47 protein-coding genes and 1 pseudogene (2 of these 48 cut by a window edge) are annotated in these 56,695 nt (G+C 71.7%); 24 read left to right on the top strand and 24 right to left on the bottom strand.

What is annotated here, in order from left to right; genetic code table 11:
* The 3 genes in view from ACZ3I3_RS25885 to ACZ3I3_RS25875 are tightly spaced (at most 2 nt apart) and all read right to left on the bottom strand, a layout consistent with a single transcriptional unit that may run on beyond the window.
* A protein-coding gene (locus tag ACZ3I3_RS25885; protein ID WP_467368841.1) for a xanthine dehydrogenase family protein molybdopterin-binding subunit crosses the window boundary here: on the bottom strand, positions 1-1,655 show its 5' portion. Its footprint begins 745 nt before the window's first position; only the first 1,655 of its 2,400 coding nucleotides appear in the window; it begins with the start codon at positions 1,653-1,655; its stop codon lies off the left edge, out of view.
* A 2-nt stretch (positions 1,656-1,657) separates the two neighbouring features.
* Positions 1,658-2,230, bottom strand: coding sequence for a (2Fe-2S)-binding protein (locus ACZ3I3_RS25880; RefSeq protein WP_397616376.1), 573 nt, complete (start codon positions 2,228-2,230; stop codon positions 1,658-1,660).
* A complete protein-coding gene (locus ACZ3I3_RS25875) occupies positions 2,230-3,120 on the bottom strand; it encodes an FAD binding domain-containing protein (protein ID WP_467368838.1) in 891 nt (296 codons plus the stop codon). Before ACZ3I3_RS25875 ends, ACZ3I3_RS25880 begins: the two co-directional genes overlap by 1 nt.
* Before the next feature lie 317 nt (positions 3,121-3,437).
* Between ACZ3I3_RS25875 and ACZ3I3_RS25870 the strand changes: the two genes are divergently transcribed.
* The gene (locus ACZ3I3_RS25870) at positions 3,438-5,111 is read left to right on the top strand and encodes a PucR family transcriptional regulator (RefSeq protein WP_467368836.1); all 1,674 of its coding nucleotides are present in this window, start codon (positions 3,438-3,440) and stop codon (positions 5,109-5,111) included.
* Positions 5,112-5,261: 150 nt separating this feature from the next.
* Entirely contained in the window at positions 5,262-6,041 is a 780-nt protein-coding gene (locus ACZ3I3_RS25865) for a hypothetical protein (protein WP_467368834.1), read from the top strand.
* Positions 6,042-6,370: 329 nt separating this feature from the next.
* On the opposite strand, the gene ACZ3I3_RS25860 is transcribed toward ACZ3I3_RS25865, so the two are convergent.
* Positions 6,371-7,204, bottom strand: a complete 834-nt coding sequence (locus tag ACZ3I3_RS25860) for a GntR family transcriptional regulator (protein WP_467368832.1) — start codon at positions 7,202-7,204, stop codon at positions 6,371-6,373.
* A gap of 170 nt (positions 7,205-7,374) precedes the next feature.
* Between ACZ3I3_RS25860 and ACZ3I3_RS25855 the strand changes: the two genes are divergently transcribed.
* Together ACZ3I3_RS25855 and ACZ3I3_RS25850 are read left to right on the top strand one after the other, a co-directional pair.
* On the top strand, positions 7,375-8,226 hold the full coding sequence (locus ACZ3I3_RS25855) for a (2Fe-2S)-binding protein (RefSeq protein ID WP_467368831.1): 852 nt from the start codon (positions 7,375-7,377) through the stop codon (positions 8,224-8,226).
* A gap of 314 nt (positions 8,227-8,540) precedes the next feature.
* Positions 8,541-9,581, top strand: coding sequence for a DUF2637 domain-containing protein (locus ACZ3I3_RS25850; RefSeq protein WP_467368829.1), 1,041 nt, complete (start codon positions 8,541-8,543; stop codon positions 9,579-9,581).
* 113 nt (positions 9,582-9,694) lie between these two features.
* Here the strand turns inward: ACZ3I3_RS25850 and ACZ3I3_RS25845 are convergent, their stop codons facing one another.
* Together ACZ3I3_RS25845 and ACZ3I3_RS25840 are read right to left on the bottom strand one after the other, a co-directional pair.
* Positions 9,695-10,177 (bottom strand): ATP-binding protein, encoded by a 483-nt coding sequence (locus ACZ3I3_RS25845; protein WP_467368827.1) that lies wholly within the window; start codon positions 10,175-10,177, stop codon positions 9,695-9,697.
* Between the two features lie 431 nt (positions 10,178-10,608).
* Positions 10,609-11,232 (bottom strand): hypothetical protein, encoded by a 624-nt coding sequence (locus ACZ3I3_RS25840; protein ID WP_467368825.1) that lies wholly within the window; start codon positions 11,230-11,232, stop codon positions 10,609-10,611.
* Between the two features lie 231 nt (positions 11,233-11,463).
* Between ACZ3I3_RS25840 and ACZ3I3_RS25835 the strand changes: the two genes are divergently transcribed.
* Positions 11,464-12,792: a helix-turn-helix domain-containing protein gene (locus ACZ3I3_RS25835; protein WP_467368823.1), complete on the top strand. Its 1,329-nt coding sequence runs from the start codon at positions 11,464-11,466 to the stop codon at positions 12,790-12,792.
* Here the strand turns inward: ACZ3I3_RS25835 and ACZ3I3_RS25830 are convergent.
* Both ACZ3I3_RS25830 and ACZ3I3_RS25825 read right to left on the bottom strand, forming a co-directional pair.
* Positions 12,789-14,531: a pyruvate dehydrogenase gene (locus tag ACZ3I3_RS25830; protein WP_467368821.1), complete on the bottom strand. Its 1,743-nt coding sequence runs from the start codon at positions 14,529-14,531 to the stop codon at positions 12,789-12,791. The two genes, ACZ3I3_RS25835 and ACZ3I3_RS25830, sit on opposite strands and share 4 nt — an antisense overlap.
* A gap of 66 nt (positions 14,532-14,597) precedes the next feature.
* Positions 14,598-15,416, bottom strand: a complete 819-nt coding sequence (locus ACZ3I3_RS25825) for a protein phosphatase 2C domain-containing protein (RefSeq protein ID WP_467368819.1) — start codon at positions 15,414-15,416, stop codon at positions 14,598-14,600.
* Between the two features lie 1,286 nt (positions 15,417-16,702).
* Here ACZ3I3_RS25825 and ACZ3I3_RS25820 point away from each other — a divergent pair.
* A complete protein-coding gene (locus ACZ3I3_RS25820) occupies positions 16,703-17,185 on the top strand; it encodes a DUF456 domain-containing protein (RefSeq protein ID WP_467368817.1) in 483 nt (160 codons plus the stop codon).
* A gap of 70 nt (positions 17,186-17,255) precedes the next feature.
* Here ACZ3I3_RS25820 and ACZ3I3_RS25815 read toward each other — a convergent pair whose 3' ends face one another.
* The 5 genes from ACZ3I3_RS25815 to ACZ3I3_RS25795 form a co-directional block, all read right to left on the bottom strand.
* Positions 17,256-17,741: a methylated-DNA--[protein]-cysteine S-methyltransferase gene (locus ACZ3I3_RS25815; protein WP_467368815.1), complete on the bottom strand. Its 486-nt coding sequence runs from the start codon at positions 17,739-17,741 to the stop codon at positions 17,256-17,258.
* Positions 17,741-19,180 carry a DNA-3-methyladenine glycosylase 2 family protein gene (locus ACZ3I3_RS25810; RefSeq protein WP_467368813.1) on the bottom strand — a complete coding sequence of 480 codons (1,440 nt, stop codon included), beginning with the start codon at positions 19,178-19,180 and terminating at the stop codon, positions 17,741-17,743. Before ACZ3I3_RS25810 ends, ACZ3I3_RS25815 begins: the two co-directional genes overlap by 1 nt.
* Positions 19,181-19,253: 73 nt before the next feature.
* Complete coding sequence (gene rsgA / locus ACZ3I3_RS25805) at positions 19,254-20,360, bottom strand: ribosome small subunit-dependent GTPase A (protein WP_467368811.1); 1,107 nt, start codon at positions 20,358-20,360, stop codon at positions 19,254-19,256.
* Between the two features lie 207 nt (positions 20,361-20,567).
* Positions 20,568-22,058, bottom strand: a complete 1,491-nt coding sequence (locus ACZ3I3_RS25800; RefSeq protein ID WP_467368809.1) for a cellulose-binding domain-containing protein — start codon at positions 22,056-22,058, stop codon at positions 20,568-20,570.
* Between the two features lie 235 nt (positions 22,059-22,293).
* Positions 22,294-23,619: a radical SAM protein gene (locus tag ACZ3I3_RS25795; protein ID WP_467368807.1), complete on the bottom strand. Its 1,326-nt coding sequence runs from the start codon at positions 23,617-23,619 to the stop codon at positions 22,294-22,296.
* 179 nt (positions 23,620-23,798) lie between these two features.
* Between ACZ3I3_RS25795 and ACZ3I3_RS25790 the strand changes: the two genes are divergently transcribed.
* Positions 23,799-24,464, top strand: coding sequence for a hypothetical protein (locus ACZ3I3_RS25790; protein ID WP_467368805.1), 666 nt, complete (start codon positions 23,799-23,801; stop codon positions 24,462-24,464).
* Positions 24,461-24,799, top strand: a complete 339-nt coding sequence (locus ACZ3I3_RS25785; RefSeq protein WP_467368803.1) for an inner-membrane translocator — start codon at positions 24,461-24,463, stop codon at positions 24,797-24,799. Before ACZ3I3_RS25790 ends, ACZ3I3_RS25785 begins: the two co-directional genes overlap by 4 nt.
* Positions 24,800-24,820: 21 nt before the next feature.
* Here the strand turns inward: ACZ3I3_RS25785 and ACZ3I3_RS25780 are convergent, their stop codons facing one another.
* Positions 24,821-25,828: a hydroxyacid dehydrogenase gene (locus ACZ3I3_RS25780; RefSeq protein ID WP_467368802.1), complete on the bottom strand. Its 1,008-nt coding sequence runs from the start codon at positions 25,826-25,828 to the stop codon at positions 24,821-24,823.
* A 170-nt stretch (positions 25,829-25,998) separates the two neighbouring features.
* On the opposite strand from ACZ3I3_RS25780, the gene ACZ3I3_RS25775 reads away from it, so the two are divergent.
* A complete protein-coding gene (locus tag ACZ3I3_RS25775; protein ID WP_467368800.1) occupies positions 25,999-27,255 on the top strand; it encodes a D-arabinono-1,4-lactone oxidase in 1,257 nt (418 codons plus the stop codon).
* A 35-nt stretch (positions 27,256-27,290) separates the two neighbouring features.
* Here the strand turns inward: ACZ3I3_RS25775 and ACZ3I3_RS25770 are convergent, their stop codons facing one another.
* Positions 27,291-27,641 carry a helix-turn-helix transcriptional regulator gene (locus ACZ3I3_RS25770; RefSeq protein ID WP_467368798.1) on the bottom strand — a complete coding sequence of 117 codons (351 nt, stop codon included), beginning with the start codon at positions 27,639-27,641 and terminating at the stop codon, positions 27,291-27,293.
* Positions 27,642-27,776: 135 nt separating this feature from the next.
* On the opposite strand from ACZ3I3_RS25770, the gene ACZ3I3_RS25765 reads away from it, so the two are divergent.
* The 9 genes from ACZ3I3_RS25765 (at position 27,777) to ACZ3I3_RS25725 (ending at position 38,924) form a co-directional block, all read left to right on the top strand.
* Entirely contained in the window at positions 27,777-28,481 is a 705-nt protein-coding gene (locus ACZ3I3_RS25765) for an ANTAR domain-containing protein (RefSeq protein WP_467368796.1), read from the top strand.
* A 181-nt stretch (positions 28,482-28,662) separates the two neighbouring features.
* Positions 28,663-29,928, top strand: coding sequence for an ROK family transcriptional regulator (locus ACZ3I3_RS25760; RefSeq protein ID WP_467368794.1), 1,266 nt, complete (start codon positions 28,663-28,665; stop codon positions 29,926-29,928).
* Positions 29,929-30,148: 220 nt separating this feature from the next.
* Positions 30,149-31,414, top strand: coding sequence for an ABC transporter substrate-binding protein (locus ACZ3I3_RS25755; protein ID WP_467368792.1), 1,266 nt, complete (start codon positions 30,149-30,151; stop codon positions 31,412-31,414).
* A gap of 20 nt (positions 31,415-31,434) precedes the next feature.
* Positions 31,435-32,400 carry a carbohydrate ABC transporter permease gene (locus tag ACZ3I3_RS25750; protein ID WP_467368790.1) on the top strand — a complete coding sequence of 322 codons (966 nt, stop codon included), beginning with the start codon at positions 31,435-31,437 and terminating at the stop codon, positions 32,398-32,400.
* Positions 32,397-33,293: a carbohydrate ABC transporter permease gene (locus tag ACZ3I3_RS25745; protein ID WP_467368789.1), complete on the top strand. Its 897-nt coding sequence runs from the start codon at positions 32,397-32,399 to the stop codon at positions 33,291-33,293. Before ACZ3I3_RS25750 ends, ACZ3I3_RS25745 begins: the two co-directional genes overlap by 4 nt.
* Before the next feature lie 12 nt (positions 33,294-33,305).
* Positions 33,306-36,173, top strand: a complete 2,868-nt coding sequence (locus ACZ3I3_RS25740; RefSeq protein WP_467368787.1) for a glycoside hydrolase family 2 TIM barrel-domain containing protein — start codon at positions 33,306-33,308, stop codon at positions 36,171-36,173.
* 142 nt (positions 36,174-36,315) lie between these two features.
* Positions 36,316-37,311, top strand: coding sequence for an ABC transporter ATP-binding protein (locus ACZ3I3_RS25735; RefSeq protein ID WP_467369006.1), 996 nt, complete (start codon positions 36,316-36,318; stop codon positions 37,309-37,311).
* 1 nt (position 37,312) lies between these two features.
* Positions 37,313-38,116 (top strand): ABC-2 family transporter protein, encoded by an 804-nt coding sequence (locus ACZ3I3_RS25730; protein ID WP_467368785.1) that lies wholly within the window; start codon positions 37,313-37,315, stop codon positions 38,114-38,116.
* A gap of 1 nt (position 38,117) precedes the next feature.
* The gene (locus ACZ3I3_RS25725) at positions 38,118-38,924 is read left to right on the top strand and encodes an ABC transporter permease (protein WP_467368783.1); all 807 of its coding nucleotides are present in this window, start codon (positions 38,118-38,120) and stop codon (positions 38,922-38,924) included.
* On the opposite strand, the gene ACZ3I3_RS25720 is transcribed toward ACZ3I3_RS25725, so the two are convergent.
* Entirely contained in the window at positions 38,838-40,178 is a 1,341-nt protein-coding gene (locus ACZ3I3_RS25720; protein WP_467368781.1) for an MFS transporter, read from the bottom strand. The two genes, ACZ3I3_RS25725 and ACZ3I3_RS25720, sit on opposite strands and share 87 nt — an antisense overlap.
* A gap of 143 nt (positions 40,179-40,321) precedes the next feature.
* On the opposite strand from ACZ3I3_RS25720, the gene ACZ3I3_RS25715 reads away from it, so the two are divergent.
* Positions 40,322-41,089, top strand: coding sequence for a hypothetical protein (locus ACZ3I3_RS25715; RefSeq protein WP_467368779.1), 768 nt, complete (start codon positions 40,322-40,324; stop codon positions 41,087-41,089).
* Positions 41,090-41,096: 7 nt separating this feature from the next.
* Here the strand turns inward: ACZ3I3_RS25715 and ACZ3I3_RS25710 are convergent, their stop codons facing one another.
* Together ACZ3I3_RS25710 and ACZ3I3_RS25705 are read right to left on the bottom strand one after the other, a co-directional pair.
* Entirely contained in the window at positions 41,097-41,624 is a 528-nt protein-coding gene (locus tag ACZ3I3_RS25710; RefSeq protein ID WP_467368777.1) for a hypothetical protein, read from the bottom strand.
* A complete protein-coding gene (locus tag ACZ3I3_RS25705) occupies positions 41,606-43,318 on the bottom strand; it encodes a PHP domain-containing protein (protein WP_467368775.1) in 1,713 nt (570 codons plus the stop codon). The genes ACZ3I3_RS25710 and ACZ3I3_RS25705 overlap by 19 nt, the downstream gene beginning before the upstream one ends.
* 251 nt (positions 43,319-43,569) lie before the next feature.
* On the opposite strand from ACZ3I3_RS25705, the gene ACZ3I3_RS25700 reads away from it, so the two are divergent.
* From ACZ3I3_RS25700 to ACZ3I3_RS25690, 3 genes are read left to right on the top strand one after another with little or no spacing between them, the layout of a single operon-like run.
* Positions 43,570-44,889 carry a jacalin-like lectin gene (locus ACZ3I3_RS25700; RefSeq protein WP_467368774.1) on the top strand — a complete coding sequence of 440 codons (1,320 nt, stop codon included), beginning with the start codon at positions 43,570-43,572 and terminating at the stop codon, positions 44,887-44,889.
* Positions 44,890-44,911: 22 nt separating this feature from the next.
* On the top strand, positions 44,912-45,502 hold the full coding sequence (locus tag ACZ3I3_RS25695) for a TetR/AcrR family transcriptional regulator (protein ID WP_467368772.1): 591 nt from the start codon (positions 44,912-44,914) through the stop codon (positions 45,500-45,502).
* Positions 45,495-46,463: a phosphotransferase enzyme family protein gene (locus tag ACZ3I3_RS25690; protein WP_467368770.1), complete on the top strand. Its 969-nt coding sequence runs from the start codon at positions 45,495-45,497 to the stop codon at positions 46,461-46,463. The genes ACZ3I3_RS25695 and ACZ3I3_RS25690 overlap by 8 nt, the downstream gene beginning before the upstream one ends.
* A 9-nt stretch (positions 46,464-46,472) precedes the next feature.
* Here ACZ3I3_RS25690 and ACZ3I3_RS25685 read toward each other — a convergent pair whose 3' ends face one another.
* From ACZ3I3_RS25685 to ACZ3I3_RS25670, 4 genes are all read right to left on the bottom strand, one after another.
* On the bottom strand, positions 46,473-47,276 hold the full coding sequence (locus ACZ3I3_RS25685; protein ID WP_467368768.1) for an isocitrate lyase/PEP mutase family protein: 804 nt from the start codon (positions 47,274-47,276) through the stop codon (positions 46,473-46,475).
* A 22-nt stretch (positions 47,277-47,298) separates the two neighbouring features.
* Entirely contained in the window at positions 47,299-49,899 is a 2,601-nt protein-coding gene (gene rph / locus ACZ3I3_RS25680; protein ID WP_467368766.1) for a rifamycin-inactivating phosphotransferase, read from the bottom strand.
* Between the two features lie 163 nt (positions 49,900-50,062).
* A complete protein-coding gene (locus ACZ3I3_RS25675) occupies positions 50,063-51,754 on the bottom strand; it encodes a DUF2264 domain-containing protein (RefSeq protein WP_467368764.1) in 1,692 nt (563 codons plus the stop codon).
* Between the two features lie 87 nt (positions 51,755-51,841).
* Positions 51,842-52,885 (bottom strand): rhamnogalacturonan acetylesterase, encoded by a 1,044-nt coding sequence (locus tag ACZ3I3_RS25670; RefSeq protein WP_467368762.1) that lies wholly within the window; start codon positions 52,883-52,885, stop codon positions 51,842-51,844.
* 151 nt (positions 52,886-53,036) lie between these two features.
* Here ACZ3I3_RS25670 and ACZ3I3_RS25665 point away from each other — a divergent pair.
* A pseudogene (locus ACZ3I3_RS25665) lies at positions 53,037-53,270 on the top strand (polysaccharide lyase family protein); the annotation flags it as partial.
* Between the two features lie 18 nt (positions 53,271-53,288).
* Here the strand turns inward: ACZ3I3_RS25665 and ACZ3I3_RS25660 are convergent.
* A complete protein-coding gene (locus ACZ3I3_RS25660) occupies positions 53,289-54,698 on the bottom strand; it encodes an RICIN domain-containing protein (protein ID WP_467368760.1) in 1,410 nt (469 codons plus the stop codon).
* Between the two features lies 1 nt (position 54,699).
* Complete coding sequence (locus ACZ3I3_RS25655) at positions 54,700-55,797, bottom strand: glycoside hydrolase family 43 protein (RefSeq protein WP_467368758.1); 1,098 nt, start codon at positions 55,795-55,797, stop codon at positions 54,700-54,702.
* Between the two features lie 260 nt (positions 55,798-56,057).
* On the opposite strand from ACZ3I3_RS25655, the gene ACZ3I3_RS25650 reads away from it, so the two are divergent.
* Positions 56,058-56,695: the 5' portion of an expansin EXLX1 family cellulose-binding protein gene (locus ACZ3I3_RS25650; RefSeq protein ID WP_467368757.1), read on the top strand. Its footprint extends 334 nt past the window's final position; 638 of the gene's 972 nt are visible here — the first part of the coding sequence; it begins with the start codon at positions 56,058-56,060; its stop codon lies off the right edge, out of view.

The following is a 56,695-nucleotide window of genomic DNA, read 5'->3' as shown; positions in this document are numbered from 1 at the left end:
CCTGCGCTGCCCACGCGGGTGTCGGCGGGGTTGATGGTCACCTGCGTGACGCCCAGTTCGGTGCGGGCGATCTGCGCGTGGACCGTGACACCGCCCTGCCCGACCTCGGCCATGGCCGTGTGGACGGTGACGACGGGCTCGCCGCCGACGACCTCCATCCGGACCTTCGCGGTCGAGTAGTCGTCGAACCCCTCGGAGAAGCCCACGTTCTTGATGCCGACCGCGTAGCCGACACCGCGTACGACGCCTTCTCCGTGCGTGGTGTTGGACAGACCACCCGGCAGCTCCCGCAGGTCGGCGCCCTCGCTGGACTCCCACTGGCGCTCCGGCGGCATCGGCATCGCCTTGACGCGGCGCAGGAGTTCGGCGACCGGGGCCGGCGAGTCGACCGGCTGCCCGGTCGGCATGAGCGTGCCCTGCTCCATGGCGTTGAGCTGCCGGAACTCCACCGGGTCCATGCCGAGTTTCTTGGCCAGCTTGTCCATCTGCGCCTCGTAGGCGAAGCAGGCCTGCACCGCGCCGAAGCCGCGCATGGCGCCGCAGGGCGGGTTGTTGGTGTAGAGGGCGATGGCCTCGATGTCCACGTCGTCGATCACGTACGGACCGACCGACAGGGAGGAGGCGTTGCCGACGACGGCCGGGGAGGCGGAGGCGTAGGCGCCGCCGTCCAGGACGATCCGGCACTTCATGTGCGTGAGCTTGCCGTCCTTGGTGGCCCCGTGCTCGTAGTGGAGCTTGGCGGGGTGGCGGTGGACGTGCCCGAAGAAGGACTCGAACCGGTTGTAGACGATCTTGACGGGTTTGCCGGTGCGCAGCGCCAGCAGGCAGGCGTGGATCTGCATCGACAGGTCCTCGCGGCCGCCGAACGCGCCGCCGACGCCGGACAGCGTCATCCGCACCTTGTCCTCGGGCAGGCCGAGCACGGGCGCGATCTGGCGCAGGTCGCTGTGCAGCCACTGGGTGGCGATGTAGAGGTGGACGCCGCCGTCCTCCTCCGGCACGGCGAGGCCGGACTCGGGGCCGAGGAAGGCCTGGTCCTGCATGCCGAAGGTGTACTCGCCCTCGACGATCACGTCGGCCCGCTTGCGGGCCTCCTCCACGTCCCCGCGGACGATCGGCTGGCGGTGGACGATGTTCGGGTGCGGCACGTGCCCGGCGTGGTGGTCGTCGCGGCCCTCGTGGACGAGGATCGCGTCGGGCGCGGTCGCGGAGGCCTCGTCGGTGATGACGGGCAGTTCGCGGTAGTCCACCTTGATCTTGGCGGCGGCGCGGCGCGCGGTCTCCGGGTGGTCGGCGGCGACGATCGCGACCGGCTCGCCGTGGTGGCGGACCTTGCCGTGGGCGAGGACCGGGGTGTCCTGGATCTCCAGCCCGTAGTTCTTCACCGCGGTCGGCAGGTCGTCGTACGTCAGCACGGCGTAGACGCCCGGCGTGGCCAGGGCCTCGCTGGTGTCGATGGACACGATCTCGGCGTGCGCGACGGTCGACCGGAGGATCTGGCCCCACAGCATGTCCTCGTGCCACATGTCGGACGAGTACGCGAACTCGCCGGTGACCTTGAGGGTGCCGTCGGGGCGCAGCGTGCTCTCGCCGATGCCGCCCTTGGTCTGGGATCCCTGGGTGATCTTCGTGGGGGTTCCGCTGGGGGAAGCCATGATCAGACCGCCTCTCCCTGCCGGGCGGCCGCCAGGCGGACCGCGTCCATGATCTTCTCGTAGCCGGTGCAGCGGCACAGGTTGCCCGACAGGGCCTCGCGGATGTCCGCGTCGGTCGGGGTCGGGTTGCGCTCCAGCATCTCGTCGGCGGCGACCAGCAGACCGGGGGTGCAGAAGCCGCACTGGACGGCGCCGGCGTCGATGAACGCCTGCTGGATCGGGGAGAGCTCGGTGCCCTCGCCGGTCTGCGAGTCGGTGCCCTTGGCCTCCCACTGCTGGGCGTTCTGCAGCGTCGTACCGCACGCGTCACTCGCGCAGGAGCGCTGCTTGGCGTAGTCGGCGAGGCCCTCGACGGTGACGACCTCGCGGCCCTCCACCTGCCCGGCCGCGACCAGGCACGAACACACCGGCACGCCGTCCAGCCGGACCGTGCACGATCCGCACTCGCCCTGCTCACAGGCGTTCTTCGAACCCGGCAGGCCGAGCCGCTCCCTGAGCACGTACAGCAGGGACTCGCCCTCCCACACGTCGTCGGCTTCCTGCGGACGGCCGTTGACCGTGAAGTTGACGCGCATTACGCAGCTCCCTCGGTGGTGCGGCGGGTGCCGCGGTAGGACTCCCAGGTCCAGGTCAGCGTGCGGCGGGCCATGACGCCCACCGCGTGGCGGCGGTAGCTCGCGGTGCCCCGGACGTCGTCGATCGGGTTGCAGGCGGCGGAGCACAGGTCCGCGAACTGCTTGGCGACCGACGGGGTGATGATCTTCCCGTTGTCCCAGAAGCCGCCCTCCTCCAGCGCGGCGTTCAGGAACTCCTCGGCGGCCTTGGCCCGAACGGGTGTCGGCGCGGCCGAACCGATGCCGGTCCGCACGGTCCGCGTCTCGGGGTGCAGTGCCAGCCCGAAGGCGCACACGGCGATGACCATCGCGTTCCGGGTTCCCACCTTGGAGAACTGCTGCGGCCCGTCGGCCTTCTTCACGTGCACGGCGCGGATCAGCTCGTCGGGGGCCAGCGCGTTGCGCTTCACACCCGTGTAGAACGCGTCGATCGGGATGCGACGCGCCCCGCGCACCGACTCCACCTCCACCTCGGCGCCCGCGGCGAGCAGGGCGGGGTGGGCGTCGCCGGCCGGGGAGGCGGTGCCGAGGTTGCCGCCGACGCCGCCGCGGTTGCGGATCTGCGGGGAGGCGACCGTGTGCGAGGCCAGGGCGAGCCCCGGCAGCTCGGCGCGCAGGTTCTCCATGATCGTCGTGTACGGCACGGAGGCACCGAGCCGCACGCTCTCCTCGCCGACCTCCCACTCGCAGAGGTCTCCGATGCGGTTCAGGTCCATGAGGTACTCGGGCCGGCGGTGGTCGAAGTTGATCTCGACCATCACGTCGGTGCCACCCGCAATCGGCACAGCGGTGGGATGCTCGGCTTTCGCGGCGAGCGCCTCCTCCCAGCTGGCGGGGCGAAGGAAGTCCATGACCGGCTCTCTTCTTCGTCTTCTCGTGGGGCGTTCAGATTGAGCCAATCCGTGTGCGGCGGTCCCGGCTCGTTCCTGTGCTGTCAACGCGTAATGGCCTCAGTACACAGGCCGGTGCTCCGGCGCGGTCAGTCACGGAAACCATGAAGGAGTTGGCTGGCCAGGACGGGCATCTTGTAGATTCGTATGAACGGAGGCCATCAGCAACCTCCTCGTTTTCCTGTGGAAACGCGCGACACAGCCGCGTGACCTGGGACACAGCCAGGACCGGCAAGATCCACCATGGATTTCGAGACAAAGAACGGCGGCGACGAGAAATGCGGCTGCGCGCACTGCTGGACACCGACGCGCTGGGCCTCAAGCTGCTCGGCGGCGAGGACGAGCTGGACCGCTCCGTGCGCGGGGTGATGACCACCGACCTGCGCGACCCCAGCCGCTACCTCTCGGGCGGCGAGCTGGTCCTGACGGGCCTGGCCTGGCGCCGGGACGCCGCGGACTCGGAGCCGTTCGTGCGGATCCTGGTGCAGGAGGGGGTCACGGCCCTCGCCGCGGGCGAGGCCGAGCTCGGGGACGTACCGGACGACCTGGTCGAGGCCTGCGCCCGCCACCGCCTGCCGCTCTTCGCGGTGCACGAGTCGGTGGCGTTCGCGACGATCACCGAGCACGTCGTACGGCAGGTCTCCGGCGAGCGCGCGGGCGACCTCGCGGCCGTGGTGGACCGCCACCGCCGGATGATGACCTCGGGCCCGGCGGGCGGCGGCCCGGACGTCGTCCTGGACCTCCTGGGCTCCGACCTGGACCTGCGCGCCTGGGTCCTCTCCCCCACCGGCCGCCTGATCGCGGGCCCGAAGGCGGCGGGCCCCGCCCTCACCGCCGAGACCTGCGGCCGGCTGGCGGCGGAACACCTGGCCGCCACCCGCACGGGCCGCCGCGCCCCGCACCGCGTCCTCCTGGGTGGCACCACCTACTCCCTCTTCCCCATCCGCTCGACGGGCCGCGCACCGCAGACCGCCCGGGACGCCCGCGAGACGGTCCTGTCCGACTGGCTGCTCGCCGTCGAGGCGGACGCCGGGGACTGGGCGGAGGAGCGCCTCGACCTGCTCTACGGCGTCACCCAGCTGATCGCGGTCGAGAGGGACCGGCGCGAGGCCGCCCGCACCGTCCGCCGCCGCCTCGCCCAGGAGGTCCTGGAACTGGTCCAGACGGGCGCTGCCCCCGCGGAGATCGCCGCCCGTCTCCGGGTGGCCGCCCCGGTCCTGCTGCCCGGCCTCGGGGCCGCGCCGCACTGGCAGGTGGTCGTGGCCCGGGTCGACTGGGACGGCGCCGAGATCGAGGAGGGCCCGGTCGCCCAGGCCCTGCTCGAGGAGATCCTCGTCGACCCCCTGTCGCCGGGCCCGGAGCACTCCGACCGCATCGCCGTGGCCCACACGGGCGACGAGGCCGTCGCCCTCGTCCCGCTCCCCGCCGTCCCGACGGAGCCCGACGGCTCCGGGAGCGACGTCCTCGCGGACGCGCTCCTGGAGTCCGTCCGGGACCCCCTGACGGCCGGCCTGAACGACGACGGCCGTCTCACGCTGGGCGTCAGCGCGGCCGTGCACTCGGCGGAGGGCCTGCGCGGCGCACTGGAAGAGGCCCGCCACGCCCGCCGGGTGGCGGCGGCCCGCCCGGGCCGGGTCTGCGCGGCGGGACACCAGGAGCTGGCCTCCCACGTCCTCCTGCTGCCCTTCGTCCCGGACGACGTCCGCCGCGCCTTCACGGCCCGCCTCCTGGACCCGCTGCGTGATTACGACCGCCGCCACCGCGCAGAGCTGATCCCCACGCTGGAGGCGTTCCTGGACTGCGACGGCTCCTGGACGCGCTGCGCCTCCCGGCTGCACCTCCACGTCAACACCCTGCGCTACCGGGTGGGACGCATCGAGCAGTTGACGAGCCGTGACCTGTCCCGCCTCGAAGACAAGCTGGACTTCTTCCTGGCACTGCGCATGAGCTGATACACAGGGTGTCCCGGCGGCAAACCCGGGACACCCCCGAGTCCCACGACTTTGTGAAATCCTTCACCCACCCTCTTGGCCCGGCCCCGCGATTCGTGCTGAGATGCCGCCACCACTCAACAGCTCGATGGCGTGCTCGGGGAGGGCAACGTGGCGCATTCCGCCATGTCTGGTAACGGAACGACCGCCGGTGACGATCCCCTCCAGACCGCGGTATGGCGGCTGCGCTCACGCGCGTGCTGGTCCGACGCGGCCGCCCTGCTGCTACCGGCCACCCCCGCGGCGGCGCTGCAACGCGCCTCGCTGCTGGTGGAACGGTGTCTGTACACGGAGCAGGGCTGGGAGGAGGCCGAGGACGCCCTGCGCACGGCGGAGGCGCTGGCCCACAGCGACGACGAGCGGGGCGCGGCCGCTTGTGAACGCGGGTACTTGGCCTACGCCTCGACCGTGCTCGCGGTGCGCGACCGGGCCGACGAGGCGCGGGCGGCGCTGGGGCGGGCCGCGGCGCTGGTCCCTCCGGGGGCTGAGCAGCGGGCCCTGCTGGACTTCCGTCGCGGGCTGGTCGCGGAGAACCTGACGCGTTCCCCGCAGGCGGCGCGGGCCGCGTACCGCCGCGCGCACGCGGGGGCGACGGCGCAGTCCGACCCGTTGCTGCTGTCCTTCACGTGGCGGCACCTGGCCGGACTCGCGTTGCGGGAGGGGGAGTTGGCGGAGGCCCGGCACGGTTTCTCGGAGTCGCTGCGGATCCGTGAGGAGCTGGGTTATCTCGTCGGTACGGCACCGGCGCTGGTGTCGCTGGCCGACACGGAGACGGAGCCGGAGGCGTCGCGCCTGCGGGAGGAGGCCCGGCGGTTGCTCCGGTTGCTCGGGGGGGTGCCGACGTGGCTGGCGCGGCAGTTGGCTCCGGTGCCTCCGGCGGCTACGGCTTGAGGGCGCTGTCAGGTGCCCGGCGTGGTCGCTGAGGCCGGGTGGGTGCGCAACTCGGCGCGACGAGGTGCCGCTGCGCCCACCCGTGCCGCCTGGGGGCACCTCCCAGGCCCTTAAGGCACTGGGGGAGGCACGACTGCCCGCAGCTCAGTGCGCCCGCACCCGCGTACGCACGGAAGGGGACGTGTCGGGGGGTGTCCGCCCGCAGCGGTTGGCGCGTCAACGGACAGTTAGTCGGTTCGCAACCCCATCGCGCCGTTCCGAGGACGGACACCCCCCGGCGCGGCCCCGACCCACACGCCGGCCGCAGGCGCACGGCGCGACACCCCCACTCAGCCCGCGCCCGCGAAGTGCTCCCCCACCAGCGCCCGCACCACGTCCAGATCGCGGGCGATCAACGCGTCCAGCAACGCCGTGTGTTCATGCGCGTCCGCCACCAGATCGGCCCGGCCCCGTATCCCCGGCCCGCTCCCCACCAGCGGCCACTGCGCCCGCCGGTGCAGGTCCTCCGCGATCTGCACCAGCTGATCGTTCCCGGAGAGCGACAGCACCGCCCGGTGGAACCCCCGGTCGGACTCCGCGTAGGTCGCCCGGCAGCCGGAGGACGCCGCGCGGACCGTCGCCTCGGCGAGAGGGCGCAGCGCGGCCCAGCGCTCCGCCGGCACCGTCCGCGCCAGCCGCAGCATCACCGGCACCTCGATCAGCGCCCGCACCTCGGCCAGCTCCGCCAGCTCCCGAGCCCCCCGCTCGACCACCCGGAACCCACGGTTCGGCACGACCTCGACGGCACCCTCCAGGGCCAGCTGCTGCATGGCCTCCCGCACCGGCGTCGCCGAGACCCCGAACCGCTCGCCCAGCACGGGCGCCGAGTACACCTCCCCGGGCCTGAGATCCCCGGCCACCAGCGCGGCCCGCAGCGCGTCGACGATCTGCCCGCGCACCGAGGACCGCTGGACGACGGGCCGGCTGCGCGGAGCAGCCGGCGGGGCGGGCTCACTGTGCGTGTGCTCCCCCCGCACCTCGGCACCGGTGCCAGGCCTCAGCCGCCCCGCATCCGCCGCCCCGGCCTGCTGCGGCACCCGGGCCTGTCCACCCGGCAGCTCCGCCCCCGGCACCCCCGCCCTCGGCACCTCCGCCCCGGCGGAGCCCTGCGCGCCCTGCTTCACGGCTCGGCTCCTCCTCCGGACGTATCGGTACTTGGGGTCATTACGGCGGGTTGTTACTCGTCCGTCAAGCACCATAAGCGCACCGGCCGCCAGTTCAAATCCCAGCGATCTTCGATAAGGTAAGGCTTACCTTCAAACAATCCGTTCAACAGACGCGGACCGGTGATCACATGCCCCAGCCCCCTTCGGCCCTCTCCGGCGCGTACGCCCGTCTGGCCGAGGTCCTCCCGGGGCTGGCCATCACGGAGCTGACCGCCGAGAACGAAACCCCCCAGGGGGGCAACTGGATCACCGCCGCCGCGCTCGCGGAAGCCGGCCCCGGCCTCGACACGTTCCTGTCCTGGGACGACGCCCAGATACGCCGGGACTACGGCCGGCAGGCACGGCCCGATGTCATCGCCAGCTTCGGCCTGCACCGCTACGCCTGGTCCGCCTGCCTCCTGATCACCGTTCCCTGGTTCCTGCACCGCCGCGTCCCCCGTTACCCGGTGACGCACGTCTCCTACGACCGCACCGCCCCCGCCCACCCCGTCGGCCACCTGGCCGTCCGCCCGTCCGGTTTCGCCTGCCTGCCCGGCGACGAGGCCGCCGCACTGCCCGGCGCCCGGGTCGTCCCGGACGAGGAGGCGCTGCGGGCCGAGGTGCGGTCGGCGGTCGCGGATCACCTGGAGCCGGTCCTGGCCGGTTTCGGCCCCCGGATGCGGCGCCGCGGCCGGGCCCTGTGGGGTATGGCGACGGACGAGATCGTCGAAGGGCTCTGGTACGTCGCCCAGTTGCTCGGCGAGATCGAGGAGCGGCGCGCGATGCGCGAGCTGGAGCTGCTGCTGCCGGGCGCGACCAAGCCGTACGTGGGCACGGCGGCCTTCCGTGAACTGACCGGCCCCGACGGGGAGCCACTGCGCACCCGGGACCGCGCGAGCTGCTGCATGTTCTACACCCTGCGCCCCGAGGACACCTGCGCCACCTGCCCGCGCACCTGTGACGCCGACCGCGTCACCAAGCTGCTGGCCACGGCCAGTTGAAACAACCCCGGGCAGACCAGGACAGAGCAGTCCCGCCACCCCGGTAGGATCATCGCCGCACCGGCCACCCACTCGCGTGCAGCCGATTCACCCCTTCCCCACGGGTCACGGAAAGTTTCCGGGGAACCACCCGCACGGGTACTCTTCTTCGAACTCAACTCCTGCTCTTCAAGCGGCAGTTCGAGCAGAATGCCGCCCAGGGTAATCCCTTGCACTTCCTTGGCGGCCTCTTGCCCCGAAACCCCCTGAGGGCCGGTGGGATTGGGCCACTATGGCGGGCGTTACGCCCTATCCCAATGCAAGGGACCACCCAGATGAGACTGACCGACATATCGCTGAACTGGCTGCTTCCGGGCGCCGTGCTTCTCCTGGGCATGCTGGCGGCGGTGGCGGTGCTCGCGCGCGGCAAGCGCTCCTCGGTCAAAGACACGAGCGCGGACGATTCCTGGGAGCGCAACGAGGAACGCCGCAGACGCAAAGAGGCCCTTTACGGCACCGTCTCCTACGTCCTCCTGTTCTGCTGCGCGGCCGTCGCCGCCGCGCTCTCCTTCCACGGCCTGGTCGGCTTCGGCGAGCAGAACCTCGGCCTTTCCAACGGCTGGCAGTACCTCGTCCCGTTCGGCCTGGACGGCGCGGCGATGTTCTGCTCCGTACTCGCCGTGCGCGAGGCCAGCCACGGTGACGCGGCGCTCGGCTCGCGGATACTGGTCTGGACGTTCGCGTTCGCCGCGGCCTGGTTCAACTGGGTGCACGCGCCCAGGGGCGTCGGCCACGACGGCGCCCCCCACTTCTTCGCCGGCATGTCCCTCTCGGCGGCGGTCCTCTTCGACCGCGCGCTGAAGCAGACCCGCCGGGCCGCCCTGCGCGAGCAGGGCCTGGTGCCGCGCCCGCTGCCGCAGATCCGTATCGTGCGCTGGCTGCGCGCCCCGCGCGAGACGTACAGAGCCTGGTCGCTGATGCTTCTGGAGGGTGTGCGCAGCCTGGACGAGGCCGTCGACGAGGTGCGCGACGACAAGCGCAAGAAGGACGAGGCCCGCCAGCGGCGGCGCGACCAGCAGCGCGTGGAGCGCGCCCAGTTGAAGGCGATCAGCCGCGGTCACCGCGGCCATCTCGGCCGTGGTGCCGGCCGGCAGCTGGAGGTGCAGGTGGAGCGCGGCTCCTCGCAGGTCACCGCGGAGCCTGCCATATCCGCGCCGGAACCACTGCCCGTGCGCTCGCGTCCCTCCCTTCAGCCCGTTCGCCACGGGGCTGACCCGGTGACCGTCGACCTCACCGCGGAGGACGACACGCAGGCGCTGCCGCGTCTGGACTCTCTGGAGCGCAAGCTCAAGGACCTGGAGCAGCAGTTCGGCTGACCGAGCGGCTCAGAGACAGCGCCGGGAAGGGGCGTGGCCTGCGGGCCGCGCCCCTTTCCCCGTTTTCCCCGCTTTCCCCGTTCTTCTGCGCTTCTCTCTCCGTGCGGCCGTGTTCACGCCGCCTCGGCCTCCAGCTCGAACCAGACGGCCTTGCCCACGCCGTGCGCCCTGACTCCCCAGGCGTCCGCGAGGGACTGCACCAGGAACAGGCCTCTGCCGTTCGTACCGTCGTCGGCGACCGGTACGCGCAGCCGGGGCCTGCGGGCCACGAAGTCCCGTACCTCCACCCGTAGTCCACGGGGTCCGACGGTGGCGGTCAGGACCGCGTCGTGGTCGGTGTGGACGATCGCGTTCGTGACGAGTTCGCTGGTGAGCAGTTCCGCCACGTCCGCTCGCGCGGTCCTCCCCCACTGCCCGAGCAACTCCCGCAGGGCTCTGCGGGCTTCCGGCACGGCCCGCAGGTCGGCCCGCCCGAGTCTGCGCCTCAACTGAGGCGCCGGCACCTGCTCCGTGACGTCTTCGGCCTGGTCCTCCGCCGTCTTCGCCGAGAAGGCCCCGATCGTTATGGGACCGCCTCCTCGTGCCTGCCTCTCCATGACCCCCGCCCGCGCGCCGATGTCGGTTCCCCTCCTGCTCGAACACGTTCACGGGGATCCATGCCCCATCGGGCACGCGGCAGTCATGTCGAATCGTCAACGACCGGATGTTCGGCCATGTGGCCGGGACCGGCGAGCCGGGCGGAGGGGCCGTGAGCAGTACGACGGCGAAGGGAAGGGGGACAAGAGGGTAGCCGCAAGACGTCCCGCGTCGGATCCTGACCGCCGGAGATCGGACGAACTGCCGATGGGCGGCTGCCGATCCTTCCGTACGCGGTGAAGGGATGGTGCGACCGGTCCCCGCGCGGGGCGGTCCCGTGAAGTTGGCCGAAGTACGACGGTCTCCACCGCGGCTTCCGGCCGGTACGGGGGCCGTCCTCCCGACCCCCGTGGCGGGAGGACGGCCCCGGTCCCTTCCGGTGGCCGCCCGGTCAGTACAGCTTGTTGACGGCGGTGGTCGTCGTCTTCTTGAAGGCGGCCACGGGCGCGTCGTCGAAGTCGCCCATCTGCCCCCACTTCACGACGGTGACGGTCCTGCCGTCCCGCCCGACGGACAGCAGCGAGATGTCCGTGGCGCCCCAGGACGTCTCGGTGTGCAGGCCACGGACGCGGGCGCCCTCCTCGACGGGCAGCGAACCGTAGTCCCGGCCCTCGGCCTCGACGTCAGGGTAGGACTCCTCGATGCGGTCGGCGCAGGTGCGGATCAGGTCGTCGTAGTGCTTCGCCAGGGCCTTGGCCAGGGCGGGTGTGGTCGCCACGACGGTCAACTGCACGGCGCCGGTGTCCAGGTCGGTCCGGAACTCCCGGTGCTTGTAGTCGTAGTCGAGCACGCCCTCCGTGCTCACGCAGGAGCCGAGTCCCTCCGGGAACCCGTCGGTGACCGGGCCGGCCGTCCAGGCCGAGGTCGGGTGCGGCGGCAGCTGGGACGCCGACAGGAACTTCGGTGCGGAGGCCTTCGGCGCGGCGCCGGCGGCCGGTGCCGTGAGGACCGTGCCCGCCGCGAGGGCGGCGACGGTCAGGGCGGCGAGAGCGCTTGCTCGGATGCGCATGGGCATGGGTGTTCCCCCGTGAACGAGTGCGTGGATGTGGGTGCCGCGGCGAGGCCGGCTGGTCGGCCCGGGCCTGGTCGGTGCGACACCAAGAGCATCAGCGGTCCCACCGCCCGGATGCAACAGCTCGCAGCCGATCCGGCACGGTGGAACCATCCCAGCCCGTCTGACGTGCAGGTACATGGGGTGCCTGGGATGCCGTTCCGGGCCGGGCCGAGCTGTAAGGACGGGGGAACGGTGTCGGTGCAGGACGACGTCGACGACGTCGGGGAGTTCGCGGCGCTGCTGAGGACGCTGAAGGAGCGCACGGACCGCAGTTACGGTTCACTGGCCCGGCGCCTGGCCATGAACACCTCGACCCTGCACCGCTACTGCGCGGGCGAGGCGGTCCCGCTCGACTTCGCGCCCGTGGAGCGCTTCGCCGCCCTGTGCGGGGCGTCAGCGGAGGAACGTCTGGAGCTGCACCGCCGCTGGCTCCTCGCGGTGGCGGCACGTCAGCGTCCTCGGCCGGCGAGCACTGCCGGTACGGCGGAGACGGGCACGGATACGGACACGGATACCGACACCGACACCGACACCGAGATGGTGGACGGCCCTGTCGAAAGCCCTCCGGAAGCGGACTCACTCCCCGGCCGGCCCTGGTACCGCCGCAGACGCGTCGCGGTCGGACTGGCCGCCGCCTGCGCGGTGTTCGCGGCGCTCGGGACCCTCGCCGCGCTGCCGGACGGGCGGCGTGCGTCCGCCGGCGACCGGCCCGGCACTGCCGCTCCGGCCCCGTCCGGTACGGCGAAGACGGAAGCCCCGGACGAGAGGAAGAGCCCCTCCCCTGCCCCGAGCGGCACCTCCCCCACTCCGCGGCGGTCTTCACCCTCCGCCGCCCCGAAGCCGCTGAAGCCCTCCCCGTCACCCTCCGTCCGCACCACCCCGCCCGCCGGCGGAACCGCCTCCGGCCCACCCCTCACCTGGTCCGCCGACTCCCAGGCGTGGAAGCTCGGCTGTGGTCACGACTACGTCGTCGCCGAGCCGCCCGAGCAGGTGCCACCGCCGCCGGTCCCCCAGGACGCCGGGGTCTGGGCCGCGTCGCAGAACGCGGTGCACGGCGGCGAGACGCTCGTGCGGCTGTCCGTGCAGGGGCGGACCGACACGGCCGTCGTGCTGGAGGCGCTGCGCGTACGCGTGGTGGGGCGCTCGGCCCCGGCGCCGGGCAACGCCTATGCCATGGACCAGGGGTGCGGCGGTTCGATCACCCCGCGCTCCTTCGACGTGAACCTGGACAAGGACCGCCCCATCGCCCGCGCGGTGGCCGGGAGCGACGCGGGTACGCCGATCCCGGCGGTGCGCATGCCCTACCGGGTCTCCGCCCGCGACCCGGAGGTGCTGCTGGTCAACGCCAGGACCCAGGGGTGCGACTGCCGCTGGTACCTGGAGCTCGACTGGTCCTCCCAGGGCCGCACGGGCACGGTCCGGATCGACGACGCCGGCCGCCCGTTCCGGACCAGCGGCATCAAGGGCCTGCCCCGCTACACGTACGACACATCCGAACGCCGGTGGGCGCCGTACAGCTAGAGCCTGGGCACGTTGCGCAGGTTGGAGCGGGCCATCTGGACCATGCGGCCGACCCCGCCGTCCAGCACCATCTTGGAGGCGGACAGGGCGAACCCGGTCACCATCTCCGCCTTGATCTTGGGCGGGATGGACAGGGCGTTGGGGTCGGTGACGACGTCGACGAGCGCCGGGCCCTTGTGCTTGAAGGCGTCCTTCAGGGCTCCGGCGAGGTCCTTGGGCTTCTCGACGCGTACGCCGTAGGCACCGCAGGCCTGGGCGACGGCGGCGAAGTCGGGGTTCTTGTTGGTGGTGCCGTAGGACGGGAGTCCGGCGACCAGCATCTCCAGCTCGACCATGCCGAGGGAGGAGTTGTTGAAGAGGACGACCTTGACCGGGAGGTCGTACTGCACCAGCGTCAGGAAGTCGCCCATCAGCATGGAGAACCCGCCGTCGCCGGACATCGAGACGACCTGCCGCTTCCGGTCGGTGAACTGCGCACCGATCGCCATGGGCAGCGCGTTGGCCATGGAGCCGTGGGAGAAGGAACCGATGACGCGGCGACGGCCGTTGGGTGAGATGTAGCGGGCGGCCCAGACGTTGCACATGCCGGTGTCGACGGTGAACACCGCGTCGTCGGAGGCGACTTCGTCGAGTACGGACGCCACGTACTCGGGGTGGATCGGCGTGTGCTTCTCGACCTTGCGGGTGTAGGCCTTCACCACCCCCTCCAGCGCGTCCGCGTGCTTCTTCAGCATCCGTTCGAGGAAGCGGCTGTTCTTCTTCTCCTCCACCCGCGGGATGAGGCAGCGCAGCGTCTCGCGCACGTCGCCCCACACCGCGAGGTCCAGTTTCGAGCGGCGGCCGAGGTGTTCGGGCCGGACGTCGACCTGGGCGATCTTCACGTCGTCGGGGAGGAAGGCGTTGTACGGGAAGTCCGTGCCGAGCAGGATCAGCAGGTCGCACTCATGGGTGGCCTCGTAGGCGGCGCCGTAACCGAGCAGCCCGCTCATGCCGACGTCGAACGGATTGTCGTACTGGATCCATTCCTTGCCGCGCAGGGCGTGCCCCACCGGGGACTTGATCTTCCCGGCGAACTCCATGACCTCGGCGTGAGCACCGGCCGTGCCGCTGCCGCAGAACAGGGTGACCTTGTCGGCGTCGTCGATCATCTCGACGAGCCGGTCGATCTCGGCGTCGCCGGGGCGGACCGTCGGCCGGGACGTGACCAGCGCGGTCTCGGCGGCCTGCTCCGGGGCGGGCTCGGCGGCGATGTCGCCGGGCAGGGAGACGACGCTGACGCCGGAGCGGCCGACGGCGTTCTGGATGGCGGTCTGGAGCAGCCGGGGCATCTGCTTCGGACTGGAGATCAGCTCGCTGTAGTGGCTGCACTCGGCGAACAGCCGGTCGGGGTGGGTCTCCTGGAAGTAGCCGAGGCCGATCTCGCTGGACGGGATGTGCGAGGCGAGGGCGAGGACCGGGGCCATGGAGCGGTGGGCGTCGTAGAGGCCGTTGATGAGGTGGAGGTTGCCGGGCCCGCAGGAACCGGCGCAGGCGGCGAGCTTGCCGGTGATCTGCGCTTCCGCCCCGGCGGCGAAGGCGGCGGTCTCCTCGTGCCGGACGTGGATCCAGTCGATGGCGGAGTTGCGGCGGACGGCGTCGACGACGGGGTTGAGGCTGTCGCCGACGACCCCGTAGAGGCGTTTGACTCCGGCGCGGGTCAGGATGTCGACGAACTGCTCCGCGACGTTCTGTTTGGCCATGTCTGTCGTCTGCCCCTTCGGTCTCCTGGGATCCCTCCGGGTTCCATCAAGTCACACCAGGCGCCGTCACGCCTCCCAAACGGCCGCGGCCGTACGGTCGTCCGCATAACCCTTGACCCGTACTTGGGAGTCCGCGAGGAACGCGGCGAGGCCGGGCGGCTCGGGGCGGGACCACCGCTCGGCGAGGTAGTCGCCCAGTTCGGGTTCGCCGCGCAGCGGGTCGGCGAGGCCGCCGCTGCACACGAGGAGCGTGTCACCCGGGCGGGCGACGGAGGTACGGAAGCGGAAGGGTTCGCGGGGTGGTTCCGGGGCCGGTTCGTAGGGGCTGGGCGGGGTCGGGATGCCCAGGTCCATGGTGAGCCGGTCGCCGCCGGGCGTCTCGGAGGGCGGCGATCCGAAGCCCACGACGGGTTCACCCTTGATCTCGGTGACCTGGGGTTCTATGTCCTGCCACTCGCCGTCCCGCAGCCGGAACAGCCCGCCGGGTCCGACGCCGAAGAAGACGCGCGTACGGCACTCGGGGTCGCCGGGCAGCAGCAGACAGCGCAGGCCGGCCGCGTACTCCTCCGGCTCGACGCCCTGTTCGGCGGCGCTGGCGCGGAGCTTGCCGAGGCTGCGGTCGGTGAGGCGGTGCAGCCCGGACTTGAGGTCGCCGCGCCGCCCCGCCCTTATGTCCTCCACGAGCCGCGCGTGACTGCGCCCGACGGCCCGGCCGATCCAGTGACAGGCCTCTGCGGCGGCCCGGTGCGCCCCCGGTGTGGCCCGGGCCCCGGTCGCCATCGCCACCAGCAGCAGCGCCTGCTCGCCGGTGCCGAACCGCGCGGTCAGCAGCGAGTCCCGCCGTGGCTCCCCCCGGTACCGCGCGGAGTCCCCCCGCACGGACACGGCCCGCAACGTGCAGGCCCCGTACCGGGCCCCGTCGAGCACGGTGTCCGCGACGAGGTCGTCCAGGTCATCGGGGTCGGCGAGCGGGAGGGCAGTGGGCTCGGCGTCGTAGGTGGGCGGCCGCGAGCCGACGTGCCCCCGGGGCCGGGGGGAGGAAGCGGGGCGCTCGAACCCGGACTCGGATTGGTCGGGCGGGAGGTCGGTGGGTGGAGGTGGGGTGGGTGGGGAGTCGGCGGGCGGTGTCGATGTGGGCGGGGAGTCAGGGGGCGGAGGTGGGGTGGATGCGGAGCCGGCGCGCGGAGGGGGCGCGAGCGGGGAGCCGACCGGCGGGGGTGGCGTGGGCACTGAGCCCACGGGCGGGGGTGATGTGGGCGAGGAGCCGATCGGCGGGGATGACGTGGGCGCGGAGCCGGCAGGCGCTGGTGGCGTGAGGGGAGGGCCCGCGGGGCGTGGTGGTGCCGGCGGCCGATCGGCCGGGGCTGAGGACGCGGTCCCGCCCGGCCGGGGGGCGCGGAGCGCGGTCCCCTCGGGCCCGGTCCCGGAGTACTCGGCGCCACCCAGCTCGGTGGCGGTGACGTCGGCCGCGCCGGGGCTCGGCTCGGCCGCCGGATCCGTGGGGCCCCTGGGCGCGGCCCCGGCCGTGGTGGAACCGGTCGCCTCGGGGCTCGGCCAGACGGGAGGGGCCGGGGGCGGCGGGGGGACCGTCGGTGGGGCGGGGGGCGTCCCCTCCGGCCCTTGCCGTTTCGCCGCGGTCGGGAAGGTCACCGGGCCCGTGGGGCGCGCGGGCGGTGGTTCCCAGGGAGCGCGCTGGGGTGAGGGGCCGGAGGCTCGTGGGGTGTCCAGGACGTCGTCGGCCCCCGCCCGCGGCGCCGGAACCACTGGCTCCGACACGGCCCTCTCCCCCGCCCCGGCCCCTGGAACACTCCGGCCCTCCACCGCCCCCGCCGCCGAGGCGAAGCGGTCGTCGAGGGAATCGGGTGCGGGTGTGGGGCCCGTGTCGCCGGTGGAGTCGTCGTACAACTGCCCCCACCAGTCGTCCTCGGGACCGGTGGGCCTTCCCCCCTGCTGGCTCATGCCCCTAATTGTCCACCGCACAGGCCGGATGAAAACGGGGCTTGTGGAAAAACCGGCCTCTTACGGCACCGCGAACCCGTGCGCCGGGTGAGCCATAGAACGGTCATGCGATATGAGGGCCGATCACCGGCCGCGACCGGCTGACCTGCGGGTCTGGGGCACAACCACGCTTCTGACCTGCGCCTTCTCCCGTGTTCCGGCAGGCTGGTCAGATGGGAGTGTGGGACCTCCTGCTGGTCGGGCTGGTCATCCTGCTCGGTCTGTACGGAGTGTTGCTGCCCGCGGTGCCCGGATCGCTGCTGGTGTGGGCCGCGGTCATGTGGTGGGCCCTGAAGGATCCGCAGCCCGTCGCCTGGTGGATCCTGGTGGGAGCCACGGCCTTGATGTTCGTCTCCCAGGGCGTGCGCTGGGCCCTGCCGCCCCGGCGGCTGCGGGCGAACCGCGCCACCCACCGCATGCTGTCCTACGCCGGAGCGGGATCCACCCTCGGCTTCGTCCTGCTCCCCGTCATCGGCGCGATCCCCGGCTTTCTGGCCGGTATCTACCTGGCCGAACGCCTCCGCCTCGGCCGCCACGCCGAAGCCGTCGCGGCCGTGCGCACGGCGATGCGCTCGGGCGGCTCCAGCGTGCTGGCGGAGTTGTTCACCTGCCAGCTGATCGCGGCGGCCTGGGTGGGGGCCGTGTTCGGCGCGTGAGCACACACCCGGAGAACGCACCCGGAGAACACCCCGAGCACACACACTCCGAGAACACCACTCCGGCCCCCTACAGCACCCCCTCGTGCGTCAGCAGCCGTACCTTGCGCTCCAGGCCGCCCGCGTAGCCGGTCAGTGTCCCGTCCGCCCCGATCACCCGGTGGCACGGCCGGACGACCAGCAGCGGATTGGCGCCGATCGCCCCGCCCACGGCCCGCACCGCGGCCCTGGGCGCTCCGATGCGCGCGGCGATCTCGCCGTAGGTCACGGTCGAGCCGTAGGGGATGTCGTCCAGCGCGGCCCACACCTTCTCCCGGAAGACGGAACCGTCGTTGCGCCACGTCAGCCGGAACTCCTTCAGTTCCCCGGCGAAGTAGGCGGCGAGCTGCTCCTCGGCCTCCCGGAAGGGCCCCCGGTCCTGCCGCCAGTCGTCCTCCACCAGGCGTCCGCCCTTCTGACCGGGCACGGACAGCGAGGTCAGCGCGCCGTCCGGAGCGGCGGTGAGGAGCAGCGGCCCGAGCGGGGAGGCCACGTTCGTCCAGTACGTCGAGGTCATCACAACTCCCACTTCCCTGCTGCGCGCAGGTGGTTCAGGGCGTACGAGCGCCAGGGGCGCCAGCTGTCGGGGACGTCGGCGCCGGGTGGGGCGACGTCGGGGTCGCCGAGGGCGCGGGTGCGGATCTCGGCGACGGTGCGGGCGTCCAGGCCGGGCACGGCACGCAGGGCGTCCTGTGCGTCGTCGCGGTCGACGCCCGGGTCCAGGCGTACGGCGTGGTCGGCGAGGGCGGCCGTGAGTGCGCCGAGGGTGCCGCCGGGTTCGGCGCCCGCGAGCACGGCCGGTTCGGGGAACAGGTGGGTGAGGCTGCCGCAGGGGGCGTCGAGGGCCTTGCCGTAGCGCCGTACGAGCCGTTCCGCCTCGGTCCGGCCGACGAGTGCGCGTACCGCGAGTTCCTCCGGGTCGGCGGTGCCCGGCGAGCGCAGGCCGGGCCGGGCGGCGACCAGGGGTGCGAGCACCGGGTCGGCGCCGAGGCGCTCGTCGACGGCGTAGGGGTCGGCGTCGAGGTCGAACTGCCGCCGCAGCCGCTGCACGGCGGTGGTGAGGTCGCGGGGGTCGGTGAGGTGCAGCCGGGCGTCGAGCCAGCCGCCCGGGTGGGCGCCGGACCCGGTCCGGGCGGCGCCGGGGCGTTCGTCGACGGCGACGATGCCGGTGCCGTACGGCAGGCGCAGCGTGCGCCGGTAGGTGCGCGCGCCGGGCGGGCCGCCGACCTCCTCGACGCCGGGCACGGCCTCGCGTGCCAGCAGGTCGAAGACGGGGCCGGCCTGGTAGGGGCCGCGGTGGGCGAGCCGGAGCGGGATGCCGGCGTCCGGGGTGGCGGTACGCCGGGCCCGGCCGTTCTTCGGCGCTGCGGCGGCGCGCAGTTCGCTCGGGGTCGACGCGTACACGGCCCGGACGGTGTCGTTGAACTGCCGGACGCTGGCGAAGCCCGAGGCGAACGCGATCTCGGTGATCGGCAGGTCGGTGGTCTGCACGAGGACGCGCGCGGTGTGGGCCCGCTGGGCCCGGGCGAGGGCGACCGGCCCGGCGCCGAGCTCCGCGGTGAGCTGCCGCTGCACCTGCCGTGCGCTGTAGCCGAGCCGCCCGGCGAGCCCGGCGACGCCCTCGCGGTCGACCACGCCGTCGGCGATCAGCCGCATGGCCCGGCCCACCACGTCCGCGCGGACGTTCCACTCGGCGGAGCCGGGCACGGCGTCCGGGCGGCACCGCCGGCAGGCCCGGAAACCCGAGCCCTGCGCGGCGGCGGCCGTGGCGAAGAACCGTACGTTGGCCCGCTTCGGGGTGACCGCGGGGCAGCTCGGCCGGCAGTAGATGCCGGTCGTCTCGACGGCGAAGAAGAAGGCGCCGTCGAAACGCCCGTCACGACTGCGTACGGCTTCGTACCTGGGGTCTCCCCCCGTGTCTCCCGTGTCTTCGTGCCTGGTGTCGTCGTCCTTCACGGTGTCCAGTCTCCGCCGTCGGCGGGACTCCCGCTGGCGGGAATCGGACACGGCGCTCGGGACGCCATGCGGTTTACGAACGCCAGTGCGGTCCGCGCTTCGCCTCCATCGCGGCCCTTCCGATCGCGCCCTTGCGCTTCCAGTCCTTGCGGATCTCCGCGCGGAGCCGGGCGTCCGTCTTGGCGACGATGCGCTGGTTCTCCCGCAGGAGCTTGCGGTAGCTGTGCAGCCGCCGCTCGGGCAGGTCGCCCTCCTCGACGGCGGCCAGCACGGCACAGCCCGGCTCGGCCTCGTGGACGCAGTCGTGGAAGCGGCACCGCTCGGCCAGTTCCTCGATCTCGGAGAACACCTGCCCGACGCCGGTCCCGGCGTCCCACAGTCCGACGCCCCGCAGTCCGGGTGTGTCGATCAGGACGCCCCCGCCGGGCAGCGCGAGCAGGTTGCGGGTCGTCGTGGTGTGCCGGCCCTTGCCGTCGACGTCCCGGGTGGCCTGGACGGTCATGACGTCCTCGCCGAGCAGCGCGTTGGCGAGGGTCGACTTGCCCGCGCCGGACTGCCCGAGCAGTACGGACGTCCCCCCGGCGACGATCGCCGCGACCACGTCGAGACCGGCGCCGTCGACGGCGCTGACGGGCACCACCGGCACGCCGGGCGCGCTGGTCTCCACGTCCTGGACGAGGTGGGCGAGGGTGACGGCGTCCGGCACGAGGTCGGCCTTGGTGAGGACGACCAGGGGCTGTGCCCCGGATTCCCAGGCGAGCGCGAGGAACCGCTCGATACGGCCGAGGTCGAGCTCGCCGGTGAGGGGCACGGCGACGATGGCGTGGTCGACGTTGGCCGCGAGGATCTGCCCCTCGGACCGCTTGGAGGAGGTGGAGCGGATGAACGCGGTGCGGCGCGGCAGGTAGGCGCGGACGTAGCGCGGGTTCCCGCCGGGTTCGACGGCGACCCAATCGCCGGTGCAGACGACCCGCATCGGGTCGTGCGGCGTGACGAAGGCGGTGTCGGCCCGCAGCACTCCGTCTGCGGTGACGACGTCGCACTGCCCGCGGTCGACGCGGATCACGCGTCCGGGCAGCAGTCCTTCGGTGTCGTACGGGGCGAACTCGCCCGCCCACGCGTCGTCCCAGCCGTAGGGAGCGAGCGCGGCGGAAACGGAGGAAGCAGAGCTGGTAGTCAAGGGTGACCTTTCCCAGGTCGGCCCCCGGCCCGACAGTCGGTCGGATCAGCCGGCGGCCACGGAGGTGGACGTGATGGATTCCTGGATGCGGGCAGCGCCCATCGCAATGACAGCCATCGGTCAACACCTCCTCGATCCTCGACTCTTCGTGTTCCCCCGGCACTTCGTGGAACCGGCGTCACGCTATCCCGTCACGGGCCGGCCGCGTCAACTGCTTTTCGCGCAGTCCTGCCCGTTCAGCGTGAAGTCGTACGGCGGGGAGTTCTTGCCGCGCCAGGAGGCGATGAAGCCGAAGGCCAGGTCGCCGCCCGCGGGGACCGCCTTGTTGTAGTCGGCGGCGGTGGCGGTGACGCGGGAGCCGTCCTGTCCGACGGAGGCGTCCCACATCTGGCCGACCTGCTGGCCGTCGCGGAAGGACCAGGACACGCGCCAGGAGTCGAGGGGCTTGCTGCTGGTGACGGTGACCGTGGCCTGGAAGCCGTCGGGCCACTGGTTGACCAGGTCGTACTCGACCCGGCAGGTGGGGCTCTCGCTCTCGTGGTCCTTGGTGGGAGTGGAGGTGCCCTGCGGTTCGGTGTGGCGGTTTCTGCCCTCGGGTTTGGCCGGTTTCTCCGACTTGCCGGTGTTCTCGGTGGCGTTGTCGGCCGGCTTCGAGGTCGCGGGAGGCAGGTCGGGGGCGGACGGCAGGGGCGGGTCGGGGTTGGGGTCGGCCACCGGCTGACGGCCTGCGTCGCCGCGTGCGCCGAGGTCGTCGCCGGAGCCGCCGAAGGGCATCATCGAGACGCCGAGCGCGAGGAGGGAGACCAGGACGGCGGCGACGAGGAGGCCGTTGCGGGCGACGCGCGCCTTCTGCTCCCCGTCCTCCGGTTCTCCCGTCGCCTTGTCCGCCGCGTCGGGCCGGCCGGCGCCGAGCCGTACCTCGGCGGCGCGGCGGCGGCGCTCCAGGTAGGCGAGGCCGCCCCAGCCGATCACTCCGCCGGCCAGTGCTCCGGGCAGTCCGCCGCCGTGCAGCCGCAGACAGGCAGCGGCCTCGGCGCACTGGACACAGGTGGCGAGGTGCCGGGAGAGGTCGCCCGGCGTGTCGGCGGCGGAGGAGCGGGTGACGGCGTCCAGCAGCCGGGCGTAGCTGCGGCACTGGGCGTCCATCGGGGTGTCGAGGTGGTTGCGGTGGCAGCGGTCCCGGAACAGGGTGCGCACCTGCTGGAGTTCGTCGGCGGCGGTGGCCGGGTCGAGGCCCAGGCGGCGGGCGACCACGGACAGCGGCAGCGCCTCCACCTCGGCCAGCCACAGCAGTTCGGCGTCGGCCTGCTGGAGGTCGCGCAGGCCGCGCAGCGCGAGCGGGCGCGTCAGGGGCGGGCCGGTGAAGCGGGCGGCCTTGTCCGAGTTGAGCCACAGGCGCAGGTCGGGGTCGAGTTTGTGGCCCTGCCCCTCCTCTTCCCAGGCTGCGGCCGTGGTGCGTACGGCGGTCAGCAGCAGGGGTATCCGGGGCAGCCGGGCCGCGCGGCGGCCGGCGTTTCTGGCCTGGCCGGTCCCGGCCGCGCGGGCCTCACGGGTGCCGTGCGCGAACGCCTCACGGCCCAGCTGTGCGGCGGCGGCGGAGCCGGACGTGCACAGGTCGGCGTACGCGAGGACCGCGTCCCAGCACTCGGAGAACAGCGCGGCCTCGGCGGCGTCCTGAGGGGTCGGCAGGTCGGGCATGGGTCTCCTGCATCCACGAGCGAGGTCAACTCACCACTTGGGCAATGGAGTTGGGGGAAACCTCGCGGCAGGGCAAGAGCTTTTCACGCCACCCACACAACTGACAAGCGCCCTGTTCAGATGTCAGGGCAGGGCGGCAGGCCCCCACGGCTCCGGCCTTTGTATGCCGTACGGACACAGCCGCCCTGAGACTCAACGCCGTACCGCAATGATGGACGACGTCATCGAAGCGTTATCAAACGGCGGTGGGTGCGTCCGCCGGCAGGCTGTCCATGAAGGAGCTGACGGAGAATACCGCGTTGCCGGCGCCGGGCGGGCCGTAGCCGGGAGGCGAGGCGAGGCCGAAGTCCTCCATCGTCTGCCGGTACGCCTGGAGCAGGCGGATGTGGTACTCCAGCGGCGCGCCCTGGGGGTTGGCCTTGCCGAGGGGCGTCGTGGGCTCCGGGCACCAGGTGGTGAAGCGGGGCGTGATGCCGTGGGACATGAAGAAGCGCAGGCCCTCGGTGGTGGAGGCGATGGCCTCGTCGACCGTCTTGAAGCCGAAGGGCTCGGCCATCTCGACTCCGGCGACGAAGTTGGGGATGACGTTGCGCGCGCCGAAGATCTCCGCCGAGTCGAGGATGCGCTTGTGCCACTCGTCGCGGCCGACGTAGCGCTCCTTGCCCGGGCAGTACATCTTGAACAGGTACTCGTCCCACACCTCGTAGTTGGGGTGGTAGATCTGCACGCCGTAGTCCTTGAAGCGCTGCACGTCGTCGCGCGGCAGCGCCTGGGCGACGACCTTGCCGATCCACCGGCCGGGGAAGCGCTCCTCGATGGCCTTGGCGTAGTGGCCGTAGAAGTCGGCCTCGTCGCGGCCCGAGACCGTCTTGGTGATGGCGCCGCCGGTGAGGGTGTAGGCGGTGGAGGCCTTCGCCGTGTCGTAACGGTCGATGATCTCCAGTGCCTCCAAGACCTCCTCGACGTCCTTGACCCCGGTGTACGGGCGCCCGGCGGCCTTGTGCTGGCGCCAGTTGTGGTTGATGTCGCAGTACTGGCACTCCTCCTTGGCGCCGAAGTACTGGCAGACCCGGAAGACGGTCAGGTAGATCAGGTAGCCCCACTGGATGGTCGGGGCCACCTCCATGACCGACTTCCCGCTGGCGAGGGTGTGCCGGTAGTACTCGGGCATCGGCGGCACGCCGACGTCGGAGATGCGCTTGCCGTCGAGGTAGAGGCCGAGCACGCCGTCGTCGTTCGCGGCGACGCGGTACGGCGAGGACGGGTTCACGCGCACCGAGACGACGGTCCGGCGCAGGTCGTAGGGGCCGCCGGTGAGGATGATCTCCTCCGGCGGGCGGCGCAGCGCGGCCTCGCCCAGCTCGGGCAGGGTGCCGTGGTCGAAGGAGAAGATGAAGTACGACTTCGGCTTGACCTCGCCGCCCTCGTTGTCGCTGAGCGCGGACGGGTCGAAGGCCACGCCGCCCCGGAGCAGGTCCTCCTTGAAGACGGCCTCCCGCGGGACGTGCGGGAATCGCTCCATCAGATCCTCGACCAGCGCGGTACGGCTGCCGCTGCCCATGCCGTGTCTCCTCCCGGTTCGGACGTACGACTCCTCACGGTATGCCCATGCGTGTGCGAGCCCGGTACCGGGGCCCCCTGACTCGGGTGAACGCCCTCCGGCCCGCGGTCAGCGGCCCGGCGGCCTGTAGCGTGCCTTCCCGCGGCGGAGCCCACGGCCGCGGGGGTGGAGGAGCGGGGATGTCAGGCATACGCAGCGGCACGAGGACACCACCGAGCAGGACGGGCGGGCCGCCCGTCGGCCCGTGGAAGTCGGTGCGGCGCACGGCCGGGGTGGCGGCGTTCGGATGGGCGTCCGCGGCGGCCATCACTGGCCTCGCGTACCTGACCTTGGGCTCGGAGGCGGTCCCCATCATGGTCGGGGTGGCCCTGTGCATCACCTTCGCCGTGCTGCTGCTCCTTCTCCACCGAGCCGTGTGGCTGACCGCACTGTCCGCGGTGCCCGCGTTGTTCGTCCTCGTCGGGGCCGTCCAGTACGCGCCCGAGGCGGCCCTGGAACAGCGCGGCGTGCGCGAGAGCGTGGTGATCGTGGCCGACAGCGCGGCCGGCACGTCGAGCGAGAACCATCGCTTCACCCTCCGGGGGACGGACGGAAAGGAACTGGAGGAGAAGCTGGGGTTCGACGGCGACGCCTGGGCTCCGGAGGTGGGTGACCGGCTCGACGTCGTTCGGGACCCCGAGGGCGCCGTCCCGATGGAGCAAGCGGATGACGTCGATGCCGCGGGCCGGCTGGGCGGCCTGATCGGCGGCACGGTGACGTGGACGTTGATGGCGGTGCTGGCGGGCTGGCGCGGCCATGTCCGCCGACGCCGGGGGCGCGACTCCCTGATGTACCAGCTCCTGTGACCCGGAGCGAGCGTGAGCAGCCCGACGCCGGGACCGATGCGTTCACCGGGGGATGTCTCCTGCTGCTCGTGCTGGTGGCGGACGCGGCGGCCGCACTTGTGGTCTTCATCCTGCTCGCGGCACGGGGGTGGCGCCGGATGGGCGCCGGGGTCGGACAGCCCCCGGTCGGCCCGCCGCCCCCGGACTGGACCCCACTGCTGTCCTTCGGGGCCCTGGCCCTGGCAGTGGGAGTGACGGGCGTCCTGCTGCTGCGGGTCGGGAACCGGTTCATCGGGGCGGTCCAACTGGTGCTGTGCGTCCTCCTCACGGTCCACGCGCTGGGGTCATGGCCCTGACCCGGGAACGATCGAGGCGGCTCAGGCCTCGCGCTCCAGTGCCGCCGGGTCGACCGCGTACGCCAGTTTCCCGCCGGTCAGCAGCCGTTCCGCCTCCTCCGCGACCGTCAGGCCGAGGCGGGCCAGCTCGTTGCCCTGGGAGCCCGCGAGGTGCGGGGTGACGAAGGCTCCGGGCAGGTCGTAGAGGGGTGAGTCGGCGGGCAGCGGCTCGGGGTCGGTGACGTCGAGGATCGCGGTCAGGCGCCCGGCGCGCAGTTCCGCCACGAGGGCGTCGTGGTCGACCAGGGCGCCGCGCGCGGTGTTGATGAGCACCGCCCCGTCGGGCATCAGGGCCAACTCGCGGCGGCCGATCAGGTGGTGGGTCTCGGGCGTCTCGGGGGCGTGCACGGTGACGATGCCGGACGTGCGCAGCAGGTCGTCCAGCGGCAGCAGGGGGACGCCGAGCGCGGCGGCCGCCCGCTCGTCGACGTACGGGTCGGTGAGGGCGGGCCGCAGATCGAAGGGGCGGAGCAGTTCGAGGACGCGGCGGCCGATGCGGGAGGCGCCGATGACACCGACGCGGCGGCCGTAGTTGCCGATGCCGGGGACGACGCCCCAGCCGGAGGAGGTGCGGGTGGTGCGCATCCGGTCGCGGGCGGCGAGCACGTCCTTCCCGGCGAGCAGGATCATGGCGAGGGTGTACTCGGCGACCGGCAGCGCGTTGGCGGCGGCGGCCGAGGAGACGGCGATGCCGCGCCGCCAGATCCCGGGGGTGGCGAAGGACTTGACCGAGCCGGCCGAGTGCAGCACGGCGCGCAGCCGGGGAGCCGCGTCGAGGACCGCCTCGTCGAGCCGGGGGCAGCCCCAGCCGGTCACCAGGATCTCGGCCCGGGCCAGCGCGTCGCGCACGCGGGGGTCGGCGAAGTCCCGCACCACGAGCGCCGGGTCGATGTCCACGGACTCCCGCAGCCGGGCCAGCACCTCGGGCGGGAAGACCTGCGGCACGTTCTCGGCGGTCATGGCGAACAGTGCCTGGGGGCGCTGGCTCAAGGAGGTGACCTTCCGGTTCGGAGAACGGCGGGAACGCCGGTAGAAAACGCTCTCTACCGCTCTGTCCACGGTAGACCGAGCCGGGCGGCAGCGGCAACGGAGGGTGGGCCCGGGGTAGGTTCCGGCAGGGGGCTTTCCCGGTCCCCGCCGTTTCGGGGAAGGACGACGCGATGAACGGGACCGTGACCAACTGGGCGGGGAACATCACCTACGCGGCCAAGGAACTGCACCGGCCGGGCTCGCTCACCGCGCTGCGCGCCCTCGTCGCGGACAGCGACCGGGTGCGGGTGCTGGGCAGCGGACACTCGTTCAACGAGATCGCCGAGCCGGGCGCCGAGGGCGTCCTGCTGTCGCTGGCCGACCTGCCGCAGGAGGTGGACGTCGACACTGCGGCCCGCACGGTCCGGGTCGGCGGCGGCGTGCGCTATGCGGAGCTGGCCCGCCGGGTGCACGGGCAGGGGCTCGCGCTGCACAACATGGCGTCCCTGCCGCACATTTCGGTGGCCGGGTCGGTCGCGACCGGCACCCACGGCTCGGGCGTGCTCAACGGCCCGCTCTCGGCGGCCGTGCGCGAGGTGGAGCTGGTCACGGCGGACGGCTCGACGGTGACCATAGGCCGGGACGAGGAGCGGTTCGGCGGGGCCGTCACCTCACTCGGCGCGCTCGGCGTCGTCACCGCGCTCGCCCTCGACCTGGAGCCCACCTTCGAGGTCGAGCAGCACGTGTTCACCGAACTGCCCTTCGCGGGGCTGGACTCGGGGACGTTCGAGACGGTGATGGCGACGGCGTACAGCGTCAGCCTGTTCACCGACTGGCGCGCGCCGGGCTTCCGGCAGGTGTGGCTCAAGCGGCGCTCCGACCAGCCGCTGCCCGCCTTCCCCTGGGCCTCCCCCGCCACCGAGAAGATACACCCCGTGCCGGGGATGCCCGCGGTCAACTGCACCGAGCAGTTCGGTGTGCCGGGGCCGTGGCACCAGCGGCTGCCGCACTTCCGGGCGGAGTTCGTCCCGAGCAGCGGGGCGGAGCTGCAGTCGGAGTACCTGCTGCCGCGCGGGCACGCCGTCGAGATGCTGCACGCGCTCGACGCGATCCGGGACACCATCGCGCCCGTCCTGCAGACCTGCGAGGTGCGCACGGTCGCCGGCGACGACCAGTGGCTGAGCCCCTCCTTCGGCCGGGACACCGTCGCCGCGCACTTCACCTGGGTCGAGGACACACCGGCGGTGCTGCCGGTGGTGCGGCGGGTGGAGGAGGCGCTGGAACCGTTCGGGGCGCGGCCGCACTGGGGGAAGGTGTTCACCGTGCCCGCGTCCGCTCTGCGCGGGCTGTATCCGCGGCTCGGTGATTTCCGGGCGCTGGCGCGGGAGCTGGACCCGGAGGGGACGTTCGCCAACGCCTTCGTGCGGGACGTGCTGCGGGAGGCGTAGCGGGCCCGGGGGACGACGCGCAGCGGGGCCGCGGGTCAGGTCGTGGCGTGCGGCCGGCTGCGGTCGCCGGGGGGCGTGGCGCGGTCGGCCTCGTCCTGGACGAGCAGGGAGAGCAGCGACGCCACGGTCAGGCCGGCCTCGGCGGGGTGGCGCAGCACCTTGCCGGGGTCGATCCGGTAGGTGTTGGTGCGGCCCTCGCGGGTGTGGGAGAGATAACCGTCCTGCTCCAGATCGGCGATGATCTTCTGGACGGCGCGTTCGGTGAGCCGGCAGTGAGCCGCTATGTCCCGGATACGGGCGTTGTGGTTGTCGGCGATGGCCGCCAGCACTCGGGCATGGTTGGTGAGAAACGTCCATCCGGTGTGTGGCTCGGGCACTCCATCCATACCCCAACTCTACCGACCAGGCGTACACGTATTCAAAAACACGTACTGCGTTTCATGTATTGGTTGACGGGTGTGGGGTAGAGGGGCAACGCTGGAAAGTGGAGGAACGGCGAACAGACAAGGGAGAACGGGGCCATGCCGGACCCTGCGCACTCGGTGACGGCGATCCCGCCCTGCATGGCGACCATGGACGTCATGCAGGACGGCGACCGGATGACCGTCACCGTGTGGGGTGAGCTCGACCTGGGGAGCCGGCGGCTGCTGCCGGACCTGCACGACATCCTCACGCTGTCGGGCAGCGGCATCGACCTGCGTCTGGACGCGGTCGGGTTCTGCGACTGCTCCGGGCTCAACATGCTGCTCGATCTGCGGCTGCGCGCCCTCGACGAGGGCAAGACGGTCACCGTCCGCTCCAGCGGCCGCGCGGTCGAGCGCGTGCTCGACCTGACCGGCACGCGGGAGCTGTTCGCGGCGCCGGGCCCGCACCAGGACGGCGCACACCCCACCACCGGGAGCGAGCCCGGCCAGGGGGCGGCCGACGACCGGGAACTGCGCGCCGAAGTCACCCAGTTGCGACGGGCCATGCAGACCCGGCCGACCATCGACCTGGCCCGCGGCATCCTGATGGCCTCCTTCGGCCTGAGCCCCGAGAGGGCCTGGAGCGTGCTGGTCAGGACCTCCCAGAACACCAACACCAAGCTGCACCATCTGGCCCGGGACCTGGTGGGCACCGTGCACGGCGACACGCTGCCCGAGCCGGTGCAGCAGCAACTCGCCGCGGCGGTCGCGAGCACGGCGCCCCGCAGCGGGGCGGCGGAGGATGGGACCGGCGTCCCCTGAGGCATCATGAGCAGGCCGCCGCCGGGTGCCGGCCGGCCACGACCGCCTCTCACCAGGCGCGCACTTTATAAAGCCCCTTTCCTAACCCCTTGTCGAAAGTCCCGGCAGCCCATAGCCTTGCGCCGCGCCGGTGCCGACGTCGACCCGGCCCGAGCCGGCCTGGGAAGGGATGGGCACCCCGGTGAAGCGCACGTCACGAGACATCAGAACCGCGAACCGCTATGAGGTGCTGCGCCAGATCATCGCCGAGTCACCGACCTCCCGGCAGGAGCTGGCGGCCGCCACCGGCCTCAGCCTGGCCACGGTCGCCACACTCGTCGGCGAGCTGCTCGACCTCGGCATGATCACGGAGGTCGGCTTCGAGGACTCGGCCGGCGGCCGGCCCCGGGGCCTGGTCGCCGTCAACAGCTCAGGGGGCGCACTGATCGGCGTCGACATCGCCGAGACCTACGTCCACGTCGAACTGTTCGACCTGGGGCTGAACGTCCTCGCCCGCGCCGAGGAGGACGTCCGCGCCGGCGAGAGCCTGCCGGAGCAGGTGGTGGGCCATGTGGCCGCCGCGGTCGGCTCGGTGGTGACCCAGGCCGGCATCGAGGGCGCCCGGGTGCTCGGGGTCGGGGTGAGCGTGCCGGGGCAGGTGGACCGCGCCACCGGCACCTCGGAGTACGCACCCAACTGGGACTGGCACGACGTACCCCTGCTCGACCTGCTCACCGAGCACATCGCCTATCCCCTGTACCTGGACAACCCGCTGCGGGCCAGCGCGGTGGCCGAGCTGTGGTTCGGGGCCGCGCGCGGGCGGGGGAACGCCGTCGTGGTCAACCTCGGGACCGGGGTGGGCGCCGGGCTCGTCCTGGGCGGCGGGCTGCACCGCGGCGTGAGCAACAGCGCCGGGGAGTGGGGCCACACCACGATGGTGCTGGACGGACGCCTGTGCCGCTGCGGCAACCACGGCTGCGTGGAGACCTACGTCGGTGCGCGCGGCATCATGCTGAACCTGCGTGAGATCGGCCCGGACAGCGCGCTGCTGCATCCGGACGACCAGACGGCGACCATCGACGCGCTGGCCCGCGGCGTGGCGGCGGACGACCCGGTGGCGCGCCGGGCCGTGCACGAGACCGCGCGCTATCTGGGCGCCGGCGTCGCCGACCTGGTGAACCTGTTCAACCCCGAGATCGTCGTGCTGAGCAGCTGGGTCGCCCGCACCCTGGGCGAACCGCTGCTGCACGAGGTGCGCGAGGCCGTGGCCCGGCACGCGCTGCCGCGGCCGCTGGCCGCCACCGAGATCGTCCTCTCTCCGATCCCCACCGACCCGGTGTGCCTGGGCGCGGCGACGTTCGCGCTCGAAGGGGCGCTCCAGGCCGCCGGGCAGCGGAACGGCAAACGCACCACCTCCGCGAAGAGCCCCACCCGCGCGGGGAGCCGCATCACGGCTCCGCCCTCGTAACGGCGGAAGCAACTCCTCCGCCACCCCTGCTTGTTCGAAATCGCGAACCGGACACAACGCTTCGAACAGACTTCGTCCAACCCCTTGCCGAAGCCTTAGCCGAAGCTCTAGCGTCCCGCACCGCACCTCTCTTTGAGCCATCTGGCGCGCGCCCCCGGGCCGTGAGCCATCAGGCAGTGAGCCGCAGAGCCGCAGCCGCACTCGAGACAAGGACGTCAGCATGTCGGCATCGAGCAACATGAACTGGGACCGCCGCAACGTACTGCGGGCCGCGATGGGCCTGGCCGCCGCCGGCGGACTGGCCGCGTGCGGCAGCAACACCGGACGGGGCGGCGGGGCCGGGTCGGGCAAGAACCTGGTACAGATGTTCCACGCGTACGGCGAGGCAGGCACCGAGCAGGCCATCAAGCGCTACGCGAAGGCGTACAAGGGCGCCAACGTGACCACGCAGTGGATCACCAGCTCGGACTTCGAGAGCAAGCTCTTCTCGGCCCTGCTCACCAAGAACGCTCCGGACCTCTTCGAGTTCCACCCGCAGATCCAGATGGTCAAGAGCGGCCAGGTGGCGGACCTGACCGACATCATCGAGCCGGTCAAGGACGACTTCAACCCGGCCGACATCAAGTCGCACACGGTGGACGGGAAGATATACGGCGTCCGCATGATCGACGACCCGCAGTTCTTCTTCTACCGCAAGTCGATGCTGGAGAAGGCCAAGGTCGAGGTGCCGACCACGCTCGACGAGCTGATGGAGGCCGCCGCCAAGCTCACCACCGGCAAGGTCAAGGGCCTGTACATGGGCAACGACCTGCACAGCGTCAACGACACGTTGATCTGGTCGGCCGGCGCCCAGCACCTCGACGAGAAGAACCAGATCGCCTACCACACGGACGGCGTCGTCGAGGGCCTGAAGAAGATGCGCCAGCTGTTCACCAGCGGCGACCTTCTCCTCGGCGCTCCGACCGAGTCCTGGGACCCCTCCTCGTTCAACCAGGGCCTGTGCGCCATCCAGTTCTGCGGTATGTGGGCGATGCCGGCGATCCAGGACGCGCTCGGCGACGACTGGGGCGTCTTCCCCTTCCCGAAGGTCACGGACTCCGGGAAGCCGTCCGTCTACAACGGCGGCTGGTCGATGTTCGTCAACGCCAAGGGCAAGAACGTCGACGCGGCCAAGGAGTACGTGAAGTGGCTGTGGATCGACCAGGCGGAGTACCAGGAGGACTGGGCCACCTCCTACGGATTCCACATCCCGCCGCGCACCTCGATCGCCGCGAAGGCCGACAAGCTCAAGTCGGGGAACGCCGCTGAGGGCGTCAAGCTCTTCAACGAGTTCGGGCACTTCGACAACATCGGCTGGACCCAGGCCATGCGCACCGCTTTCGAGGACGTCTTCGCCAACTGCGTCCGCAAGAACATGGACCCGGAGAAGGCTCTCGACAGGTGCGACGCGGCAGTCAACCGCGAGCTCAAGAAGCTGTTCGGATAGGTCGCGGGACGGACCACGACATGTCGACGACCACCAAGCTCGACGTCCCGGACTCCGCCACGGCCAAGGCCTCCCCGGCCAAGCCGCGGCGGAGTCTGCGGGGCAGCCCGGCCTTCACCTTCTGGCTCTTCACCGGCCCGTTCCTGATCGGTCTGGCGATCTTCGTCTACGCGCCGATCCTCTGGAGCCTGTGGCTCAGCTTCTTCGAAGCCCGCTTCACCGTCACGCCCGACAAGTTCGTCGGCTTCGACAACTACGTCTACATGCTGACGAACGACGACTTCGTCGGCTCGCTCGGCACCTTCACCGTCTTCGCCGCGTTCATCGTGCCCACCACCTGGGCGCTCTCGCTGGGGCTGGCCCTGCTGGTGAACCGGCTGCGCTTCATGCGGGCGTTCTTCCGGTCGGTCTTCTTCCTGCCGACCGCGGTCAGCTACGTCGCCGCGTCGCTGATCTGGAAGATGTCCATCTTCAGCGGGGTCCGCTTCGGCCTGATGAACACGGTCCTCGGCTGGTTCGGGGTCGAGAACATCGCCTGGCTGATCGACCCCAATCCGCCCTGGTACTGGATGGTCATCGTGACCGCCCGGCTGTGGCTGCAGTCCGGCTTCTACATGATCCTGTTCATCGCCGCGCTGCAGAACATCCCGGACGAGCTGTACGAGGCCGCCGCCATCGACGGCGCCAAGTCGGGCTGGCAGACCTTCTGGTACATCACCCTGCCCCAGCTGCGGGCCACGTCCACCGCGGTGATCCTGTTGCTGCTCGTCGCCGCCTACCAGGCTTTCGACGAGTTCTTCAACCTGCTGTCGAAGACCACCTGGGGCCGCCCGCCCCTCGTCGAGCTGTACTACAAGGCCCTCGGCGAAAGCCAGGACTACGGCGCCGGCAGCGCGGGCGCACTCATCCTGACCGTGCTGATCTGCGCCGTGACCCTGCTCCAGGGCAAGATCATGGGCTTCGGAAGGGGGGACGAGTCCAAGTGACCACCACCATCCCCAAGGTGCGCAAGTCCGCACCGAAGGCGGACACACCCAGCCGGGTGAGGCGCGGCGGCGGCGTGATGAGCTCCACCGGCCTCTACATCGCCACCGGCGTCGCCGCCCTGCTCTTCCTGATCCCGTTCTACATCCTCGTCCGCAACGCCCTCTCCACCGACGCCGAGATCACCGGAGAGAACTGGAAGCTCTTCCCCACGGACATCCAGTGGGGCAACATCAGCGAGCTCTTCAGCGACGAGACGGTCCCCTTCGCCCAGACCCTGTGGAACTCGGCGGTCGTGGCCACCCTGCACACCGTGGGCGTTCTGCTGGTGTGCTCCCTCGCGGGCTACGGTCTGGCCCGCATCCCGTACAAGCACGCCAACAAGGTGTTCTACGCCGTTCTGGGAACCCTGATGGTCCCGACCGCCGTCACCTTCGTGCCGAGCTTCGTGCTCGTCTCCTCGCTCGGCTGGGTGGACACCTACCGGGGTCTCATCATTCCGGGCCTGTTCAGTGGTTTCACCTGCTTCCTCTTCCGGCAGTACTTCCTGGGGTTCCCCAAGGAGCTGGAGGAGGCGGCGCGCATGGACGGACTGGGTTACTGGGGTGCGTACTGGCGTGTCGTCGTACCCAACTCGCTGAACTTCTTCGCGGCTATGGCGACCATCACCTTCATCGCGGGCTGGAACGCCTTCCTGTGGCCGCTGGTCATCGGGCAGGATCCGAGTTCGTGGACCGTCCAGGTGGCGCTCTCCAGCTACATGACCAACCAGACCGTCGTTTTCCACATGATCTTCATGGCCACGGCCATTTCCATCCTGCCCCTGGTGTTCGTCTTCCTCTTCCTCCAGCGCTGGCTGGTGCAGGGGATCGCCCAGACCGGTATCAAGGGCTGAGCAAGGAGACCGATGTCTTTCCGCACCACCTCCGTCGACTACGTCGAGGACGTCTCCCCGGGCAGCGGGGCCCTGCCGCCCCGCGCCTGGTACGCGTCCTCGGACGCGCGGTCCCTGTCCCTGAACGGCAGCTGGCGTTTCCGGCTGTCGGCGACGATCGACGCCGAGGACGACTCGTTCGCCGAGGAGGGCTTCGAGGCCGGGGACTGGGCCGAGGTCACGGTCCCCGGGCACTGGGTCCTGCAGGGCGACGGGGCGTTCGGGTCCCCGATCTACACCAACCACCTGTACCCCTTCCCGGTGGACCCGCCGCACGTCCCGACGGAGAACCCGACCGGTGACCACCTGCGCGTCTTCGACCTGCCCTCCGACTGGCCGTCGGACGGCGGGGCGGTGCTGCGGTTCGACGGCGTCGAGTCCTGCGCCCGCCTCTGGCTGAACGGCACGGAACTCGGCGAGTTCAAGGGCTCCCGGCTGCCGCACGAGTTCGCCGTCGGACACTTGCTGAAGCCGGGCGAGAACGTGCTGGCCGTGCGCGTGCACCAGTGGTCGGCCGGGTCGTACCTGGAGGACCAGGACCAGTGGTGGCTGCCGGGCATCTTCCGTGACGTGACGTTGCTGCACCGCCCGGCGGGCAGCGCCGGCGACTTCTTCGTGCACGCCTCCTACGACCACACCTCCGGCGAGGGCACCCTGCGCGTCGACTCCGAGGTCGAAGGGCGGGTGACCGTCCCGGCCCTGGGCATCGACGTCGCGACCGGCGAGCCGGTGACGGTCGCGGTCGAGCCGTGGACGGCCGAGACGCCGAAGCTCTACGACGGTGTGCTGGCCACCGAGGGCGAGCAGGTGCCGCTGCGGATCGGTTTCCGTACGGTCGTCCTGGAGGACGGGCTCGTCAAGGTCAACGGCAAGGCCGTCCTCTTCAAGGGCGTCAACCGGCACGAGTGGCACCCCGAGCAGGGCCGCGCGCTCGACCTGGAGACCATGCGCGAGGACGTGCTGCTGATGAAGCGGCACAACCTCAACGCCGTGCGCACCTCGCACTACCCGCCGCACCCGGCCTTCCTGGACCTGTGCGACGAGTACGGCCTGTGGGTCATCGACGAGTGCGACCTGGAGACGCACGGCTTCACCGAGCAGGACTGGCGGGACAACCCGGTCGACGACGACCGCTGGACCCCGGCCCTGCTGGACCGCGCCGCGCGCATGGTCGAGCGGGACAAGAACCACCCGTCGATCGTGTTCTGGTCCCTGGGCAACGAGGCCGGCACCGGCCGCGGCCTCACCGCCATGGCCGAGTGGATCCACGACCGCGACCCCGAGCGGCTGGTGCACTACGAGGGCGACTGGAACTGCCGCGACACGGACGTGTACTCGCGGATGTACGCCTTCCACGACGAGGTCGACAAGATCGGGCAGCGGCTCGACGGCGGTACCCACAAGCGCCGCGAACTGCCCTTCATCCAGTGCGAGTACGGGCACGCCATGGGCAACGGCCCGGGCGGGCTCGCCGACTACCAGGAGCTGTTCGAGAAGTACGAGCGGCTCCAGGGCGGGTTCATCTGGGAGTGGATCGACCACGGCGTGAAGCACGCCGAGCTGGGCTACGCCTACGGCGGTGACTTCGGCGAGGAGCTGCACGACGGCAACTTCGTCTGCGACGGGCTGGTCTTCCCTGACCGGACGCCGTCGCCGGGCCTGATCGAGTACAAGAAGGTCATCGAGCCGCTCCACATCGAGGGCGACGGCGCCAACGGCATCGTGCGGATCACCAACAAGCAGGACTTCGCCGACCTGTCCGCGCTGGCCTTCGAGTGGTCGTGTCAGGTGGACGGCGAGACCGTCGAGTCGGGCTCGCTGTCGGTGCCGGCGCTCGCGCCGGGCGAGAGCGCCGAGGTGAAGCTGCCGGAGCCGCCCGTGGACGGCCGGGGCGGCGAACGCCAGTGGACCGTGCGGGCGCTGCTCGCGGACAACACGCTGTGGGCCGCGAAGGGCCACGTCGTGGCCTGGGGGCAGTTCGCCGCGGGGGCACGGCCGCTGCCGACCTTCCCGGCGACCGACCGGCCCGTGCGCGACGGGGACCGGCTCACACTCGGCCCGGCCGCGTTCGACGCCCGTACCGGTGCGCTGCTGTCGATCGGCGGGGTCGGGGTGAGCGCCCCGCGGCTGGACGTGTGGCGGGCGCCGACCGACAACGACGACGGCGCGGAGTGGCAGAGCGACACCCGTTACGGGACGCTGTGGCGCACGCTCGGCCTGCACCGCATGCGGCACCGCCTGGTCTCGGTCGAGGCCGGCGACGACGCGCTGACCGTCCGCACCCGGGTGGCGCCGGCGGCCCGCGAGGTGGGCCTGGACACGGTGTACCGCTGGACGTCCGACGGCGAGCGGCTGCGGCTGGAGGTGTCCGTGACGCCGGAAGGCGACTGGACGGTGCCGCTGCCCCGGCTCGGCGTCCGTTTCGGGCTGTCGGAGGCCGACCGGGTGGAGTGGTTCGGCGGCGGTCCGGGCGAGGCGTACCCGGACACGCGGGCGGCGTCCATGGTGGGCCGCTGGCAGTCGACGGTGGACCGGCTTCAGACGCCGTACGTCCGTCCGCAGGAGAACGGCGCCCGCGCCGATGTCCGGTGGGTGGAGCTCGGCGGTCTGCGGATCGAGGGCGACCCGGAGTTCTGGTTCACCGCGCGGCGCTGGACCACCGAACAGCTGGACGCGGCCCGGCACCGCACGGACCTCACGCCCGGCGACACGGTGTGGGTCAACCTCGACCACGGGCAGCACGGCATCGGCTCGCAGTCGTGCGGCCCGGGTCCGCTGCCGCAGTACTTCCTGAAGGCCGAGCCGGCTCAGTTCGCGTTCGTGTTCTCGACCACCTCGTAAGAAAACGATGTAAGAACTCGATTAATCGATTGACCAATTGATCGACATTCCGACAGTGTCGGAAGGACATCATCCGCGGCCGGTCGGCCCTAGAAGCCGACCGGCCGCGACTGTTTTCACCACGAGGAAGCGGGTGGGTCGGTTGAATGTCGCCATCGAGGTCCGCGGGCTGACCCGCACGTTCCACACCACCGTCCGCCGCCCCGGTTTCCTGGGCGCCGTCAGATCCCTGGTCAACCCGGAGCGAGTGGCCAAGCACGCCGTCGCCGACATCAGCTTCGACGTGGCCCCCGGCGAACTCCTCGCCCTGCTCGGCCCGAACGGCGCCGGCAAGTCCACCACCATCAAGATCCTGACCGGCATTCTCACGCCGACGTCCGGCCAGGCCAGGGTCGCGGGCGTGGTGCCGTACCTGGAGCGGGAGCGCAACGCCCGTAACATCGGCGCGGTGTTCGGGCAGCGCACCCAGCTGTGGTGGGACCTGCCGGTGCGGGAGTCGTTCGCGATCCTGCGGGACATCTACGAGGTGCCGAAGGCCGAACACGCCGCCCGGCTGAAGGAGTTCGACGAGATCCTGGACCTGTCGTCCTTCTGGGACACCCGGGTCCGGCACCTCTCGCTCGGCCAGCGGGTGCGCAGCGACCTGGCCGCCGCCCTGCTGCACGACCCGCCAGTGGTGTTCCTGGACGAGCCGACGATCGGCATGGACGTGGTGGTCAAGGAGCAGGTGCGGGAGTTCCTGCGCCACCAGGTGGAGCAGCGCGGCCGTACGGTCCTGCTGACCACGCACGACATGACGGAGGTCGAGCGGCTCGCCGAGCGGGTGGTGCTGGTCAACCACGGCCGGCTCGTGCTGGACGGCACCCTCGACGAGATCCGCCGGAAGTTCGGCTCGACCTGGCAGGTGCGGGCCACGCTCGCCGACGCGCAGGCCGAGGTCGTACCGCCGCCCGGCATCACCGTGCTGCGGCGGGGCGGCGCGCAGGTCGTCTTCGGCCCCGACGGGGCGGACGCGCCCACCGTCCAGCAGGCGTTGAAGGCCGTGATCGAGCGGTTCGAGGTGACGGACATCGCCTTGGACGAGGCGGACCTCGAGGACGTGATGCGGGCCGCGTACGTGCACGTCGGGGAGGTCTGACATGGCCGCGCTGCACGCCTGGCGCGCCTCCCGTGTCACCCCCCTCGGCGAACTGAACGCCCCGCCCCGGATGACCGCCGTCGCGCTCCGGCTGGCCGTCCAGGTGGTGCTCGTCTGGTCACTGTGGCGCGGGCTGTACGCGCAGACCGGCACGACCGCCGGCCTGAGCCGCGACCAGGCGGTGACCTACGCCGTGCTGGCCGTCCTGGCGTCCCGGCTGCGGGAGCTGGACCAGTACGCGGGGCGGGACACGGTCCTCCAGCACATGCACTTCGGCACCATCGTCTACTGGTACCTGCGCCCGCTGCCGCCGCAGCGCTACTACGCCCTGCGGGCCGCCGGCGAGCAGCTCTACGGGCTCGCGTGGGCGCTGACGGGATACGTGGTCTGCCTGGCGGCGGGGGTCGTCGAGCCGCCCCGCTCGGCCGCGGTGGCCGGGGTGTTCGTGCTCAGCATGCTGCTGGGCCAGTGGGTCCTCTACTACGTGATGCTCGTGCTCGACCAGTTGTGCTTCTGGACGGTCCGCAACACCGCCGCGATGCTCATCCTGCTGTTCGCGCAGAACCTGCTGTCCGGGGTGTACGCGCCGCTGTGGTTCTTCCCGGACTGGTTCGTCACGATGAGCGCCTTCCTGCCCTTCCAGGCCACGCTGAGCGTGCCGCTGTCGCTGTACGTGGGGCGGATCCCGCTGTCCGACGCGGCCTTCCAGCTGTCCGTGCAGGCCGCCTGGGTCTTGGTGCTGGCGTTGTTCACCCGGCTGTTGTGGCGGCGGGCCGCCCGGCGCGTGATCTCGCAGGGAGGCTGAGATGTCGGTGAAGGCTCTGCGGATCGTGTGGCGCGTCACGGCGCTCAACTTCCGCGCGCAGATGGAGTACCGCACCGAGTTCCTGCTGATGATCGCGATCGGGGCGATCTGGCAGGTGTCGGTGATCGTGTTCGCCACGGTGCTGCTGTCCCGGTTCGCCGGGATGGGCGGCTGGGACAGCTCGGACGTGCTGCTGATCCCGGCGACGCGCATGCTGGCACACGGTCTGTTCGTGCTGTTCCTGGGGCGGATGCACTGGGCCGGACGACAGATCCAGGAAGGCCGGGTCGACATCTACCTGACGCGCCCGATGCCCGTCCACCGGCAGATCCAGCTGGCGTTCTTCCCCACCAACGCCATCGGGGACCTGACGGTGGCGGCGGGTCTGATGGTGGGGGCGCTGTCCCGCAGCGACCTGGACTGGACGGCGGGCCGGATCACGTACCTGGTCGCGGCCGTGCTCGGCGGCATGCTGCTGGAGGCGGCCCTGTTCACGGTCGTGGCCAGCGCGTCCTTGCGCTTCCCGGCCGCCGACCAATGGGGCCGCTGGCTGGAGGAACTCCTCGGCACGTTCGGCAGCTACCCGCTGAACGTCCTGCCCAAGGCCGTGGGCGGCTTCCTGACGTACGGTCTTCCGCTCGCGTTCGTCGCCTACTTCCCGGCGGCGGTCCTGACCGGCCACGGCCACACCACGGGCGTGCCGTACTGGCTGGCGGCGGCGTCACCGCTGCTCGGGCTGCTGGCGTACCTGGGATCCCGGCTGCTGTGGCGGTGGAGTCTGCGGCACTACAGCGGGGTCAACGGGTGACCGGCCGGCCCCGCGGATCGGGGTGAACAGGGCGGTCACGGCGAGCAGGACGCAGATGGCTCCGGCGGCCACGGCCACCGGGGTCGTGCCCCGCTCCTCGGCGGCCCAGGTCAGCAAGGCCGCGCCGATGGGTGCCGCCGCGTACTGAAGTGTCCAGAAGGCGGAGGTGACGCGGCCCAGGAGGTGCTCGGGCGTGACCTCCTGGCGCAGCGACATCGAGCAGGTTCCCGCCATGCCGACGCAGGCGAGGAACGCGGCGCTCAGGGCCGCCACGACCGGCACGTCCCGGGCCCAGCCGAGACCGGCGAAGGCCAGCCCGCACACCGCGACCGAGCCGGTCCACGTCGGGCCGAAGCCGAGGCGGCGGCGGAACCGGGCCACGAGCAGGGCACCCGTGATGGTGCCGAGCGCGCCGACCGCCATGACGGTGCCGACCGTGCCGTCGTCATGGCCGAGGTCGTGCTTGAGGTGGTAGATGACCAGGTCGTTCAGGCCGAGGGTGAGGAAGCTGAAGACGAACAGCAGGGCGGTGAGCGAGCGCAGCACGGGGTGGCCGTGGAGGAAGGCGACGCCGGTGCGCAGGTCCTGCCACAGGCCGGTGCGCCGCCCCGTCCGCTCGTCGGGTGCGCGCTTGCGGAACCGTACGCAGCACAGGCACGCGGCCGACACCCCGAAGCTGGCCGCGTCCACACCGACCGCCGCGGCCGGGCCGGACCAGGCGGCGACCATTCCCGCGCACAGCGGCCCGAGGACGCCCGCGGCGGCGGCCGTCGCGTTCAACCGGCCGTTGGCCTCGGTGAGTCGCCCGGTGCCGACCAGGCCCCGCACGACCGTGACGTAGCCGACCGCGAACAGCATGCCGACGGCCTCGCACAGCGGCAGCACCACGTACAGCAGCCAGGTCTGCGGGCCGCACAGCCACACGAGCGGGATCACCCCGTACAGGACCATGCGCACGAGGTCGCAGGCGATGAGCAGCCGGCGCCGGTCCACCCGGTCCACCACGGCCCCGGCGAACACCGCCGCCACGACCGCCGCCGCCCCGCCCACCGCCGTCAGCAGCCCCATCCGCGCGAGGGACCCCGTGGACTGCAGCACCAGCAGGGGCAGGGCGATCAGCGCGAAGGAGTCGCCCAGCACGGAGAGGGTCTGCGCGACCCAGAAGATGCCGAAGTCCCGCTGCCGCCACAGGGGGCGGGTGCCGGGTAAGCCCTCGTCGGCGGCGTCCTCGCGCCGCGCCGCCCCGTGCGTCATGCCGCCGCCTCCCCCGAGTCCCAACTCTCCGGCTCCCGGGCAACTTTACGACTCGGGCTCAACCCGAAGGCTGAGCGAAAAAGCGATACCGGCGGGCGGTGAGGAGGGAGTAGCGTCCGCACGGTGAGGTCGGAGAGATCAGCATGAACATCGTCCTGGGCAACACTCCTGACGCCACCCTGGCCGCGTTCACCGCACGGGCGGCCGCCGATCCCGGCGTGGCCGGGCTGGTCCTCAGCGGCTCCCGGGTCCACGAGGGCATGCCGACAGTCCACTCCGACTACGACCTGCACGTGATCCTGAAGGACCAACACGCGTCCGCGATCGCCGAGTTGGACTGGTTCCGTTCCGCGCACCTGGACCTCGTGGTCATTCCGCTGGCGGAGTTCCGTACCCGGGGCATGCCCGGCCGGCCGGACCACTTCGCGCGCTACTCCTACGTCCACGCCCAGGTGCTGCTCGACCGTCTCGACGGGACCATCGCCCGGATCCTCGACGAGAAGCGGACGCTGGGCGAAACCGAGGCCCGGGCCGCCGTCGACGGCTGGCTCGACGCGTACGTCAACCAGACCTACCGCTCGCTGAAGAGCTACCGCGACGGCCGCCCCGCCATGGGCCACCTGGACGCCGCCGAGTCCGTCCCCTACGCGCTGGAGGTGCTCTTCGCCCTGCATCGCCGCGTCCGGCCCTACAACAAGTACCTCCAGTGGGAGCTGGAGCGGCAGCCGCTGGGCGAGCCCCGGTGGGAGGCGAGCCGGCTTCTGCCAGTCGTCCGTCGCATCCTGGCCGACGGCGACCCGCCCACCCAGCGCGCCCTCTTCACGGACATCGAGGAAGGGGCGCGCCGGGCCGGTCACGACCAGGTCCTCGACTCCTGGGGCGAGGACCTGCGGCTGCTGCGCCGGACCTGACCGGGCGTCAGTGGTCCGCGCAGCACGGTGTCGGGTCGGGGACCTCGAAGGGGACGAGGGTGCCGCCCGCGGCGGGCATGGCGGTCAGGACGAGTGCGCCGTCCTGCCACTGCGGGCGCACGTGGTCCCGGGTCGTCAGCGGCGTGCCGGGGGCGGGCGGGTCCGCGGTGCCGAGGACGGTCACGCGGTCGATCGCGGACCTGGACAGCACGTCCGCGACCGTCAGCGTGCCGGTGAGCGAGGTGACGCCCGGGTAGAGCACCGCGCGCCCCACCGGGTCCGGTACGCCGGGCAGCACCTCGTGGCCCAGGCCCGTGAGCCGCTCCAGGGCGGTGCGCCGGAGCGGCTCCGAGGGCAGGGCGAGGGACAGGACGACGCGGGGCCGTTCGCCGCGCACCAGGTGGGTGCAGCCGAACGCGTCCTCGGGCAGGGCGAGTTCGGCGGCCAGGGCGTGCAGCAGGTGGTCGGCCGCGCGCAGCTCCCTGACCCCCGCGTCGACGGTGAGGGCGTACGGCGTCACGAGGGCAGGACCCACACGGGGTTGGAGTAGAACCACAGGTCGCGCCACGGGTCCGCGTCGCCGACGACGTCGAGGGCCGGGCCGGCCGGATCGACGGTCGCGCCCATCGCGCCGACGGCGGACCGGTTGCCGTCGGTGCCGCGCAGCCGGACGTACACGGGCTTTTCCACGCGGCCGAGTTCGAAGGTCAGGCGAATGACGCCGGTGGCCTTGCTGACGTCGTACGCCTTGACGACCTTCGCGGTCGGGGCGGTGAAGGTGTCCCGGTCGGCGACCGGGCCCGTCACATCGCCCTGGATGACGTCGACGCGGGCCAGCTCGGGGACGAATCCGGCCCAGTTGGGGCCGCCGGCCGGGGTGACGTCGACGGTCAGCGTGACCTTCGTGCCCTTCTTGACGTGCAGCGCGCCGCCGAGCGTGGCCCAGCGGCCGCCGCCCGTCACGCGCACGTCCAGGGCGCTGACGAGCTGCCCGTGGTCGACCCAGATACGGCCGGCCCGGATGCCGTCCATGACGGCGGCGTACGAGAAGCCGTCGGCGCCCACGTGGGTACGGCTGTACTGGCCGGGCCAGTAGTCGCCCTGGGTGAGGTCGATCTTCCCGCCGTAGCCCGGGTCGGTGTGCTTGCCGTGGGCCGCGTAGTCGCTGTCGGGGCCGCCGCGCACGGCGGTGTCGGCGTAGACCTGGTGGGAGTCGGAGTTGGCGGTGATCCACCAGGGCTTGCCCTCGGCGAGGAGGCTGTCCCACAGGCCGCCGACGGTGGCGGTCATCCAGTCGAATCCGCCCCAGGTGCGGTAGCTCTCCGGCGGGTAGCCGGGGAAGGAGTTGACGCCGGGGTTGTTGTCGTAGATGCCGCGGGCGCGGGCCATGCCGAGCGGGGCGGGCAGGCCCGCGGCCTGGTGGCCGGGGGCGCCCTCGAAGCCGACGGCGATCCGGCGTCCGGAGCCGGTGGCGTCGCGCCAGGCGCGGATCTCGTGCGGGGAGTCGACGCCGCGCCGCGCCGGGTGGTTGGCGAGCATCAGCGCGTCCTTGACCTTGCGCCGCCTGACCTGGTCGGCGAGGAAGTTCAGGCCGGCGACGGCGAGTGCCTCGTTGGCGGGCGTGGAGTCGGAGGCGCCCTTGACGCTGCCGTCGTAGTCGGTCTCGAACTGCTTGAGGACGGCGACCTCGTTCCTGCCGGGGTGCACGAAGACCGTGCCGTGCTCGGCGGCCGGGATGTTCCACTCCAGGCCCTGGAAGACGAGGGTGTCCTCGTGGGCGTCGCGCGCCTCGCGGATGTCGGGGTTGACCTTCTCGACGCCGATCCTCGCGTGCGTGGCGTTGCCGTGGTCGGTGATGACCAGCCAGTCCATGCCGTGCCTGGCGCCCTGGCGGACCTGGTCGACGACGCGGTACTTGCCGTCGTTGCTGTACTGGGTGTGGATGTGGTGGTCGCCGGCGAGCCAGAGGAAGCCGTCCCTGCGGCGGCCGGTGGACGAGGCGGCGGGGGAAGAGGCTGCGGCGGGCGTCGCCGGAGCGAGGACGCTCCCGGCCGCCAGGCCCGCGCCGAGCAGACCGGCGCGCCGCAGCAGCGAGCGGCGCGAGCGCTGCTCGGGCGTGAGGGCCTCGTCGGGTACGGAGGTGTCGAAGGCGGGGGGCAGGGCCGGCGCGGCCTCGTGTGCGTGGTCGTGCCCGTGGTGGTGATGGCCGTGTGCGTGCCCGTGTCCCATGAAGCGCCTCCTGTGTGCCGCTGCCGTCCGCGGCTGCCTTCCGCGGCGCGTGACCGGGCCGCGTGTGGAGGATCGAGGCGAAACATGAACGTTGAACGACCGAGGGGTGATCGGCGGGCGGCCCGGGAGCGGCGGATCACCTCGTCTTTCACTGTTTCCCCAACTGGCCTTGTCCGTCACACTGGTTGCCACCAAATCTGAGCACCGTTCATGTTCCGCTCCGCCTCCCCCTGACCGGAGACACCCCCACCATGAGACGACTCCTCGGCACGCTCGCCGCTGCCGCTCTGGCCCTCACCGGACTGACCGCGACCTCCGCGACGCCCGCCGTCGCGGCGGACTCCGGTTCCTTCAACGTGCTGACCTACAACATCGCGGGCCTCCCCCTCGGGCTCGGCGACGGCGACCCCGAGACCAACACCCCGCTGATCGGGCAGCGGCTCGGGCCGTACGACATCGTGAACGTGCAGGAGGACTTCAACTACCACGCCTCGTTGTACGCCAACGACAAGCACCCGTACCGCACGGCGACCAGCGGTGGCGCGGCCTTCGGTGACGGGCTCAACACCCTCTCGGACCACCCCTTCGAGGACTTCCAGCGGGTGAAGTGGAAGAACTGCACGGGCACCAACTGCCTGACGCCCAAGGGCTTTTCGCTGGCGCGGGTCAGGCTCGCGGAGGGCGTCTTCGTCGACCTGTACAACGTCCACACCAACGCCGACTCGACCGACGACGCGCTCGCCGCACGCCGGGCCAACGTCGAGCAGCTCTCGGACTTCATCCAGGCGAACTCGGCGGGCAACGCGGTCATCGTCATGGGCGACACGAACACGCGGTACACCCGCACCGGCGACAACATCCGCACCCTGCTGTCCGAGAACGGCCTGACGGACGCCTGGGTGAAGCTGGTCAAGGGCGGCACGCCCCCGGCGCAGGGCAGCGACGCGCTGGTCTGCGACGCGGCGGCGCCGGCGAACGACTGCGAGGTCGTGGACAAGGTCCTGTACCGGGGCAGCAAGCTGCTGACGCTCACCGCGACCCGCTACGCCAACGACTGGAAGGCCTTCCTCCGCTCGGACGGCAAGCACCTCTCCGACCACTTCCCGCACGCGGTCGACTTCTCCTACACCCTCAACTCGTCCCTGTGCGCGAGCGACTTCATCGGCGGCCCGCACGGCACGGCCTTCAACGACGCGGACGACCTGCCGGCGAACCCCGCTCCCCGCACCCTCACCCTGCGCGGCGCCACCCGCCTGGACGCGGTGTCCCTGACCCACGACGGCGGCACGGCCCTCACCCACGGCGGCACGGGCGGCACGGCGGCCTCCCTCACGCTGGCCCAGGGCGAGCACCTGACCTCGGCGAAGCTGACCCAGGGCCAGAAGGACGGCCGGACCCGGGTCTTCTCGGCGTCCTTCACGACGGACAAGAACCGCACCCTGTCCGCCGGCACCGCCACGTCCGACGCGAAGACCTTCACGGCCCCCTCCGGCTGGCAGATCGTGGGCTTCACGGGCCGCGCGGGCGCGGAGATCGACAAGCTCGGGGTGATCTACGCGCCGATCCGCTGAGCTCGTACTACGCTCTTCCCTCATGCCCAGAGCCGGCCTCACGCCCGACCGCCTCGTCGCCGCCGCGGCCGACCTCGCCGACGAGGCCGGCCTGGACCACGTGACCCTCTCCGCCCTGGCCCGCCGCTTCGGCGTGAAGGACGCGAGTCTGTACACCCACGTCCGGAGCCTGAAGGACCTGCGCACCCGCCTGGCCCTCCGCGCGGGCGGCGAGATGATCGACCGGATCGCGGCGGCGGTCGAGGGGCGGGAGGCCGGCCGGGACACGCTCGGTGCCTTCGCCGGTGCCTACCGGGCCTACGCCCTGGAACACCCCGGCCGGTACGCGGCGACCCAGCTCCCGATCGACCAGGACCTCCTCACGGACTCCCCCGCGATGCGCCGCACGGCCGACGTCACCTACGGCATGCTCCGCGCCTACGGCCTGGAGGAACCCGACCTCACCGACGCCGTGCGCCTGCTGCGCAGCACCTTCCACGGCTACTGCGCCCTGGAGTCCACCGGCGCCTTCGGCGCGCCCCGTGACGTCCAGGCGTCCTGGGACCGGGCGATCGACGCCCTGCACGTACTGCTTCAGAACTGGCCCGGCGAGAAGAGGACGACCGATGCCTGACACAGCCGGTTCCATAGCGGAGACCTACACGCTGGGCGCCGGGCCCTGGACGATGACGCCCGTCACGCGGGGCGCGCTGGGCCAGATCTGGAAGCTCACCGGGAACGGGTCCTCGTGGGCCGTGAAGGAGCTGCTCTTCGGCTGCGACGAGGAGCAGGTCCGCCGCGAGGCCGCACTCCGGGACTCCGCGGCCGGCCTGGGCATCGCCTCGCCCCGCCTCCACCCGAACCGGGAGGGCGCGCACGTCTCCCGGCTCGCCTCGGGCGGGTCGTACGTGAAGCTGTACGACTGGGTCGACGGCACCCGCGCGGACGCGTCCGACCCGGACGTCCTGGACTGGTTCGGCCGGACCATGGCCCTGCTGCACCGGGCCGGTGAGGGCGCCGTCGAGACGCCGGACGACTGGTACGAGCGGTGTCCCGGTGACGCCGACTGGGAGGACGTGCTCAAGAAGGTGCGGGACGCCGGCCTGCCGTGGGCGGACGAACTGGACCGGTTCATCGCCACGTCCGCGCCCCGGCTGGCGTACTGGGTGACGCCGTCGGACCCCGGCGGCCTCGTGACCTCGCACCTCGACCTCCAGCCCCAGAACGTCCTGGTCGGCCGGGCCGGGCCGGTCCTCCTCGACTGGGACAACGCCGGGCCGGTCTCGGCGGACCGGGAGTTCGCGCGTGCCGTGTACGTGTGGTCGGGCCGGAACGAGGTCGACATCGCGGCCGCCCGGCGCCTGGCGCGGGCCTACCGCGAGGCCGGGGGCCGGGCCGAGGTCACGGGCCCGGAGTCGTTCTCGATGCTCTTCGCCACGGACTTGAACTACATCCGTGTGCAGGCCGAGTGCGCCGTCGATCCGGCGGTGACCGCGGCGCAGCGCGAGTTCGCGGGCCGGCAGGTCGTCACCTGCCTGCGGTGCCTGCCGGACCTCGCTGCCGTGTCGCTGCTGGTCGCCGCGCTCGACACCTGACGCGGCGGCCTACCGCGGCGGTACCTGACCGGCCACTTCCGCGTACGACGGTGTGCGCCCCGCCGGCGTCCGGCCGGCCCGGATCTCCGCCACCGCCTCCAGGGCCGCGCCCAGCGCCCGCCGGTACAGCAGCGAGCCGAGGCTGATCCGGCGTACGCCGGCGTCGGCGAGGCGGGAGACGGCGGGTCCGTCCGGTGAGTAGAGGATGTTCAGGGGTGCGTGCACGTGGCGCACCAGGGCGGTGATCCGCCGCAGGTCCGTGAGGCCGGGGACGAACACGCCGTCCGCGCCCGCCTGTTGGTAGGCGTCGAGCCGGGCGAGCGTGTCCGCGGTGTCGCCGTCGCCGTCGCCGAGCCAGTGGGTGTCGGTGCGGGCGTTGACGAAGAGGCCGGGGGCGGCCTCCTTGACCGCGGCGATCTTCGCCGCGTGCCGGTCGGCGGGCCCGAGTCCGTCCTCCAGGTTGATGCCGACGACCCCGACGGCGTGCAGCTCGCGCGCGAACCGCGCCACCTCGTCCGGGTCGTCGCTGAAGCCGCCCTCGGCGTCGACGGACAACAGCCACGGTTCCGGGCCGAGAGCACGGGCCAGCCGGAGCGTCTCCGCGCGGGTCGCCGCCGCGCCGTCGGGAAGTCCCGCGGCGGCGGCGACGCCCAGGCTCGTCGTCCCGATCGCCCGGAATCCCTGCCCGGCCAGGGCCCGAGCGGACGCGCAGTCCCAGGCGTTGGGCAGCAGGAGGGGCTCCTCGGCGTGGTGGAGGGCGGCGAAGGCGGAGTCGGCCCCCGCGGCCGGTGTCTGCTTCGGATGAGCGGTCATGGGGCCACGCTAGCCAGGTGGGTCAAGACAGGATCTCGACGTACCCGTCGCTCCCGTGCACACGGATCCGCTGCCCGTCCCGGATCAGCCGGGTGGCCTGCTCCACGCCCACCACGGCCGGCAAGCCGTACTCGCGGGCGATCACCGCGCCGTGCGTCATCAGGCCGCCCACCTCCGTCACCAGGCCCGCGACGGAGACGAACAGCGGCGACCAGCTGGGGTCCGTGTAAGTCGTGACCAGGATGTCGCCCGCCTGGAGATCGGCCTCGGCCATGTCGAGGATGACGCGGGCCGTCCCCTCGACGGTCCCGGCGGAGACGGGCAGGCCGACCAGGGCGCCGGCCGGCACGTCGTCGCGCCGGTACGCCCCGGTGACGGCCTCGCCGTCCGAGGTGAGCACCCGGGGCGGGGTGAGCGCCTGGTAGGACCGGAAGGCGTCCTTGCGCTCCCGGACGAGCCGGTCGTCCACCTGGTGCGAGCGCACGACGTCGTGGAATTCCTGGAACGTGAGGTAGAAGGCGTCCTCCCGCTCGGCGAGCACGCCCGCCCGCACGAGGCGCTCGGCCTCCTCCATCAGGGCCTGCTTGTAGACGAAGGAGCGGCAGACGATGCCGTACTTCGGATACTCCCGGTACCCGATGAAGGTGCGGACCCGGTCGATCATCCGCTTGGTCTCGGCGGCTTTCCGCTCCCCGTCCGGCAGGGCCCGCAGGCGTGCCAGCACGTCCTGTTCCTGCCGCAGCGCCTTCTGCAGGCCCTCCTCGAAGCGGCGCCCGGCGGCGCCCGGCCCGAAGTGCCTGACGTTGTCGAGGATCACGGGCACGAGCGTGCTGGGGCGCTCGCGCCAGCGCGGCCTGGTGATGTCGATCTCGCCGACGCAGCGCATGCCGTACCGGTCGAGGTAGGCCTCGATGGCGTCGCGCGCTTCGGTCCCGCCCGGGAGCTTCACCAACTCGTCGAGGAAGCCGTCGTCCTCGACGCCCTCCAGGAACGCCACGACCTCCGGATGGGGGCGGATCGCGTCCGCGACGTCGAGCAGCGCCAGTCCCATCTCCGAGGTGATGTTGCCGGGGGCGGACAGGGTGAGCGTGTCGGCCGCGTTCTTCTCGCCCAGCCACTCCTGCAGCTTGTCGTTGAGCCACCACGTGGCTTCCATCCCCGCCATGATCACCTGCATGCTCTGCGGATCGCCGAGGACGCGTTTGTGCTCCTCGAAGGCCTCCAGCAGGAAGTCGAACAGCGCCGGTCCGGTCTTCGTCCGGATGTCGCGCTGCAGGGCGGCGACGGACGCCTGACTGCGCTCGATCAGCTCGGTGACGATGGCCGGATCGGTCTCGATCGAAGCGGACGTGCGACCGCCCGAAGGCGGCCCGCCGGGGCCCGCGTCCGGGAGCGGCGGGACGAAGTCGCCGCGGTCGAGGACGGTCTCCAGCGCGTCCCTGACCAGCGGATCGCCTCTCCCCACCATGTCGAGGAGGCCGGCGCGGCTCGCGGGCGAGGCCAGGCGCCGGGTGACGTCGACGAACAGCCTCCCGCCGGCCTCCTGCATCGGCACCATGGCCGTCAGCTGCCACATGGAGAGGCCCAGGGGCTTCATGGCGTCGGTCATCATCTGCTGATGTCCGACGGAGACGTAGACGTGGTTCTCCTGGTCGCCGGTCTCGGGGACGGGGAACAGCGTCGTGATCGGCCGGCTCTGCACGATGTGGAAGTCATCGCCGTCCAGGCACCATTCGATGTCCTGCGGGCGCCCGAAGCGCGCTTCGATCCGCCGTCCGAGCCGCACCAGCCGCACGACCTGTTCATCCGTCAGCGCCGGCTGCTCCTGCCGCCGCGCGTCGATCGCCACCTCGTGCGTGCCGCCGGCCGGCAGGGCGTGCACGGCACGCTGTTTGGCGGCGATCGTCTTCGCGACGACTTCCCCGTCGCGCACCTTGAAGACGTCCGGGTTCACCAGGCCGGAGACCAAGGCCTCGCCGAGGCCGAGGCCGGCGTCCACGGTGGCGACCTTCCGGTCGCCGGTGACGGGGTCGGCCGTGAATAGGATGCCGGCCGCCTGCGGGAAGACCATCCGCTGCACGACCACGGCCATGTGGACCGTGCGGTGGTCGATGCCGCCGCGCCGGCGGTAGGTCACCGCCCGCTCGGTGAACAGCGAGGCCCAGCACCGGCTGACGTGCCGGAGGACCGCCTCCTGCCCCACGACGTTCAGGTACGTGTCCTGCTGGCCGGCGAAGGAGGCCGTCGGCAGGTCCTCCGCCGTCGCGCTGGACCGGACGGCGTAGGCGGCCTGTGCGCCGTGGCGGGCGAGCGCGCCGGTGATCGCCGCGGCGAGATCGTCCGGGACGGCGATGTCTTCGATGGTCCGGCGGATCCGCGCGCTGAGCGTACGGACCGCCTCCCGGTCGTCCGGGTCCACGCGCGACAACCGGTCGAGCAGATCGTCGACCGACGGCGCTTGCGCCATGATCCGCCGGAAGGCCTCCGTCGTCACGCAGAAGCCGGCCGGTACGCGGACGCCCTCGATCCGCGAAAGCCTGCCCAGGTGCGCGCCCTTGCCCCCGACGACCGCGACCTGTGTCTCGTCGATCTCTTGAAGATCCCGCACAAAGTGCTCAGCCATCCGACGCGTTCCCCATTTCCGCAGTGTGTGGCACAGGCCGACGATTCTGCGCCCTGACCCGGGCCTTGCGGCAAGCCCCCCGGCGCGCTATACGTTGAGAGTGGCAAGGAGAGTTCTCTCCTTGCCATTGCCATGTCGTCGGCGGTTTCGAAGGGCCAGCGCGTCACGTGAGCGGCGCTGCCTCCACTCCCGAATCGTCCAGCCGGACCCGCGCCCCGTCCCCGTGGCTCCAGCGGACCTCGACCACCCCTGCCTCGTCCACCCGCACGGAGACCAGCTCCGCCAGCGGGAGGGGGTCCGGCTCGCCCGTCAGCCGGGCCAGGGCGACGAAGAGCGTGGCGTCCTCGCCGGTGACACCTGTGAGGGAGTCGTCGAGGCCGGCCGCGGGCAGGAGTTCGGCCCGCAGGCCCTCTCCCGCCGGCCAGCCGGTGACCCGTACGGGCGTCCCGGGCTCCGCGCCCGTCACCAGGTGTGCCCGCACCTCCGCCGCCCCGTGCGCGAGCACCACGCTCGTCACCCGGGCTCCCCCGCCCGCGGTGTGGCGCGAGGCCGCCCAGCCCTCGCCGACGCCCAGCGGTTCGATGCCGGTGCGGCTCGGGTCGTCGCCGACGAGCACGCTGTTGTCGTAGGAGGGGGACGGCGCCGTCACGGTCGAGTAGGCCAGGCGCGTGTAGTACGGGTCGTAGCGGACGTCCTCGCTGCCGTGGTTGTGCAGGCGGACCACGCCGTCGCAACGGGTGGACTGGAGCAGCCAGTTGGGCGGGCCGACGGGGGTGATGGCATCCGCGCGTTCGGCCGGGGCGGGTTCCTCCGCCGCCGTCCACACCTCGTGGTCGGGCGGCAGGAGCAGGCCGAGGAAGCCCTTGCTCGCCCAGTACGGGGAGGCCGGGCCCGAGTAGCCCTGGAGGACGGACGCGTCGGGGCCGTGCCAGCCCAGGGAGAGCAGGCCCCGGTCGTCGACCGCGCCCCGGTCGAGGAAGTAGCGCAGTGCTCCCGAGGCCAGGCGCCGGGTCTCGCCCGGGGAGAGCGGTGTACGGCCGGTCAGGGCGCCCAGCCACAGCGGTGCGGTCGTCGCGAAGCGGTAGGTGAGGGAGCGGCCCTGGTGCATGGGCGCGCCGTCGCCGCCGAACAGGCGGGCGTAGTCGGAGAGATGGCGTTCCAGACGTGTCCCGTACAGCTCCAGCAGGCGCTCGTCCCGCTCCAGCCAGGCGTGCAGCACCGGGTAGAGGTGCATCGCCCAGCCGTTGTAGTAGTCGAACTTGCGGCCGTCGCCGTCGGTGTACCAGCCGTCGCCCAGGTACCACTGCTCGATGCGTTCCAGGCCGCGGTCGATCGCCGCGCGGGAGGCGTCCGGCTCGTGGCCGATCTCGGCCAGGAAGCCGCCCACCGTGACCGGGAAGAGCTCCCAGTTGCAGGGCCAGGCCTCGGCGGTGAGCGCGTCGCCCAGCCAGGCCGCCGCCCGTTGGCGCACGCCGTCGTCCAGGCGGTCCCACAACTGCTCCCGGGTCAGCCGCAGGGCGAGTGCGATGGACGCCGCCTCCACCAGGGGCTGGCTGCGGTCCTCGATGCGGGGCCAGACGCCCGAGACCCCGGCGGCCAGACCGTCGGCGTAGCGCTCCAGGGCCTTCTCGTCGCGGCGGAAGGCGGCCAGCAGCAGCGTGCGGGCGTAGCCCTCCAGGCCGTCGGAGAGGCGGCCGGACCAGCTGGTGTGGTCGCCGGGCAGGTGGTAGAGCGCGCGGTCCTCGGTCGCGTACGGCTCGACGGCGGTGAGCAGGGCGTCGGCCGCCGCCTCCCAGTGGGCGCGGGTGTAGCCGGTGATCGAGGAGGCCGTGCGGTCGGCGGGAGGCAGCTGCATCGCGTCTCTTTCGTGCTGGGACAGGTCGGAACAGGCGAAGAGGGTGGACCTGGAGCGCCCCGGTTCCGGTCGGGGCGCCCCAGGGGTTCATCCCACCCGCACCTTGCCCTTCGGCACCAGATGCCGGGTGACGAGTTCGTCGCGAACCAGGCCCGCGTAGGCCGTGGCACCGCGCACGGAGGTGTGCGTGTTGTCCCGCTTCTCGTCGTAGAGGTAGAGGGCCTTGGAACCCTCCACGCCCAGGGACTCGACGAGTGCCTTCGTCTTGGCCGTGAGGTCGATCAGCGGGACGTCCCGCTCGGCGGCGACGGAGCGGGTGACCGCCGGGTGGTCGACGCCCAGGCCGTTGACCAGGAGCGCGGTTCCGTTGTTCAGCGTGCCGTCGGTGTTGAACCAGCGCCGCACGATGGGAGTGACAAGGACCGGCTGTCCGCCCCGCTCCCGGACTCCCGCCACCAGGGCCTCCAGGTTGGCCCGGTAGGTGGCCTCGTCCGTGGTCTTGTCGTTGTGGGCGAGCTGGACGAGGACCAGGTCGCCGGGGCGGATCAGGGGCCGTACGGTGGCCCACAGTCGCGGGTTCCCCAGAAACGTGACCGTACTCTCGCCGGAATCGGCGTAGTTGGCGACGGACACGCCCTGGCGGAGGTACTGGGGCAGCTGCTGGCCCCAGCCGGAGTACGGGTCGCCGGGCTGGTCGCAGACGGTGGAGTCGCCGACCAGGAAGATCTGGCGCGTGTGCCGGGCCGGGGTGACCTTGATGCCGGCCAGGGCGGGGGCGGAGCCGCCGATCCGCAGGTCGAGGCCGGGGGTTCCGTCGGGGCCGGTGGGCTCGCCCTCAGGGGTGCGGACGTTCACGGTGAAGCTGCGGGTGACGCGCTCGCCCGCCGGTGCGGCCGTCTCCGGCAGCAGGGACCGGCGGGTCTCGCCGCTGACACTCGTGGCGGACGCGGTCTTCCCGCCGAGCACGACCCGCACGTCGTACGTGCCGGGCGGGACGTCGAAGTGGCAGGCACCGGCGGTGCACTGCGCGAGGCCCGGCCTTCCGCCGGCCTCGTCCGCGTGGGCGGGTACGGCGGACAGGGCGGTGCTCAGCGTCACGGCCGCCAGCGCGGCGATGGTGAAACGTCTCACTCGCAACTCCTCCGTCACGGTGACAAGGCTTGGCGGCTGAACGTATCGCCTCTGGCAAGCGCTTTCTAGACCTCGACCCGATTTCGCGAGGATCCTGTCCCCAGGCGCGTGAAAGCCCTTTCGCGAATCGATTCAACTGTCACCCTCGCTCGATGCCTGGACGTCCGCCGCCCCCTCCCCGCCCACCCAGCCGAACACCCGGTCGCTGACCAACGGTTCGTACCGCGGCAACAACCACACGTTCACGTACAGCGTCCCGGCGTCCGCCTGGAAGACGGACCCGAGCCAGTACAACGTGCTCAGGATCGACGTGGTGAGCGGGTCGGGGGCGACCGGCTTCCTCAGTGCGGGGACGGCGATCGACGTGATCGACCTACTGACGTAGTGGCCGTCCCGGTGGTGGTCAGGTCCCGCGCGTCCACTGCTGGTTGGTGCCTGAGTTGCACGTGTACGTGATGAGCGCGGCGCCGTTGGCGGTCGACGCGCCGTTCACGTCCAGGCACTCGCCGGTCGCACGCGACTTGACGTTCACGTACGAGCCGGTGGTGGTCAGCGACCACTGCTGGCTCGTCGCGGAGGAGCAGTTCTCCTGCGTGACCGTGCTCGCGTTCTCCTGCACGCACAGGGAGCTGTTCCTGACCATCAGCTGGTAGTAACCGCTTCCGGCGGACTTGAACCAGTACTTCTGGTTGGTGCCGCCGTTGCAGTCGTACTGCTTCAGTTGGGCCCCGGCCCAGAGCGACTGGCTGGTCACGTCCGCGCACTTGGAGGAGTGGCGGGCGATCAGGGTGTTGTACGTGGCGCTCGTGCCGGAGACGGTCCCGGCGGCCGTGTCGACGGTGACCTGCGGCGACCAGGACATGGACATCGTGGTCGAGTTGGAGAAGGTCAGCGGCAGCCAGACGTACCGCGAGTCGTTGACGGTCCCGCCGAAGGAGTTGCCCCAGCGGTCGCCCAGGTAGAGGTAGGAGGTACCGGACGTGCCCTGGACCGGCAGCACGAACGCGGTCTGCGAGCCGTACGTCGTCGAGTCGCCGATGTTCTTCATGGCCGACCAGGGCCCGCCGATGCTGGTGGCCGTGGCGTACTGCTGCTGGTTGGGGTTCCAGCCCGTGGCGCCCGAGGTCAGCATGAAGTACACGCCGTTCCGCTTGAACAGCGCCGGGGCCTCGCGGTGGCCGCCGGGCCAGGGGTTGGCGACCAGGCTCGCGATGCCGGTGTAGTCGGCGGTGAGGCGGTAGATCTGGAGGTCGTAGTTCTCGCGGGCGGCGGAGATCATGTACCCGGCGCCGTCGGTGTCGACGAAGACCGTGATGTCGCGGGACATGTGCTGGCCGAGCGGACGGAAGCTGCCCTTCCAGGTGTAGTTTCCGTCAACGGTGTCGGAGACGGCGACGGCCGCGCGGGCCTCGCTGTAATCCGTGCCGTTCTCCTTGTGCATCCACATCACGAACTTGCCGGTGGACGCGTTGTACATGACCTTCGGCCGCTCGATGTTGGCGGTCGCCAGCTCCGGGTCGCTGGCCTCGGTCAGGACGTGGTTGCGGAACTCCCAGTTCTTCAGGTCGGTCGAGCGGTAGGCGTCGACGTACCGGAAGGTGTTGTCGGCGTTGCGGTGCTCGCCGAACCAGTAGTAGTACGAGCCGACCTTGAGGACCCCGCCGCCGTGCGCGTGGACCGGGTTGCCGGAGGTGTCCTTGAACTGGGTGCCGTTGGTGATGGTCTGGGGCGCGGCCTGGGCGGGGCCGGCGGTGGCGAGGGCGCCGAACAGGCCCAGGCACAGGGCGAGGAGGAGCGCGTACGCACGTCTCATCTCAGCCACCCGTCTTCACGGTGTCGGCGACCGGGATGCCGAAGTCCGGGGTGCCGTCCGGCTTCCAGCCGAGCTTCTGGATGCGTGTGTGCCGGTTGGGGTCGTTCAGCGGGTCGCCGTTGATCTCCTTGTACTGGCGGGCGTGGTAGACGAGGACGTCGGTGCGGCCGTCCTCGGCGACGGTGAAGCAGTTGTGGCCGGGGCCGTACTGCTTGGTGGTGTCATTGCTGGTGAAGACCGGCGTCGGCGACTTGGACCAGCTGATGGGGTCCAGGAGGTGGCTGTCGGCATCGGCGGTCAGCAGGCCCATGCAGTAGTTGAAGTCGGTGGCGCTGGCCGAGTACGTCATGAAGAGGCGGCCGTTGCGCTTGATGACGTACGGGCCCTCGTTGACCTTGAAGCCGATGCGCTCCCAGTCGTACTCGGGGGTGGAGAGCCGCACCTGCGGGCCCTTCAGGGTCCAGGGGTTCGCCATCTCGGACAGGAAGATGCCGGTGTTGTTGTCCATTCCGGGCTCGTGCTGCGCCCAGGCGAGGTAGCGCTTGCCGCGGTGGGTGAAGGTGGTGGCGTCCAGGGAGAAGGTCTCCCAGGCCGTCTTCACCTGGCCCTTCTCCACCCAGGTGCCCTTGAACGGGTTGGGATGGGCGTTCTCCAGCACCCATATGCGGATCGCCCACACGTCCTCGGCGGGCGCGGAGGCGAAGTAGATGTACCACTTGCCGCCGATGCGGTGCAGTTCCGGCGCCCAGATGTGCGCGCCCATGTCGCCCGTGGGGTGGGCGCGCCAGATCACGGACTCGTCGGCCGTGCCCAGGCCGTTCAGGGTGCGGGAGCGGCGCAGGATGATGCGGTCGTACTCGGGGGCGGTGGCGGTGAAGTAGTAGAAGCCGTCCTTGTGCCGGTTGATGTGCGGGTCGGCCCGGTTGCGGACGAGCGGGTTCACGAAGGGAGCCGGCTTCGGGGGCCGGGTCTGGGTGGCGGCCTGGGCCACACCCGGGACGGCGGGGACGGCGGCCAGGGCACCGGCGGCTGCGGCGCCCTTCAGCAGCAGCCTGCGGCTGGGGGGTTCGGGCAGAGCGTGGTCGCGGTCGCGGCTCATGCGGTGGGGCCTGCCTCTCGCTGGGGGACACACGGCGTTGTCCGATGCGTCGCCTGATACATCGCCTGATGCGTCGTCTGACATTTCGAACACCATCTGTCATTACGAACGCCGAAAAGGTAAGGGCGTGCCCCCAGGAGGTCAACGGGTCTGACGGGACGAAGAGAGACGGCTGCGAGAAAGGGGGCAACCTTTCCGGCCCCGGCGGCGACTGGTGGGTCGAAAGCGTGCATTCCCCTGAACCACGTAAGGACGCAACCGTGGCATCCCATTCCCGCCGCCGTCCCCTCCGCAAGCGGCGCACGGCCCTCGTCCTCGCCGTCGCCGTGGCAGCGGTGGGAGTTCTGCTGTCCCTGATGGTGGCACTCCGCCCCGACGACGAGCCGAACGCCGTGCGAGCCGCTGCGGAGCCCGCCGCCGGCAACCGGTCGAGTGCCCCGGCGGCGACACCGGAACGGAAGGCGGAACCGAGCCCGAAGCAGAAGCAGAAGCAGAAGCAGAAGCCGAAGCCGTCCAAGGCCTTCCCGACGCCGACCGCGACCACCCCGTCGAAGCGTCCCTCGCCCACCGGCGCCCCGCGGTCCGCACCGCGGCCGGCGTCCGGCACGGCACCGCTGGCGGGACGTATCCAGCCCCAGGTCGCCTACAAGGGGGTCGCCACCCACTACGACGCCGCGGACGGCGACGGCGCCTGCCTGTACGGCCCGAGCCCCGACCTCATGGTCGCGGCGATGAACCACACCGACTACGAGACGTCCAAGGCGTGCGGGGCGTACGTCCTCGTCCGCGCGGCGAACGGCGCCTCCGTCACCGTCCGGATCACCAACGAGTGCCCGCTGCCCTGCGCCCCCGGACAGCTCGACCTCAGCAAGGAAGCCTTCGCCAAGCTCGCCGGCCT

Source organism: Streptomyces sp. NPDC016851, from assembly GCF_055562795.1.
This window is presented reverse-complemented; position numbering and strand designations above follow the sequence as displayed.

Bases quoted from the DNA above. Each gene is read 5' to 3' on its own strand.
- ACZ3I3_RS25880 (WP_397616376.1), bottom strand. From the start codon at position 2,230: ATGCGCGTCAACTTCACGGTCAACGGCCGTCCGCAGGAAGCCGACGAC.
- ACZ3I3_RS25875 (WP_467368838.1), bottom strand. From the start codon at position 3,120: ATGGACTTCCTTCGCCCCGCCAGCTGGGAGGAGGCGCTCGCCGCGAAA.
- ACZ3I3_RS25870 (WP_467368836.1), top strand. From the start codon at position 3,438: ATGCGGCTGCGCGCACTGCTGGACACCGACGCGCTGGGCCTCAAGCTG.
- ACZ3I3_RS25855 (WP_467368831.1), top strand. From the start codon at position 7,375: ATGCCCCAGCCCCCTTCGGCCCTCTCCGGCGCGTACGCCCGTCTGGCC.
- ACZ3I3_RS25850 (WP_467368829.1), top strand. From the start codon at position 8,541: ATGAGACTGACCGACATATCGCTGAACTGGCTGCTTCCGGGCGCCGTG.
- ACZ3I3_RS25845 (WP_467368827.1), bottom strand. From the start codon at position 10,177: ATGGAGAGGCAGGCACGAGGAGGCGGTCCCATAACGATCGGGGCCTTC.
- ACZ3I3_RS25840 (WP_467368825.1), bottom strand. From the start codon at position 11,232: ATGCCCATGCGCATCCGAGCAAGCGCTCTCGCCGCCCTGACCGTCGCC.
- ACZ3I3_RS25830 (WP_467368821.1), bottom strand. From the start codon at position 14,531: ATGGCCAAACAGAACGTCGCGGAGCAGTTCGTCGACATCCTGACCCGC.
- ACZ3I3_RS25820 (WP_467368817.1), top strand. From the start codon at position 16,703: ATGGGAGTGTGGGACCTCCTGCTGGTCGGGCTGGTCATCCTGCTCGGT.
- ACZ3I3_RS25815 (WP_467368815.1), bottom strand. From the start codon at position 17,741: ATGACCTCGACGTACTGGACGAACGTGGCCTCCCCGCTCGGGCCGCTG.
- ACZ3I3_RS25800 (WP_467368809.1), bottom strand. From the start codon at position 22,058: ATGCCCGACCTGCCGACCCCTCAGGACGCCGCCGAGGCCGCGCTGTTC.
- ACZ3I3_RS25795 (WP_467368807.1), bottom strand. From the start codon at position 23,619: ATGGGCAGCGGCAGCCGTACCGCGCTGGTCGAGGATCTGATGGAGCGA.
- ACZ3I3_RS25790 (WP_467368805.1), top strand. From the start codon at position 23,799: ATGTCAGGCATACGCAGCGGCACGAGGACACCACCGAGCAGGACGGGC.
- ACZ3I3_RS25775 (WP_467368800.1), top strand. From the start codon at position 25,999: ATGAACGGGACCGTGACCAACTGGGCGGGGAACATCACCTACGCGGCC.
- ACZ3I3_RS25770 (WP_467368798.1), bottom strand. From the start codon at position 27,641: ATGGATGGAGTGCCCGAGCCACACACCGGATGGACGTTTCTCACCAAC.
- ACZ3I3_RS25765 (WP_467368796.1), top strand. From the start codon at position 27,777: ATGCCGGACCCTGCGCACTCGGTGACGGCGATCCCGCCCTGCATGGCG.
- ACZ3I3_RS25755 (WP_467368792.1), top strand. From the start codon at position 30,149: ATGTCGGCATCGAGCAACATGAACTGGGACCGCCGCAACGTACTGCGG.
- ACZ3I3_RS25750 (WP_467368790.1), top strand. From the start codon at position 31,435: ATGTCGACGACCACCAAGCTCGACGTCCCGGACTCCGCCACGGCCAAG.
- ACZ3I3_RS25740 (WP_467368787.1), top strand. From the start codon at position 33,306: ATGTCTTTCCGCACCACCTCCGTCGACTACGTCGAGGACGTCTCCCCG.
- ACZ3I3_RS25730 (WP_467368785.1), top strand. From the start codon at position 37,313: ATGGCCGCGCTGCACGCCTGGCGCGCCTCCCGTGTCACCCCCCTCGGC.
- ACZ3I3_RS25725 (WP_467368783.1), top strand. From the start codon at position 38,118: ATGTCGGTGAAGGCTCTGCGGATCGTGTGGCGCGTCACGGCGCTCAAC.
- ACZ3I3_RS25720 (WP_467368781.1), bottom strand. From the start codon at position 40,178: ATGACGCACGGGGCGGCGCGGCGCGAGGACGCCGCCGACGAGGGCTTA.
- ACZ3I3_RS25715 (WP_467368779.1), top strand. From the start codon at position 40,322: ATGAACATCGTCCTGGGCAACACTCCTGACGCCACCCTGGCCGCGTTC.
- ACZ3I3_RS25705 (WP_467368775.1), bottom strand. From the start codon at position 43,318: ATGGGACACGGGCACGCACACGGCCATCACCACCACGGGCACGACCAC.
- ACZ3I3_RS25700 (WP_467368774.1), top strand. From the start codon at position 43,570: ATGAGACGACTCCTCGGCACGCTCGCCGCTGCCGCTCTGGCCCTCACC.
- ACZ3I3_RS25695 (WP_467368772.1), top strand. From the start codon at position 44,912: ATGCCCAGAGCCGGCCTCACGCCCGACCGCCTCGTCGCCGCCGCGGCC.
- ACZ3I3_RS25690 (WP_467368770.1), top strand. From the start codon at position 45,495: ATGCCTGACACAGCCGGTTCCATAGCGGAGACCTACACGCTGGGCGCC.
- ACZ3I3_RS25685 (WP_467368768.1), bottom strand. From the start codon at position 47,276: ATGACCGCTCATCCGAAGCAGACACCGGCCGCGGGGGCCGACTCCGCC.
- rph (WP_467368766.1), bottom strand. From the start codon at position 49,899: ATGGCTGAGCACTTTGTGCGGGATCTTCAAGAGATCGACGAGACACAG.
- ACZ3I3_RS25675 (WP_467368764.1), bottom strand. From the start codon at position 51,754: ATGCAGCTGCCTCCCGCCGACCGCACGGCCTCCTCGATCACCGGCTAC.
- ACZ3I3_RS25660 (WP_467368760.1), bottom strand. From the start codon at position 54,698: ATGAGACGTGCGTACGCGCTCCTCCTCGCCCTGTGCCTGGGCCTGTTC.
- ACZ3I3_RS25655 (WP_467368758.1), bottom strand. From the start codon at position 55,797: ATGAGCCGCGACCGCGACCACGCTCTGCCCGAACCCCCCAGCCGCAGG.